The organism is Anabaena sp. 90 (genome assembly GCF_000312705.1).
Classification (GTDB): domain Bacteria; phylum Cyanobacteriota; class Cyanobacteriia; order Cyanobacteriales; family Nostocaceae; genus Dolichospermum; species Dolichospermum lemmermannii.
Genome location: NC_019427.1, coordinates 1 through 57,671 on the forward strand (window position 1 = coordinate 1; position 57,671 = coordinate 57,671).

52 protein-coding genes and 2 pseudogenes (1 of these 54 running past the window's edge) are annotated in these 57,671 nt (G+C 35.5%); 39 read left to right on the forward strand and 15 right to left on the reverse strand.

Annotated elements, in window-relative coordinates; all coding sequences use genetic code 11:
* Positions 1-138 precede the first annotated feature (138 nt).
* The 6 genes from dnaA (at position 139) to ANA_RS00030 (ending at position 3,830) form a co-directional block, all read left to right on the forward strand.
* On the forward strand, positions 139-1,515 hold the full coding sequence (gene dnaA, locus ANA_RS00005) for a chromosomal replication initiator protein DnaA (RefSeq protein ID WP_015077981.1): 1,377 nt from the start codon (positions 139-141) through the stop codon (positions 1,513-1,515).
* A gap of 285 nt (positions 1,516-1,800) precedes the next feature.
* Entirely contained in the window at positions 1,801-2,250 is a 450-nt protein-coding gene (locus ANA_RS00010; protein WP_015077982.1) for a nucleoside deaminase, read from the forward strand.
* Between the two features lie 67 nt (positions 2,251-2,317).
* Positions 2,318-2,635 carry a hypothetical protein gene (locus ANA_RS00015; RefSeq protein WP_015077983.1) on the forward strand — a complete coding sequence of 106 codons (318 nt, stop codon included), beginning with the start codon at positions 2,318-2,320 and terminating at the stop codon, positions 2,633-2,635.
* Positions 2,632-2,994: a hypothetical protein gene (locus ANA_RS00020; RefSeq protein WP_015077984.1), complete on the forward strand. Its 363-nt coding sequence runs from the start codon at positions 2,632-2,634 to the stop codon at positions 2,992-2,994. The genes ANA_RS00015 and ANA_RS00020 overlap by 4 nt, the downstream gene beginning before the upstream one ends.
* 93 nt (positions 2,995-3,087) lie before the next feature.
* Positions 3,088-3,402, forward strand: coding sequence for a hypothetical protein (locus ANA_RS00025; protein WP_015077985.1), 315 nt, complete (start codon positions 3,088-3,090; stop codon positions 3,400-3,402).
* Positions 3,403-3,407: 5 nt separating this feature from the next.
* Positions 3,408-3,830, forward strand: a complete 423-nt coding sequence (locus tag ANA_RS00030) for an HNH endonuclease (RefSeq protein ID WP_015077986.1) — start codon at positions 3,408-3,410, stop codon at positions 3,828-3,830.
* Between the two features lie 46 nt (positions 3,831-3,876).
* Here the strand turns inward: ANA_RS00030 and ANA_RS28420 are convergent, their stop codons facing one another.
* From ANA_RS28420 to ANA_RS00055, 5 genes are read right to left on the reverse strand one after another with little or no spacing between them, the layout of a single operon-like run.
* Positions 3,877-4,083 carry a XisI protein gene (locus ANA_RS28420; protein ID WP_371260416.1) on the reverse strand — a complete coding sequence of 69 codons (207 nt, stop codon included), beginning with the start codon at positions 4,081-4,083 and terminating at the stop codon, positions 3,877-3,879.
* A 3-nt stretch (positions 4,084-4,086) separates the two neighbouring features.
* Positions 4,087-4,380 carry a hypothetical protein gene (locus ANA_RS28425; protein WP_371260365.1) on the reverse strand — a complete coding sequence of 98 codons (294 nt, stop codon included), beginning with the start codon at positions 4,378-4,380 and terminating at the stop codon, positions 4,087-4,089.
* 32 nt (positions 4,381-4,412) lie between these two features.
* Positions 4,413-4,745, reverse strand: a complete 333-nt coding sequence (locus tag ANA_RS00045) for a XisI protein (protein WP_015077987.1) — start codon at positions 4,743-4,745, stop codon at positions 4,413-4,415.
* Positions 4,746-4,757: 12 nt separating this feature from the next.
* Complete coding sequence (locus ANA_RS00050; protein WP_015077988.1) at positions 4,758-4,979, reverse strand: type II toxin-antitoxin system HicB family antitoxin; 222 nt, start codon at positions 4,977-4,979, stop codon at positions 4,758-4,760.
* Entirely contained in the window at positions 4,979-5,233 is a 255-nt protein-coding gene (locus tag ANA_RS00055; RefSeq protein WP_015077989.1) for a type II toxin-antitoxin system HicA family toxin, read from the reverse strand. Before ANA_RS00055 ends, ANA_RS00050 begins: the two co-directional genes overlap by 1 nt.
* A gap of 331 nt (positions 5,234-5,564) precedes the next feature.
* On the opposite strand from ANA_RS00055, the gene ANA_RS00060 reads away from it, so the two are divergent.
* Together ANA_RS00060 and ANA_RS00065 are read left to right on the forward strand one after the other, a co-directional pair.
* Positions 5,565-7,067 (forward strand): DNA methyltransferase, encoded by a 1,503-nt coding sequence (locus tag ANA_RS00060; protein ID WP_015077990.1) that lies wholly within the window; start codon positions 5,565-5,567, stop codon positions 7,065-7,067.
* A 20-nt stretch (positions 7,068-7,087) separates the two neighbouring features.
* Positions 7,088-8,182, forward strand: a complete 1,095-nt coding sequence (locus ANA_RS00065) for a hypothetical protein (protein ID WP_015077991.1) — start codon at positions 7,088-7,090, stop codon at positions 8,180-8,182.
* A 67-nt stretch (positions 8,183-8,249) separates the two neighbouring features.
* Here the strand turns inward: ANA_RS00065 and ahcY are convergent, their stop codons facing one another.
* A complete protein-coding gene (gene ahcY / locus ANA_RS00070; RefSeq protein ID WP_015077992.1) occupies positions 8,250-9,527 on the reverse strand; it encodes an adenosylhomocysteinase in 1,278 nt (425 codons plus the stop codon).
* 442 nt (positions 9,528-9,969) lie between these two features.
* On the opposite strand from ahcY, the gene ANA_RS00075 reads away from it, so the two are divergent.
* The 3 genes from ANA_RS00075 (at position 9,970) to ANA_RS00085 (ending at position 12,467) form a co-directional block, all read left to right on the forward strand.
* Positions 9,970-11,565, forward strand: a complete 1,596-nt coding sequence (locus tag ANA_RS00075; RefSeq protein WP_041458156.1) for a mechanosensitive ion channel family protein — start codon at positions 9,970-9,972, stop codon at positions 11,563-11,565.
* A gap of 234 nt (positions 11,566-11,799) precedes the next feature.
* Positions 11,800-12,063: a hypothetical protein gene (locus ANA_RS00080; protein WP_041457470.1), complete on the forward strand. Its 264-nt coding sequence runs from the start codon at positions 11,800-11,802 to the stop codon at positions 12,061-12,063.
* 83 nt (positions 12,064-12,146) lie between these two features.
* A complete protein-coding gene (locus ANA_RS00085) occupies positions 12,147-12,467 on the forward strand; it encodes a hypothetical protein (protein WP_015077995.1) in 321 nt (106 codons plus the stop codon).
* An 88-nt stretch (positions 12,468-12,555) separates the two neighbouring features.
* Here the strand turns inward: ANA_RS00085 and ANA_RS00090 are convergent, their stop codons facing one another.
* Positions 12,556-16,323 carry a class I SAM-dependent DNA methyltransferase gene (locus ANA_RS00090; protein ID WP_041458157.1) on the reverse strand — a complete coding sequence of 1,256 codons (3,768 nt, stop codon included), beginning with the start codon at positions 16,321-16,323 and terminating at the stop codon, positions 12,556-12,558.
* Between the two features lie 658 nt (positions 16,324-16,981).
* Entirely contained in the window at positions 16,982-18,364 is a 1,383-nt protein-coding gene (locus ANA_RS00095) for a response regulator (protein ID WP_015077997.1), read from the reverse strand.
* 749 nt (positions 18,365-19,113) lie between these two features.
* On the opposite strand from ANA_RS00095, the gene ANA_RS00100 reads away from it, so the two are divergent.
* The 9 genes from ANA_RS00100 (at position 19,114) to ANA_RS00140 (ending at position 29,923) form a co-directional block, all read left to right on the forward strand.
* Positions 19,114-19,788, forward strand: coding sequence for a vWA domain-containing protein (locus tag ANA_RS00100; RefSeq protein ID WP_015077998.1), 675 nt, complete (start codon positions 19,114-19,116; stop codon positions 19,786-19,788).
* A 53-nt stretch (positions 19,789-19,841) separates the two neighbouring features.
* Positions 19,842-20,624 carry a PP2C family serine/threonine-protein phosphatase gene (locus ANA_RS00105; protein WP_015077999.1) on the forward strand — a complete coding sequence of 261 codons (783 nt, stop codon included), beginning with the start codon at positions 19,842-19,844 and terminating at the stop codon, positions 20,622-20,624.
* 129 nt (positions 20,625-20,753) lie between these two features.
* Positions 20,754-22,946, forward strand: coding sequence for a tetratricopeptide repeat protein (locus tag ANA_RS00110; protein ID WP_015078000.1), 2,193 nt, complete (start codon positions 20,754-20,756; stop codon positions 22,944-22,946).
* 650 nt (positions 22,947-23,596) lie between these two features.
* The gene (rfbF, locus tag ANA_RS00115; protein ID WP_015078001.1) at positions 23,597-24,373 is read left to right on the forward strand and encodes a glucose-1-phosphate cytidylyltransferase; all 777 of its coding nucleotides are present in this window, start codon (positions 23,597-23,599) and stop codon (positions 24,371-24,373) included.
* 27 nt (positions 24,374-24,400) lie between these two features.
* Positions 24,401-25,615, forward strand: a complete 1,215-nt coding sequence (gene lhgO / locus ANA_RS00120; protein ID WP_015078002.1) for an L-2-hydroxyglutarate oxidase — start codon at positions 24,401-24,403, stop codon at positions 25,613-25,615.
* Positions 25,616-25,749: 134 nt separating this feature from the next.
* Complete coding sequence (locus ANA_RS00125; RefSeq protein ID WP_015078003.1) at positions 25,750-26,787, forward strand: NAD-dependent epimerase/dehydratase family protein; 1,038 nt, start codon at positions 25,750-25,752, stop codon at positions 26,785-26,787.
* A 227-nt stretch (positions 26,788-27,014) separates the two neighbouring features.
* Positions 27,015-27,983 carry a glycosyltransferase family 2 protein gene (locus ANA_RS00130; RefSeq protein ID WP_015078004.1) on the forward strand — a complete coding sequence of 323 codons (969 nt, stop codon included), beginning with the start codon at positions 27,015-27,017 and terminating at the stop codon, positions 27,981-27,983.
* Positions 27,984-28,022: 39 nt separating this feature from the next.
* Positions 28,023-29,036, forward strand: a complete 1,014-nt coding sequence (locus tag ANA_RS00135; RefSeq protein ID WP_015078005.1) for a glycosyltransferase family 2 protein — start codon at positions 28,023-28,025, stop codon at positions 29,034-29,036.
* Between the two features lie 50 nt (positions 29,037-29,086).
* Positions 29,087-29,923, forward strand: a complete 837-nt coding sequence (locus ANA_RS00140) for a hypothetical protein (protein WP_015078006.1) — start codon at positions 29,087-29,089, stop codon at positions 29,921-29,923.
* On the opposite strand, the gene ANA_RS28030 is transcribed toward ANA_RS00140, so the two are convergent.
* On the reverse strand, positions 29,912-30,037 hold the full coding sequence (locus tag ANA_RS28030) for a hypothetical protein (RefSeq protein ID WP_256369501.1): 126 nt from the start codon (positions 30,035-30,037) through the stop codon (positions 29,912-29,914). The genes ANA_RS00140 and ANA_RS28030 overlap by 12 nt on opposite strands.
* 90 nt (positions 30,038-30,127) lie before the next feature.
* On the opposite strand from ANA_RS28030, the gene rfbC reads away from it, so the two are divergent.
* The 14 genes from rfbC (at position 30,128) to ANA_RS23370 (ending at position 47,426) form a co-directional block, all read left to right on the forward strand.
* Positions 30,128-30,673, forward strand: a complete 546-nt coding sequence (rfbC, locus tag ANA_RS00145; RefSeq protein WP_015078007.1) for a dTDP-4-dehydrorhamnose 3,5-epimerase — start codon at positions 30,128-30,130, stop codon at positions 30,671-30,673.
* Positions 30,674-30,675: 2 nt separating this feature from the next.
* Positions 30,676-31,989 carry an NAD(P)H-dependent oxidoreductase gene (locus ANA_RS00150; protein ID WP_015078008.1) on the forward strand — a complete coding sequence of 438 codons (1,314 nt, stop codon included), beginning with the start codon at positions 30,676-30,678 and terminating at the stop codon, positions 31,987-31,989.
* Positions 31,990-32,247: 258 nt separating this feature from the next.
* Positions 32,248-33,345, forward strand: coding sequence for a glycosyltransferase (locus ANA_RS00155; protein WP_015078009.1), 1,098 nt, complete (start codon positions 32,248-32,250; stop codon positions 33,343-33,345).
* A 268-nt stretch (positions 33,346-33,613) separates the two neighbouring features.
* Entirely contained in the window at positions 33,614-35,842 is a 2,229-nt protein-coding gene (locus tag ANA_RS00160; RefSeq protein ID WP_015078010.1) for a GumC family protein, read from the forward strand.
* Positions 35,843-36,409: 567 nt separating this feature from the next.
* Positions 36,410-37,162, forward strand: a complete 753-nt coding sequence (gene hepC, locus ANA_RS00165; protein WP_015078011.1) for a heterocyst development glycosyltransferase HepC — start codon at positions 36,410-36,412, stop codon at positions 37,160-37,162.
* A 112-nt stretch (positions 37,163-37,274) separates the two neighbouring features.
* A complete protein-coding gene (locus tag ANA_RS00170) occupies positions 37,275-38,219 on the forward strand; it encodes a hypothetical protein (RefSeq protein WP_015078012.1) in 945 nt (314 codons plus the stop codon).
* Between the two features lie 66 nt (positions 38,220-38,285).
* Positions 38,286-40,130 carry a heterocyst formation ABC transporter subunit HepA gene (gene hepA / locus ANA_RS00175; protein ID WP_015078013.1) on the forward strand — a complete coding sequence of 615 codons (1,845 nt, stop codon included), beginning with the start codon at positions 38,286-38,288 and terminating at the stop codon, positions 40,128-40,130.
* Positions 40,131-40,256: 126 nt separating this feature from the next.
* Complete coding sequence (locus ANA_RS00180) at positions 40,257-41,402, forward strand: hypothetical protein (protein WP_015078014.1); 1,146 nt, start codon at positions 40,257-40,259, stop codon at positions 41,400-41,402.
* A gap of 199 nt (positions 41,403-41,601) precedes the next feature.
* Complete coding sequence (locus ANA_RS00185; protein WP_015078015.1) at positions 41,602-42,588, forward strand: glycosyltransferase family 2 protein; 987 nt, start codon at positions 41,602-41,604, stop codon at positions 42,586-42,588.
* A 25-nt stretch (positions 42,589-42,613) separates the two neighbouring features.
* The gene (locus ANA_RS00190; protein WP_015078016.1) at positions 42,614-43,816 is read left to right on the forward strand and encodes a glycosyltransferase family 4 protein; all 1,203 of its coding nucleotides are present in this window, start codon (positions 42,614-42,616) and stop codon (positions 43,814-43,816) included.
* A complete protein-coding gene (locus ANA_RS00195; RefSeq protein ID WP_015078017.1) occupies positions 43,734-44,687 on the forward strand; it encodes a glycosyltransferase family 2 protein in 954 nt (317 codons plus the stop codon). The genes ANA_RS00190 and ANA_RS00195 overlap by 83 nt, the downstream gene beginning before the upstream one ends.
* 88 nt (positions 44,688-44,775) lie before the next feature.
* A complete protein-coding gene (locus tag ANA_RS00200; RefSeq protein ID WP_015078018.1) occupies positions 44,776-46,200 on the forward strand; it encodes an O-antigen ligase family protein in 1,425 nt (474 codons plus the stop codon).
* 183 nt (positions 46,201-46,383) lie between these two features.
* Positions 46,384-46,827, forward strand: coding sequence for a hypothetical protein (locus tag ANA_RS00205; RefSeq protein WP_015078019.1), 444 nt, complete (start codon positions 46,384-46,386; stop codon positions 46,825-46,827).
* Complete coding sequence (locus tag ANA_RS23370; RefSeq protein WP_015078020.1) at positions 46,824-47,426, forward strand: PIN domain-containing protein; 603 nt, start codon at positions 46,824-46,826, stop codon at positions 47,424-47,426. The genes ANA_RS00205 and ANA_RS23370 overlap by 4 nt, the downstream gene beginning before the upstream one ends.
* A 19-nt stretch (positions 47,427-47,445) precedes the next feature.
* Here the strand turns inward: ANA_RS23370 and ANA_RS00215 are convergent, their stop codons facing one another.
* A complete protein-coding gene (locus ANA_RS00215) occupies positions 47,446-47,667 on the reverse strand; it encodes a type II toxin-antitoxin system Phd/YefM family antitoxin (protein ID WP_015078021.1) in 222 nt (73 codons plus the stop codon).
* Positions 47,668-48,039: 372 nt separating this feature from the next.
* On the reverse strand, positions 48,040-48,498 hold the full coding sequence (locus ANA_RS00220) for a Mov34/MPN/PAD-1 family protein (protein WP_015078022.1): 459 nt from the start codon (positions 48,496-48,498) through the stop codon (positions 48,040-48,042).
* 222 nt (positions 48,499-48,720) lie between these two features.
* Between ANA_RS00220 and ANA_RS00225 the strand changes: the two genes are divergently transcribed.
* The gene (locus ANA_RS00225) at positions 48,721-50,088 is read left to right on the forward strand and encodes an NB-ARC domain-containing protein (RefSeq protein WP_015078023.1); all 1,368 of its coding nucleotides are present in this window, start codon (positions 48,721-48,723) and stop codon (positions 50,086-50,088) included.
* 133 nt (positions 50,089-50,221) lie between these two features.
* Positions 50,222-51,103 (forward strand): aspartoacylase, encoded by an 882-nt coding sequence (locus ANA_RS00230; protein WP_015078024.1) that lies wholly within the window; start codon positions 50,222-50,224, stop codon positions 51,101-51,103.
* Here the strand turns inward: ANA_RS00230 and ANA_RS00235 are convergent.
* From ANA_RS00235 to ANA_RS00250, 4 genes and pseudogenes are all read right to left on the reverse strand, one after another.
* Positions 51,086-51,823 (reverse strand): annotated as a pseudogene (locus ANA_RS00235) (glycosyltransferase family 4 protein); the annotation flags it as partial. The gene ANA_RS00230 and the pseudogene ANA_RS00235 overlap by 18 nt on opposite strands.
* Positions 51,824-52,099: 276 nt before the next feature.
* Positions 52,100-53,233, reverse strand: a complete 1,134-nt coding sequence (locus ANA_RS00240; protein WP_015078025.1) for an ISAs1-like element ISAsp2 family transposase — start codon at positions 53,231-53,233, stop codon at positions 52,100-52,102.
* A gap of 195 nt (positions 53,234-53,428) precedes the next feature.
* A pseudogene (locus ANA_RS00245) lies at positions 53,429-53,812 on the reverse strand (glycosyltransferase); the annotation flags it as partial.
* A 60-nt stretch (positions 53,813-53,872) separates the two neighbouring features.
* Positions 53,873-54,655 carry a PIG-L deacetylase family protein gene (locus tag ANA_RS00250; protein ID WP_015078026.1) on the reverse strand — a complete coding sequence of 261 codons (783 nt, stop codon included), beginning with the start codon at positions 54,653-54,655 and terminating at the stop codon, positions 53,873-53,875.
* A 237-nt stretch (positions 54,656-54,892) separates the two neighbouring features.
* Between ANA_RS00250 and ANA_RS28035 the strand changes: the two genes are divergently transcribed.
* The 3 genes from ANA_RS28035 to ANA_RS00260 all read left to right on the forward strand — a co-directional run.
* Positions 54,893-55,024: a hypothetical protein gene (locus tag ANA_RS28035; protein WP_256370329.1), complete on the forward strand. Its 132-nt coding sequence runs from the start codon at positions 54,893-54,895 to the stop codon at positions 55,022-55,024.
* 284 nt (positions 55,025-55,308) lie between these two features.
* A complete protein-coding gene (locus ANA_RS00255) occupies positions 55,309-57,102 on the forward strand; it encodes a WD40 repeat domain-containing protein (RefSeq protein ID WP_015078027.1) in 1,794 nt (597 codons plus the stop codon).
* 207 nt (positions 57,103-57,309) lie between these two features.
* Positions 57,310-57,671, forward strand: the 5' portion of a protein-coding gene (locus tag ANA_RS00260; protein ID WP_015078028.1) for a Uma2 family endonuclease. The gene runs 202 nt beyond the window's last position; 362 of the gene's 564 nt are visible here — the first part of the coding sequence; its start codon is at positions 57,310-57,312; its stop codon lies beyond the right edge, outside the window.

Genomic DNA, 57,671 nt, shown 5'->3' on the forward strand with positions numbered 1-57,671 from the left:
ATGTATCTTTAGAGTAGTTCAGATTCCCGACTTCTTTTTTGGCTTGTAAATAAATTATGAATTGAAATCAGAAGTTGGGGATCTTATTGTATGTGATTACAAATTAGGAATTAGGAATTACGGATAAAGGTGGCGTTAATGGAAATTCCCATAGATGGTTTGTGGAATCATGTATTAGAGCGTTTACAGTTAGAGTTAGCTCCTCCTACCTTTGAAACTTGGATTAAGACAGCTAAAGCACAGCAGCTAGAAAACAACTGTTTGGTAATATATGCTCCTAATCCTTTTGCTCGCAATTGGCTGCAAAAATATTACATTCATACTATTGCTAATGTAGTCCAAGATATTGTGGGTTATCCCATCGAAATTTATATTACTGTAGTTGAAGATGAGGAAGTTTCTCATTTGGGTAAACAGGAACTAGGGGGGAAATTACCAGCAATAAATCATATTTTGGCAAATGCTCCGATAAATACGCAAAAGACTTCAGATTTAAATTCTAAATATGTTTTTCCGCGGTTTGTGGTCGGCGCTAACAATCGCATGGCTCATGCTGCTTCTTTAGCTGTAGCCGAATATCCGGGGAGGGAATTTAATCCGTTATTTTTATGTGGTGGTGTGGGTTTGGGGAAAACTCACTTAATGCAAGCTATTGGTAATTATCGCTGGGAAATCTGTCCTAATTCTAAGATATTTTATGTGTCTACGGAGCAGTTTACAAATGATTTAATTACTGCTATTCGTCAAGATAGTATGCAAACTTTCCGCGAACATTATCGGGCTGCTGATATGTTGTTAGTTGATGATATTCAATTTTTGGAGGGGAAGGAATATACTCAAGAGGAATTTTTTCATACTTTTAATACTTTACATGAGGCAGGTAAGCAAGTTGTAATTGCTTCAGATCGTCCTCCTAATCAAATTCCCAGTTTACAAGAACGGTTGTGTTCCCGGTTTTCTATGGGGCTAATTGCGGATATTCAAACCCCTGATTTAGAAACCAGAATGGCGATTTTGCAGAAAAAAGCTGAATATGAAAATATTCGTTTACCACGGGAGGTAGTTGAATATATTGCTTCTAATTGTACTTCTAATATCCGTGAGTTGGAAGGGGCATTAATTCGGGCTTTGGCTTATATTTCTATTTGGGGTTTACCTATGACTGTGGAAAATCTTGCTCCCATTCTCGGAACTCCTAGCCAGAAAATAGCCACAACTCCAGAGATAATCTTAAATATAGTCGCTGATGCTTTAAATGTTTCTATTGAGGACTTAAAAAGTAATTCCCGTCGTCGGGAAATTAGTTGGGCTAGACAAATCGGAATGTATTTAATGCGACAACTTACAAATTTGAGTTTACCCAAAATAGGGGAGGAGTTTGGTGGTAAAGATCATACGACGGTGATGTATAGTTGTGAAAAGATTACCCAGTTACAAGAAAGTGATCAGAGTTTAGTTCAAACTTTACACCAATTGAGCGATCGCATTCAAATGGCGACTCGTTCCCTAAAATAGAATTAATTTTCTGGATGTTTTCCACAACCAAGAAACTAATTTATCAAATTCAAATCTCTCTTATTCAGTCCGAATTTTAAGAAAAATATAATAAATGATTAATTTTTATTTAAAATTGCGGTAAAAATCCAATTTTTTACCGAAAAGCTGTGGAAAACTTTAATTTATTATTTATGAGTTTCATGGAGGATCATTATTTTGTAAAAATTGAGGATGGGTTTTCCACAGTTTTTCCACAGGGAAGCATCAATAATACTTATCTTTTTAGATCAGGAGCATTGACAAATGGACGAATTTATGGATGCGGCAATTTTGGAAGCTCAACAAGGTAGACAAGAAGGGGGAATTCCCATTGGTTCTGTGCTGGTTAAGGATGGTAAAATTGTCGGCCGCGGACACAATAAGCGCGTGCAAGACGGTGATCCTGTGACTCATGCGGAAATTGATTGCCTCCGCAATGCAGGGAGAATTGGTAACTACAGAGGTACAATACTTTACTCTACATTAATGCCTTGTTATTTGTGTGCTGGTGCTGTGGTGCAATTTGGCATTAAAAAAGTTATTGCTGGAGAATCAAAGACTTTTTCGGGTGCGAAGGAGTTTATGGTATCTCATGGTGTGGAAGTAGTGGATTTAAATTTAGATGAATGTGAACAAATGATGAGTGATTTTATTACGACTAACCCGGAACTTTGGGATGAAGATATTGGTTGCGATTCGTTGTTGGTTGAATAACGGTAATCAGTCTGTACATACAAGCATAATTCAAGTTAAAATAATAAATAGAGTTCAAGTTAAAAATATGACTCACATCACATCAAAAAAAGTGGTAAGAAGAGGAAGAATTTTTCCGGAATTGATTATAGCACCAGAAGAATTAGCTAGACGAGAAGCGGAAGATGAAATATTTTATCAACGTTGTCGGGCAATTTTTGAGCGTGTCCGTTCTGAATATATCGAAAGTCACTATGGTTGGTATATTGCCATAGAACCAAATAGTGGAGAATACTTTCTTGATCAGGATAGAATGCAATCTCATAAAAGAATGTTGGAAAAATATCCTCAAGCTAGACACTTCGTTTTTTGTTTGAATGAAACGGGGACAACTGGCACAATATGATAGAGGGTTACTTTGGAGAAAATGGGCAATTATTTTTTGAGATTGAATTAGTTACTAATGATGGCTTGAATCTTGCTGTAGATGCCCTATTCGATAGTGGTTTTGCAGGTTTTATGGCTATTAATACACAAGATTTAGATGGTTTAGAATGGTTGTATAGTGGGGAGGAAATGTTACGGACTGCTAAAGGTGAATCAAAATTTCAGATTTATTTAGGTCAAGTGATATTAGATGGAAAGCAGTATCAAATTCCTGTGAATGTGGGCAAAGGCATTAATGAGATTTTATTGGGTTCTGAGTGGTTAAAGTTGTTGCGTTTGGTGGTGGATTTTCCAGAGAATATTTTAACTTTGGGTTGAATATTTTTATTTCGCGCAAAGTCGCAAAGGAGCAGAGACGCAAAGAAAGAGAAGTGTTATAAAATATATATAGGTCAAATACCAGGATAAATTATGCCTACTCAAATTAATGCTCCTCCTGCTATTGATTATGCACCTCTGGAATTACAAGGGGAATTAATTGCTATGCAAGAATTAACAATTGAGGAATTATTAACTATTGCTCAAAGTCAAATTCCAGAAAGTCAGCAAGAATTACATTTTCAACTGTTAGAAAAAAATCAAAATAATCAATTAAGTGAATCTGATAGGTTATTGTTGAAATCGTTGCGGGTGAGTGCTGATTATTTAATGTTAAAAAAAGCTTATGCCTATGCACTTTTAAAGTGGCAAGGGTTTTCTCTTCCAGATTTTGAGCAATTAGTATAATACCAGTGTCATCTATTTCTAAATCTCTTCGTCAACAAGTTATTAATGAGGCTGGTTATAGATGTGAATATTGTCGCACTTCTAGCCGGTTAACAGGTATGCCTTTAGTTATGGATCATATTTTGCCTAGTTCATTGGGGGGAAATGATGAGCGAGAAAATTTAGCTGCTTGTTGTTATCGTTGTAATGAGTTTAAAGGAGCGAAAATAACAGCTAATGATCCTGTAAAGAATGAATCTATATCTTTGTTTAATCCTCGTCTACAAAGATGGTTAGATCATTTTCAATGGGCAAATGGTGGTACTCATATTATTGGGATAACTGCTATTGGCAGAGCGACAGTTTTAGCTTTACGATTAAATAATGAAGATGTTGTCCAAGCTAGGGCTATTTGGATTAGTTTAAGTTGGCATCCTCCTAATGATTAATGATGGGGATTTTTGGGGTTTTTGTGTCATGCAAAGACGCAAAGTTTTAATCTTGTGCAAAATCAGTAAATTGTCTGATATGAGGCGCTCTAAAAGCTAAAACTATATCGCTTTTTGGTACTCCTAATTCTACCAATTCATTAGCTACCCCTTCCTCAGTTAAATCTCTCTGAATCCAGATTTTTCCATCTTTAATATCTACATGAATCATTGTACCATAGGTTCTATTTTCACCTTCCCAACCTATATGAATTACTCAATAGCGATTTCTTTGAATATCAAATATTAACTCGATTTCTGTTCCTTCAGAGCAATGACCGTCTGTATGTGTTGCTAACACTTGTTGTACTAATTCAGGGTAATCTAATTTTTCCATAATATTGGGAACTGGTTTAATTTCTGCGATCGCTTTACCTGCTTCAATGATAATAATGCTTTCTCCTGCTGCTACTTGGTGAAGATAGCTAGTGAAGTTTTTCTGGATTTCATCAATGGTTACGGTTAGCATGAGATGATGATTTAGGAATGCTTCTAGTATAGCAATGATCAAGATTTTTTATTTTATGTAAAGACGCAAAAAATCTAAACCGATGCAAAACCTGTAAACTGTCTGACATAAGGTGATCTAAAACCTAAAACAATATCTGTTTTCGGAACACCTAACTCTACTAATTGATGAGGAATTCCTTCTTCCGTAAAATCCCTTTCAATCCAGATTTTACCATTTTTAATACTAATATGAATGGGAAACCAATAAATTCTTTTTTCATCCTTCCATCCTGTAACCAATAATAAATAAACATCCCTTTCTGTATCAAAAACAATTTCGAGATTTTCTGAATCTTCTACACATTCTTCCTGTGCATATTTTTGGATGAAATTTTTAACTATTTCTCGATAATTTAATGTTTCCATAAGACTATAAAGTTATGAAGCTATTTGATAAATTACAGGTTTATATCTTGGTTCGGGAATGGGTTTACCTTCTATTTCCGCAGCTTCTAACCAAGCAGTTTTAGCTTTGAGAACTTCTTGTAGTGCTTCTTCTTCAGTTAAACCAAATCCTGAACAATATTTTAAATCAGGAATATCAGCAATATAACCTTCATCTTCTTGACTGTAGAAAATATTAATGTGATAGTGTTTCATTATTCATTCTCCATAGTTAAGGAATATTTTTCAATCAAAATCAAAAATTGCCGAATTTGATAAGGAATAGCTTTACCATTGCGATTTTGTAAGTTAATAAGTTCAGGGATAGTTGGATGAGTAAAAATGTGATGACTACCGTTGATACGTGATAAGGAAAAACCAAAGGCTTCAACTAATGTCACCAAATCATCGAATTGAAGATTTTTAGATCCTGAAAGAACTTTCTCCAGTAATTTACGTTTTTTCGACATTACTTTATTTTATCATTGTTTTATATTAACTTCTATCCTACTTTCATTATTCTTTACCCAGTAATAATTCGTAGGTTGGTTTAAGCAAAGCGCAACCAAACGCAATAATCTTATAAAGATGTTGGTTTTTGTCATGTCAACCTACATCTACTCTTTATCCACTTTTTTCGGATGCTATGTGTCTGTGTAGATGTGAATTATATTCGCCTAGTTATAAAGACTTTTTGTTAAATTTTATTAACAACCGATAATTTAAGGACTTATGTTATAATCTATTTTGTATAAAATCATCCGTGTCTTTCAATAAAACATAATCTTGATTACATAAATAATGAAATCTATTGTTAAACAATTAAGTCTATTTGAATTAGAATTGACAAAAACAAATCCTGAAACAATAGTATTACCAAAAGGCTATAAAGGATTAGCTGCTTTTCATAAATATTGGGGTAAAAAACCAATTGAATGTTTAGCATTTTTAATTGAAAACTTAACAGAAAAAGGTGATATTGTTTTAGATCCATTTTTAGGATCAGGTTTAGTTGCTCGTGAAGCAGTAATTAGGGAAAGACGATTCATAGGTATTGACATTAATCCTGTAGCTGTAGAATTATCGAATTTATTAGTAAATTTACCAAATCCAGATATTTTAAAAAAAGCCCTTGATGAATTAGAAATAAGTGTTAAATCAGAAATATATAAAACTTACTTACTAGAAGATGGAAAATTTGCAACTCACTATTTATGGCATGAAAATGAACTAAATTCAGTTTGGCATTTATCGCCAAGAAGAAATGAAAGTGATAAAAGGATACCAACTAATTATGACTATCAAGCATTTAAACAATTTGAGGGATACGAACCTAAAATACCTCGACCAATTAAGTTATTTCAAAATAGCCGTATAAATACAAATGATACTTTAACACTAAAAGATTTATTTACTGGTCGTGCATTACATAATATAGATTTGTTACTTAATGCAATTCACAAACAACCAGATTCTATCAAATCTGCATTATTGCTATCATTAACTGCTGCTTCTGGTCAAATGTCTAAGATGGTTTTTGCAATTACAGGAAGAGGTAAAACAAAATCTGAACCAACAAATAAAATAGAAGTTGGTAGTTGGGTGATAGGATATTGGCGACCAACACTACATTTTGAAATTAATGTGTGGAATTGTTTTATTAAACGTGCCAATAGTTTACTAAAATCTATTCAAGAAGATGAATTTAAAAAAGGTTATTGTGTATCTAAAAAATTAACAGATGTTATTAACAATAAAGCAGATGTAGCAATTTTTCAAGGTGATAATCGAAAAGTTCTTAATAATTGCCCTGATGAAACTATTTCTTTGATATTAACTGATCCGCCACATAGTGATAGGATTCCATACTTAGAATTGAGTGAAATGTGGAATTGTTTAATAGATAAAGAGCCGGATTTTTCTCAAGAAATTGTAGTTTCTAATGCTCGTAGTCGAGGGAAGAATAAAAACAATTATGTGAATGAAATGACGGAATTTATGCAAACTGCTACTCGTATCCTGAAACCTGGTGGAATATTAGCTCTATTTTTCAATGCGAGAGATGCTGATAGTTGGCAGTTTTTAAAAGAGGTAATACCATCTGATAATCAATTACAATTTCGTGGATTATTTCCTATGAATTATTCAGCTAATTCAGTAATTCAAGATAGCAGAAAGGGAGGTTTAAAAAATGATTTCGTTTTAATCTATCAAAAACCTGGAAATGAAGATAATATAAAATTGATGTTGTTAGAAAAATTACCTAACTGGTCTAAAGAAATACCTGATATTCACTCAAAATAATCTGAAATCTGAAAAAAAAAATGAGTTATACGTTTTCTCAACTTTCTCGGCTTTATGATGAAAATAAATTTTTTGAATTAACATCATCTCCTGAAGGATTATATTTTTTAAAATTACGTTCTTTGGCTCGAAAAGATTATTACTTGCATTTATTTCAAAAAGCACAAATATCTTCAGATAATTTAGGAGTAAAGCAGTACCTTGAAACACTTTTTAAGTCTAATATTTCTTTAGAAACTATTCATGATTCTATTAATCAAATATATGAAATACAAAGAGAAGAACGTCGCATACATGAGCAAGATTTACTAGCAGAATTATATAAACTAAGAGTTTTTGACTGGGGTGGTATCCATCAAAATGATATTAATAAGTATCTAGTTGATAACTACATAAAAAAGATTACTAATTATGATAATTTAATAGAAAAAGTAAAAAATGAAATTTTACATAGTTTAAAAGGTTTTGTTCTGTGTTCTTGGTATAATAATTGGACATCAATTATTATTGAGGATATTTTTAAAGACCATGAGCGTGTTTTACCAACTGTGGGGCTAATTAAACAAGTTGATTTTTTTATTGATGATATACCTTTTGATCTCAAGGTAACTTATTTTCCAAAAGGTTTTATGGAAAATGAGAGAAGGAACAGAAAACTAACAATTAAGGAATTATCAGAGTTAAAGAAGACAGCCAAAATATTTAATCTTCCTTTTGATCAAAATCGTCCTGATGATGAACTATTGATTGATTTGATTACAGCTTTTGCTGAAAGTTCCCAGCAGGATGTAAAAGATTTTTATGATAATTTTGTGAAAATTAGAAGAGATATTATCAATAACACATTAAAACAACCACGTGAACTTTTGCGCTGGTTGTATGAAAATCAAGGTTCTCAAAGATTTGATGCAAGTAATAGGTTATTTTTGGTTCTTGTGGATACTAATTCTTTAGAAGATAGTTGGAAGCTAAAAAGAGATTATACTTTGTTAAAAAATAAAATTGATGAATATCTAAATACACGCTCTTTTAATAAGGATAAACTGTTATTAAATTGGTCTTTCAATAACAATCAATACCAAAGCTATGCTGATGTTTTATTTGTACTAAAGTAACACCAATAAATTATAAAAAAAGGGATAAGCAAAACGCCTATCCCCAAAAAATCAACTAATTAATGACTTACGTTCCAGACTGCCAAGAATTGGTATAGTCAATTTGCTCGGCTGTCAAACTATCAATGAAAATGCCCATAGCTTGCAACTTCAAACGAGCAATTTCTTCATCCACATCTCTAGGAATAGAATGCAAACCAGCAGCTAAACTACCCTTATTCTTCACCAGGTATTCAACAGCCAAAGCTTGGTTAGCAAAACTCATATCCATAACTGCGCTGGGGTGTCCTTCAGCCGCAGCCAAATTAATCAAACGTCCTTGTCCGAGGACAACTACGGATTTACCATTTGTCAATTTATACTCTTCTGTGAAAGGACGGACATCCTTGATTTCCTTAGCATTAGCGGCTAAGTATTTCAAATCAAGTTCCAAATCAAAGTGACCAGAGTTACAAACGATCGCACCGTCTTTCATCACATCGAAGTGTTCACCGCGAACGACGTGCTTGTTACCAGTCACAGTAATGAAGATATCACCGTGAGGTGCTGCTTCCGCCATTGGTAGCACACGGAAACCGTCCATAACGGCTTCAATTGCCTTGATGTGGTCAATTTCGGTGACGATGACGTTTGCACCCATGCCACGGGCGCGGAGGGCTGTACCCTTACCACACCAGCCATAACCGACAACGACAACAGTTTTACCAGCTAACAAAATATTTGTAGCGCGGATAATCCCATCTAAGGTAGATTGACCAGTACCATAGCGGTTATCAAAGAAGTGCTTGGTGTCTGCGTCGTTGACGTTCATCGCAGGGAATGTAAGAACGCCTTCGTTAAACATGGCGCGTAACCGCACGATACCTGTAGTGGTTTCTTCGGTGCTACCAATTAAATCAGCGATTTGGTTTTGACGATGTTGAACCAATTCTGCTACCACGTCGCTACCGTCATCAACAATGATGTTGGGGCGGTGATCTAAAGCTATTTGGACGTGACGGCTATAGGTAGCGGCATCTTCGCCTTTTTGAGCAAATACGGAAATTTCATGATCAGCTACAAGACTTGCAGCTACGTCATCTTGAGTTGATAAGGGGTTACTCGCAATTAAAACTGCATCAGCACCACCGGCTTTAAGAGCGATCGCTAAATGTGCTGTTTCTGTGGTAACGTGGGCGCAAGCTGAAATACGCAATCCAGCAAAGGGCTTTTCTTTCTCGAAGCGATCGCGGATTTGCTTCAATACGGGCATTTCTCTGCCAGCCCATTCAATGCGTTGTCTTCCCAAGGGAGCTAGGCCGAGGTCTTTAACCTCGTGCTTTAATCTGGGAGTGGTTGCAATCATGAAAATTATCCTTTAAAAAAATGAAACAGGTTTATAAGCCTTTACGTACTTTAACAAGGTTTTCTCATTACTAGCCATATTTTCTGAGAATTAGTAATCAGCTATTCAAAAAGTCCTGTGAACTAGCTTCACCTCTGATATGAGCCGTGTTAACACTAGATCGGGCTTTTTCTTTTTTCATCATTCTCTGGTAAGAATATAGCAACGACTTAGGACATAGGCGACAGGATATTAATTATTCCCCTATTCCCATTGGTGTCAACTTCAGGTAAAACCGATAACCCAACTGGGAATTAATTCCCAGTCTGATAGCAAAAGTCATCTCAAGATGACTAAAGAAACCAAAAATTACTTAGTAAACTTTAGTTTACTTTAGCTATTAGCCCGGAACTTAAGTTCCGGACGGGTGTGGAAGCCTTCAATCACACAAGGAGGTGTTTTAGTGATACTTCGATTTTTAGCGGTAGCAGGGACAATGGTAATTACCATCGGTTCTGTCACCAAAGCCACAGCCCAGTTTTCTCCTTTACCTTTTCTGCCCACTCCCAGTAGTTCAAGCAATAAGGTAGATGATAAGATGGTATCTGGCTGGATTAATTTAGATGGTCGTCCTTTATTTAGCATCACTGCCTCAAAAACCAAATTTCCCGAACGTTTTCAAAACATTCAACAGAATTTACAGGATATCACCCATAATTATTTACAGGCATCTGCAACAGAAGTTAAAGTGCAGAATCGCACAGTTAAAGGATTACCGACGATTTTTGTTAATGACCAATACCTGATGACCATTACCTACGAAGATGTTGGACAGGCAAACCCGTTAACATTAGCAAATCAAATTAGTGATGACTTAAAACAACACCTGCAACAAGCCAAGCAAGAACGACAAACTCGGTTTTTAATTCAGCAAGGTGAAATTGCTGCTGTGGGGACACTGGCAATGATCATCATCAGTTGGGGTGTCAGGCGTTGGCAAAAGCGTTTAAGCAAGAATGCAGCCGATTCTATCCCGGCTATTTCCAAAGATACTGCACCAATTACCAAACTATTAAATCAACAACAACAGCAGCATCTTCAAGAAGTCAAAACTAGACTTTTTCAAATAGCACAAGCAGGGATTTGGGGCAGTGGTAGTTTAATTATTTTAGGACTATTTCCCTACACACGCGCCTTCCAAATTGGGATTCTCACCATTGCCCAAATTCCCATTAAATTAACTATTGTCGCGGTGGGAACTTATGTAGCTGTGCGGTTTACCTATGCCTTAATAGATCATTTTACCTCAACCATAGTGAGTGGTGGGGCTTTATTAACTCCAGAAACATCCGAACGTTTGCAGTTGAGAATATCCACATTTTCCGGCGTAACTAAAAGTATCACTACGATTATTTTTGTGGGTGCAGGTAGCTTACTAGCTTTGATATCTTTGGGGATAGATATCGTTCCGCTGTTAGCTGGTGCTGGTTTAGTCGGTGTGGCTATATCCCTCGCTTCCCAAAACTTAATCAAAGACGCAATTAACGGCTTTCTGATTATTTTTGAAGACCAATATGCCCTGGGTGATATGATTACTGTGGGTACTGTGGGCGGTTTGGTGGAAAAGTTGAATCTGCGAATGACTCAAGTTCGAGATTCGGAAGGACGCTTAATTACTATCCCCAATAGTGAGGTGAAGATTGTGGCTAATCTTTCTAGTCGTTGGTCACGGGCTGATTTAAGTATTCCGGTTTCTTATCAAGCGGATGTAGATGAGGCTTTGAAGTTAATTAAAGATGTGGGTTTGGAGATGAGTCAAGATCCCGCATGGAAACATCAAATTCTGGAAAAGCCAAATGTTTTGGGTGTTGAGCATTTTAGCGATCGCGGTGTGATGATTCGTGTCTGGATCAAAACCCAACCGCTTAAACAATGGAATGTAGCGCGAGAATATCGTCGTCGCCTAAAAATCACCTTAGACGCAGCCGGAATTTATATTCCCGTACCGCAACAAGCAAATTGGATTAATGAGGTGCAGTTATTGAGTTCTCAGGACTGAGTTTTCATTAAGTTCTTTTAGTCACATTACCTTCTTTCATCTCCATCAAGAAAATCGTAGAGGCGTTTTATGGAACGTCTTTGCGTTTTTGTATATTTCTATGTAAAGTAGCTTTTCTTATTAAAGGCAATTTTTGATGATTCTCTTGCCATATTAGTAAATTTGTACTATACTATGGAAATAGTCTTCAAACCTGGAAAGACTTATGGAATAAGGATTTTAAGGACTACACCTATGATGAAGCATTATATTCTCAATCTTAACCCAACTGCCAAACATGAATGGGATCGTTGTATTATCCGTGATCCTTTAACCGCAAAACGTCCAGATATAGCTAAAATAATTTCTGAAGCCGTAGGTGCAGATACAGGTAGTTATTTAGTCAGTGTAAATATTGAAGTCACGGTATTACAGGAAGCGCCAATACCATCACCAGAACAGCTTTCTCTACCGTTTCCAGAAGTGTCTGTACCCACCCCATTGAGAGAAGCAGCGTAGATATCTCCGACTTCTTCGAGAAGTCGGGGATCTGGAATTCAATCATAAGTTACAATAAAACTATCAAATTTGACTGTAAAGCCATGTCTGAATCAGTTCAATATATCACTAACGCACAGGGAGAAAAGGTTGGAGTGCTGTTAAATTTAGAAACCTATCAACAACTAACTAACTTATCTGTAGATTCTGAATTATTGATTGGTTTAAGTATAGATGAGTTACAAGCTTTAGCAGAAAGTTCTTTATTTCCTAAAACTCAGACGCAATTACAGGAGTTATTAATTAAAAATTCTCAAAATCAATTATCAAAGGTTGAAACTGAAACTTTAGATAAATTATTAGCACAAGTTGACCAATTAAATATTATTAAAACTAGAGCTAGATACACATTAAATATTTTATAAAATCAGCAGCAAGTAGCATGAGTGTTTATATTTCTGCTTTTAGATCCCCGACTTCTTAAAGAAGTCGGGGATCTGGGATTTGTGGTATTTACCCTTCTATAATTTTAATCTCTTCTGCTGTTAGTTCGTAAAGTTGATAAACTAGCTGATCTATTTCTGTTTCAATATTTTTAACATCTTTACCTTTAGCAGCAAGACATTTTTGTATAAGGTTTTCTATAGCTTTACGCTGTGATTCCGTAGCAGGGGGAATAGGGAAATCTTTCATGAATATCGAGCTTGGTTCATAGAAATCACCCTGTAATTTTGAGAGTAGATGATGAAATAAGAACGTCACTACACTAGAGTTAAGAATTGCTAGTAAAACTTTATCATTTGTAGGAATAATAAATGCTTTTTGATTGGCGTAATAGCCTGATTCATCCCATGCAAATTCATTACGCTTACAGATATTTGGATAAATAATCTTAGGTTGCTCAAATTCTTGCCAGTAAGCAATATTATCCTGGATTTCATACCATTTATAAGTACCTGCTTTTCTACCAGTACCAGGTGTAAGCTGTTTTTTGTATTGGCTTAAATAATTCTCAATTGCTGGATATTTTTGAATATCAATTCCTCTTCTGGTGAAAATTAGCCATAAATCTTGATACTCAACACACCATCTTTTAACATCACGGCCACGCAACAAAGGCTTGATAACTTCAGCAGAAGAAGGATGTTCAACAATTAGTCTATCTCGTGTTTCTCTATCTACAACGAAAGCCTCATTAAAACCTGTCAAAATACCACGATAAAATTTACCATTAACATACTCTCCTAATGCTGTCCCAGAATTTTGCAATTTCGTTAATAAGTTTAAGATTTGAGAAGATTCTAACCGCCAACCATCAGATTTTAAATTTCCCTGCAAAATTATCAAACTATCCTCTTTTAATACAGTCACAAATTCGGCAATATTTTGTTTTTTTATTGCATTCCATGACAAAGCCTGTATTTGGTTTACGTCTGATTTAACCTTGCTTAATATGATAATACTAGGATAAGCAATCGCTTCTTCAAAAACTGGGAAATCACCAAAATCAATTAGATTGTAAATGGTTGTTGAATTTGTTAAAAAGTGACGTAATTTTTCACCATAACCTGCTCGAAAATATTTATTAGAAGAGATATAAGTTAAATGACCTTTCGATTTTAATAACTTTAAACCTATTTCATAGAAATAAACAAATATATCAGCAGTTCCTGTATAGCATTGATAATTCTGCTGCAAAATTGGCTTCAATTCCTTAATTTCTTCTTGTCTGATATAAGGAGGATTACCAATTACGACATCAAAACCGACAAAAACACCCTCATTATTCAAAACTTCAGGAAACTCAAAACGCCATTCTAGAGCATTTTCATATATTTTACCACCTTCTATATCCTCAATCTCAACCCGTAACTTATCAATCTCATTATTTAACTTAGCGATTTTTTTCTCCCGCGTCTTTTTCTCAGCTTTCGTCTCCTCAAATAACAAAATTTGATTCTCTAAATTAAAAAGTTCACCCTCTAACTTTCTGAACTTAGTTTTATTTGGATCACTTGCTTGTAATGTTGTTTTAAAATTACCTTTAATATCATTAATCAATCTTTCCATTTCCCGCTTTTGCTCTTTATTTTCAGCATTGCGGTAAGTTTGAACAGCATTTCTATAAGTTTCCATACTGCATTTATTTCTATTTAAAGCAGTTCGCAAATCAGCATCTAAAGAAAACCGACTAATTAAAGAATTACCACATTTAATATTAATATCAATATTGGGTAAAGTCTCCAATTCTCCTATATTCCCCTCTCCTCCCAGGAGAGGGGTTAGGGGTGAGGTCTTATAATAAGCATTTTTTAAAAGTTCAATCCATAACCGCAACCGACATATTTTCACAGAGTTGGGATTTATATCCACACCAAATAAACAGTTTTCAATAATCGTTTGTTTTTCATGAAATAGAGTTTCTTGAACTCGTTGACTTTCCTTGCTTTTAGGATTGTAATCAAATAATAACTTTTCATCATCAATCACAATCAATTCATCATTGACAACTTCAATATCATACTCTTTTAATCTTTTACCTTCCCTATCAAGTAAAATCTTCAATTCGCTTTTAATCGCAATAATTTCATTCAAAGCCGAAACTAAAAAATGTCCTGAACCCACAGCAGGATCACATATTTTCAAACTATTGATAATTCTATTAGCTTCTTTTTTATCTTCTATCTTTTCATATAAATCATCAATATTTTCACAATTCCAACCTTTAACTTCATTAAACTTCTGTATAACTGCTTTTCTAATTGTTTCCCGACACATATACATAGTAATAAAACCGGGAGTAAAGAAAGAACCATCTTTATAACCGTTAATTTTCTCAAAAATCAAACCCAGTACAGACGCATTAATTAACCTTTTATTCTCTTCTTGAATTTCTTCCCCGCTTTCACTACTAAAATCATAAGCATTGAGAAATTCAAAGAGATATTCTAAAGCATTAATTTCACCAATGCGTTTTTTTCCGTTGTTGTCTTTTAAGACAGTCGCGGGAAAAATTTCTAGTTTCTCATTTCTAAGATTCTGAATAAAAATACTTGGACTTGATTGTTCAATATCTGTATGTTCAAATAAAGAACTATTTAAATAAGGAACATGAGAAAATATCTTTTTTACAGTTTCGTTTCTTTCGTTTTGTTTGCGAGCTAATACGCTGAAGAAAAGACTGTTAAGATCATGATAATTTTGGACTTTCTCTAAATTCAAGAATCCGAAAGACAGATCATTTTTATGATATTTGATTAATTGCGCTTCTAATAGTTTCAGAAACAGGATTCTATTTACCCAAGTAATTGCTAATGCTAAACCAACGTTGAAAAGTTGTTCTTGATAAGTTTCTCCAAATCGTTCTGGCTTTTCTATGCGAGAAATTTTATCTAAACTATCAAGTTGGACAATTGCATTTTCAATTAGTGAACCTGGATTTCTCTCATTTTCCTTTTTGCGTTGAATGAGTTTTTTACCACCTTCCTTAGTTTCAGTTAACCCGATAATATGTAATAATTCGCTGTAAAATCCTTTATCAAGAGTATTACTATCATTAGCAAAAGGTAATTTTAATAAATGTGATGGTGAAAACAACTTAAACAGTGGGATTAATTTATGATCATCGGGATTTTCACCAGGTTGTAAATATTCCTGACATTCTCGAATATCAAAATATGTAAAAGGAATTTGTTCTTGAATTTCTGCAATAGCAGGTTGAGCAATTTCCTTATAAAAGAAATCCGTTTTTTTACTTGTTAATCTTCCCTCTGCAAAATCTGTAAATTGCTTAACCAAGGTTTTATTTTCAATAAATGCTTTATCAAAACTATTTGCATCAAAAATAAACCATTCATAAATATTAGTAACTATTAAATATTTAACTTCTATATTTTTCTCTATCAGACGTTCCCGCAGAAAATATAAAACCAATTCTTGAAAAGCTTTAGTATTCAAATTATCAACTTTCAGCATTTCACCTTTATTGGTAGGTTTTTTAGCTTCCAGAATTACACCAACACTACTTTTAGCATCTTTACCATTATGAATAACAAAATCATTGCGTCCCTTAGTATTAATGAAATGATTTGTGCTATAATATGTGTTCTTTAAAAAATCACCAATCAGATTTTTATGAAACTCTTCAGATTCAACTTCATTAATTTCCTCAATGAGACTTTGCAGATTCTTTTTAAAATGCTCAATATCATTTCTATTGGGTTTAACCTTGAGAAAGGCTTTATTTAATGATTCTCTGGGTTGCATTTTATGTAAATTCATTTTTCTTAAATGTTTATATTGTAGGTTGGGTTGACGCAAGGAAACTGTCTGATAGCGAAGCGTGGCGCAAGCCATATCAGGATGTCCACCGATTAAAGGATGAGCAGGATAAAAATAGGAATTTTAAGTAATTATTTTTCAAACAACCTCTAATGTACCAATATTTCTTCTCTCCGTGTCCTCCGTGCCTCTGTGGTTCGTTTCAAAAAAGGTACTTGGCACTACTGTCTGGGCTGTAGACAAGATATCGAAATCTCTAAATGACTAAGAGAACTCCACATAATATTTGATAGTTTTGATCATGTTGGGTTGACGCAAGGATACCCAACCCCATACAGGCTTTTAGTTAAGCCCAAAAATTAAACATAGCATTAGCCGATTCTATCTATAATAGTAGCACAAAAAGTCAAGGGGTATTAATCAATCCTGTAAAAACCTATTTCCGTTAACTTATTGACAACATTCTCAATAATCTTGAGAATAGAGAGAGATATTCTCAATAAACATCAACTTTACCAATTTTCCAAAAATGTTCATTTAAAAAACTTATACTTCTCAAATAACGGTTGGTTGCTTTGGTTGAGACAAGGAAGCACAAAATTTAAATTCAAAATCAAGTCAGGGTAAAGCGCAATGCTAAACCCCTACTTTGCTATCATTATGCCAAGTGCATAAAAATCATTTTTAGCAATTCAGCGCGAGTAAAAGGTTTAGTTAAATATCCCGAAGCACCGACAAATCTCGCTTTTACCTTATCTATAATTCCCTTATTGCTAGTCACAAAAATAATGGGAATATTTTTAAACAGGGAATTATTGCGGATAATGCGACATAGTTCATAACCATCAATTCCTGCCATATTTAAATCCAGTAAAATCAGATCCGGCTTATGTCGAATAATTGACATAACTGCTTTTACTGGTTCATTAATAGTCACCAAAGTAAAATTCTCATCTTCTAAATAACGGCTAATTTCCTTGAGAATTGTGGGACTATCATCTACAGAGATAATTTTGTAAGTCTTTTGTGTAGTTCTCGGATTGACTTTTACTTTTTGGGAATCAGCATCTATGTTACTATCAACAGTTTCGGGTTGTAAATCATCTGGAGGTAAATCAGCAATGTCTGTTACTAGCTGTTCAACCGCAACATTATTTTCAGAAATAATTAAAGTTTCTGGAGGAGGATCTTTGCTTAGTGCTACATCGGAAATAAATAATTTTTCCTTCACCGATTCTGTGCTATCTTCAGAAAATGGTAATAGACTGCCATTTGTTTTTGGTAATTTATCAAATGGAGGATCTGGTTCATGTAATACTATCGAACCCTTGACAATATAGGGGTATAAACTTAAAGCTAGTTGCAATTCATCCTGATTCATGATAATCGCTAGATGACGTAAGCTAAAACCCTTCATCCAATTAGTGATATTCTCTTTTAGTGGTGGTAATCTTTTATCCTGAAATTTGCTACTAACTAACAAATATGGACGCTGATAGGGAGAAGAGATATATCTACCAAGATATCGCCAATTTTGTAACTGATTTTGACATTCTTCGATGATAGTATTGATATCTAACTGACAAATTTTTGTCAAATCATGGATTGGTTCTGCTAATTCATAAGTGCCTGTTTTAATGAGGATAAACCATTCAATTACCTCTTTGACTAATTCTTGAATAAGTAATGTTGCTTGAGTAGGCAGAAGATGTTGTTCAGTGACAAGCCAGTTAATCGCTTCGTATTCTGGAGGTTGGTTTGGGAAATGATCATGATCTTCAGCTTCAAACACCAAGCGCATTTGTACACGCACTTCATTATCTACGAGCGGGATTTGTTGATGGAGACGACGCATTTGTCGTTCTAATCTATCAAAAGGTTCTACGGAATGAGTCGCATAGATAATTTTTCCTTGTTCTATATATATCAACCAAGATACAGAGTTACTAAATGCTTGTAAACAGGTAGTTTCATAACAATTGCTTAATTGTCTTAATAAACCCGCGGGAGGTAGTTTGGTAAATGTGCCAGTATTTTTCATATTTTTACAATTTTTTGGGCGGATACATCAATATAGTATGGGAAAAGATTAAATATCAGGCTGTAATATGATATCACTGGAAAATATAGTCATGATCACAAGTTATTAAATTATGAATATCAACGAAAAACATTTTCTAAAAATTCTCCTACCTAGCGATCTTGAATGTAACAAGTTTTGTGGTTTTTTGTGCTAATTCTTGAGCATTTGCTTAGATATAAATCTCCTGCTTGTCAGATCTTTCAGCTATTTGATTTTGATAAATCACATAGTAATCCGAGGGAGAATGCTGAGATATTTCGGATAATTTAAATTCATCAACCGTCAGAATGATATTCGTCCTGTTTGGGGATTTAAAAATAATGAATTTATTTACCTGAAGACAGACGAAATCTCACATAGAATCTTTAAAAATTTATGGAGGTAAATGTATATGTTGATTATAGCACTCAGCTATCGGACAAGAGCAAGAATAGCAAAGAAGAGAAAGTATTCATTTCCTGGAAATTACACCCAGGAAATTAGTTGTAATTCCCTCTGAGTGAGGTTATTCATACTTGAATTATGCAACACCTAGTTATGAGGAGTTGGAGAGATATTTGGCAAATTTACCGCAAATCAATATCTTTACTGAAAAACTCAAGTATTTTCGACAAAATACCATAATTTTAGTCATGCTAGCGCTAGAAACTATATACTTTGAGTAAAAGGAAAATAAGACTTTGGATTATAACATAACACAAAAAGTTATGATTGATACGTTTAATCTTGACGAAGTTGTAGAATTTGCGGAAAATCCCGAACCCCGTTGCCCATGCGTGCTATTGCTAGATACCTCCGGCTCAATGCAGGGGGAACGAATCGAAGCTTTAAATCAAGGTTTGTTGAGTTTAAAGGATGAACTGGTAAAAAATTCTCTAGCATCCAGAAGAGTGGAAGTGGCAATTATCACCTTTGATAGTAGTGTAAATGTCGTGCAGGACTTTGTAACTGCTGATCAATTTAATCCGCCAATTCTCACAGCCCAGGGTTTAACCATCATGGGTTCAGCAATTCATAAAGCATTAGATATTATTCAAGAGCGTAAATCCCAATATCGAACTAATGGTATTGCTTACTACCGTCCCTGGGTGTTTATGATTACCGATGGTGAACCCCAAGGTGAACTAGATCATGTTGTCGAACAAGCATCCCAAAGACTGCAAGGAGATGAATCTAATAAGCGGGTGGCCTTCTTTACTGTGGGCGTAGACAATGCGAACATGAGCAGATTAAGTCAAATCGCTGTGCGGAGTCCACTCAAGCTGAAAGGATTAAATTTTATTGAGATGTTTGTATGGTTGTCCGCAAGTATGTCAGCGGTATCCCATTCTCAAGTAGATGAACAGGTAGCACTACCACCAATTGGGTGGGGATCTGTTTAGATGAAAATTACAGCTTGTTGTTTAAACTGAACTAGCTGTGGAAAACAAATTATATGAATACATCAAAACAGATTTCTCAATGGCGCATAGTAGCTGCATCTGTATGTGGAACTAGTCACTCAAAAAACCAGCAACTTTGTCAGGATGCTCACCATTGGCAACTATTAGCCAATAATGTGTTGGTAATAGCAGCAGCCGATGGTGCGGGTTCTGCTAAACTAGGAAAGGTGGGATCAATGATTGCTGTAGAAACGGCAATAGAGCATCTTTCTCGCCAAGAGATTACCAGTAATACCCTGGCTAATAATGATTTTTTGGGTTATTTGCTAACTGATGCTATGTTAGCAGCCCGCAAAGCCATAGAAATTGAGGCGGATATTTGTCACAATCAACCTCATGATTTAGCAACTACCTTAATTGTCATGATTGCTACACCAGAAATTGTGGCTGTGGGGCAGGTTGGTGATGGTTTAGCTGTAGCTAAAAATAGTATGGGTAATCTGATAGCCTTAACCATCCCCAGCAACGGTGAATATATCAATCAAACGACCTTTTTAACATCTCCCGATGCCTTAGAGACAGCACAACTGAAAATATGGCGGGAAGAGATAGTTAATGTTGGTGTGCTTACCGATGGGTTACAGATGTTAGCTTTAAATATGATTGTTGGTGAACCTCATAAACCTTTCTTTTTACCTTTATTCGAGTTTGTAGCTAACGCTGAAGATAGAATATTAGCAAAAGAACATTTAATGAGATTTTTAAGCTCTGATAAGATTACTCAGCGGACTGATGATGATTTGACTTTAGTTCTAGCTGCATTTATTAACTCATGAGTTATGGTAATCAGGAATTATTTGCAGGTTGGTGGATAACTCCTGCGTCCTCACACCAGCTAAAGCCATCCTCTTGAGTTGCTGAACTTTTGACTGATTCCAATTACTTCACATAACCTTAATTCTGCCATGCAGGTACTACGTCGTTTTCCCAACCCGGAAATTCTCAACCTCTCTGTCAGTGTGGGACATGGTGGTGAAGCTTGTATCTATGCAGTGCCATTGGATGACAATCTAGTGGCGAAAATCTATCACAAACCAACTATCTCCTATGCCCAAAAACTGCGGGCAATGCTGGCTAATCCTCCTGTTAATCCGACAGACAATTTAGGGCATATTGCCATTGCTTGGCCACAGGAGTTGTTGCAAGCAGCAGATAGTAGCGGTAAGATTGTGGGCTTTATTATGCCCCGGATTCGGGGAATGCGGCCAATTATGGATTTTTATAATCCGGGGATTCGCCGACAACATTGCCCATTGTTTAATTATCAGTATTTATTACGGACTGCCCGTAACCTAGCCTCGGCTTTTGCGGCTTTGCACGCCAGCGGATACTGTATTGGTGATGTGAATGAGTCAAATATTCTGGTTAGTGATACGGCATTGGTGACATTGGTAGATACAGATTCGTTCCAAGTGACCGAACCATTAGAAAATCTGGTCTATCGTTGTTCTGTGGGTAAGGCTGAGTATACTCCGCCAGAATTACAGAATAAAACTTTTGCTGATTATGACCGCGAAAATTATCATGATTTATTTGGGTTGGCTGTACTGATTTTTCAATTGTTAATGGAAGGAACTCACCCATTTTCTGGGATATTTCAAGGTGGGATAGAACCTCCAACCTACCAGGGGAGGATACTTTCTGGGCATTTTACCTATAGTCAAAAGAAACAAGTCCCCTATTTGCCCACTCCGATTTCCCCTGGTTGGGATCTGCTTCATCCCAGCTTACAGGATTTATTTGTGCGTTGTTTTGAAGATGGTCATGACAATCCCCGGTTACGTCCTAATGCTCAAACTTGGTTATTGGCATTAGCGGCAGTGGAGGAAAGTTTGCTGACTTGTGCGGCTAATCCTCAGCATCTTTATCATAATCATTTAGATAAATGTCCTTGGTGTGAGAGGACTAGACGATTAGGTGGAAGAGATCCGTTTCCGTCACTCGTAGCGATCGCTTCTAAACAACATCTGCAACCACGCCAAAAACCTCAGTCTAAACGTCGCTATGTTCCGACTCCACGGATTACTCAGCCATTAAAATCAAATTATCCGGTCTATCATTGGCAACCCATAAACCAGCAGTTTTATCATGTTCCGTCTCGGAAAAAGTTAAACCCCAAGATATACGGTTTCATTGTTGGGGTGATGGGATTGGGTCTTTTGGGTTATTTGGACGTAATGATTAAATTTACCCGTCCTTTTGTTTCCCAAAATCCTTATACTCAACAAAGTTTGATGTCTCGTGCTGCTAATCAAACTCCTGATTTAACAAAGCTTTCTTTTACGGATTATTATCAGCGTGGTCATACTGCTTATCAACGGCAAGACTATGAACAGGCAGTGGTCAACTTTACCCAAGCTATTGAAAAGAATCCCCAGTCTGCTAAAAGCTATATAGATTTGGCTAATTCCCAGTACAATTTAAATAATTATGAAGCTGCATTGGCTAATTATAACCAAGCTTTGAAGTTAGATCCTCAAGAAGTTAAAGCTTATGTAAATCGCGGTAATGCTTATTATATGCTTGCCAACTATAGTAGTGACCCTAACAGAGAATATAAACAAGCAATCGCGGATTTTAATGCTGCCATCAATATAAATAAAAATGATGCTGAGGCTTATATCAGAAGGGGTGTTGTGCGATTTGAAATCAATAAATACATTAATAATTCTTTTCAGGAATACGAAAAATCAATTGCCGATTTTACTGAAGCCATTAAACTCAATTCATCAAAAGTAGATGCTTACTTTCAACGGGGTTCGGTTCGCTATCAAATGGCTCAATATAGCACTGATTATGCAGCAGAATATAAACAAGCGATCGCCGATTTTACTGAAGCAATTAAACTCAATTCCCGGTTGGCTAAAATTTATCTAAAACGTGGTATGGCCTACTATGAACTAGCACAATATGGAGAAGGTATAGCTGATAAAAATCATGTTCAAGCAGTTGCGGATTTAGAAGCAGCCGCTAAAGTTTCTTTAGAAGAAAATGATATGGATAATTATCAACAGTCCCTCAGTAGCATTTGTATTGTTGTCGCTAATAAATGTGACGGTTTATTATCTAACTCAACCCTACTTGGACAAAGTAATTGATATAGAAGGAGTCAGGAGTCAGGAGTCAGGAGTCAGGAGTCAGGAGTCAGGAGAAGAAAAAATAAGAAGGAAGAATAAGGAAGAATAAGGAAGAATAAGGAAGAAGAAAAAATAAGAAGGAAGAATAAGGAAGAAATTAAAATCATCTAAAATGTCAATAATCGGTAAAAATAACAGTTAAAATGCTACCTCTGACTTCATCAAGAAATCGGGGGTTTTTGTTTTTGTGATTAAAATTACTATCGCAGTATGTGGATTGAATTAGGTACAAAATTTACGAAAAAAGACCACCACCAAAGGACTTTTATTTCTTCTTCTTCCTGCTTATTTTTTCTTCTTTCTTCTTCTTTCTTTCTTTCTTTCTTCTTCTTTCTTATTCTGACTCCTGACTCCTGACTCCTGACTCCTGAACTCCTGAACTCCTGAACTCCTGACTCCTGACTCGGTGACTCCTCCTACAAATATTTTACAGATAAAATATCTTAATTTACTTATTCTTTATAATTTTCTAGAAAATAATAGTTAAATTATGTTTATCTACCCAATAAAGAGAAAGAAAAAAGCATTCAAGTTCTCTGCCATCATTGTGCATTCTCTTCATTTCCATTAGTTGAAATTATCACCCACCTGCAAATTTTTGAGGTAACTACATGAAAGCAGTGATTTTAGCAGGAGGTCTGGGTACAAGGTTAAGTGAAGAAACCAGTATCAGACCCAAACCCATGGTTGAAGTTGGTGGTAAGCCAATTCTCTGGCACATAATGAAGACTTACTCAGCTCACGGTATTAATGATTTCATTATTTGTTGCGGTTACAAAGGGTACGTTATTAAAGAATACTTTGCTAACTATTTTTTACATATGTCAGATGTGACATTTGATATGCGATTTAATCAAATGAATGTCCATTCTGGATATGCTGAACCTTGGCGCGTCACCTTAGTAAATACAGGTGATAATACAATGACCGGTGGGCGGTTAAAGCAAGTTCGTGAACATATTGGGAATGAAACCTTTTGCTTTACCTATGGTGATGGTGTCAGTAATATCAATATTACAGAATTAATTAAATTCCATCAAGAACAAAAGACATTAGCAACACTCAGCGCAGTGCAACCAGCAGGAAGATTTGGCGCAATTTCTTTAGGACAAGAACAAACTAAAATTACCAGTTTTCAAGAAAAACCTGAAGGTGATGGTGCTTGGATTAATGGGGGCTATTTTGTTCTAGAACCACAAGTAATTGATTTTATTGCTGATACTTCAACTGTGTGGGAGAAAGAACCATTAGAAAAGTTAGCTAATTTAGAACAGTTAGCGGCTTACAAACATGATGGTTTTTGGCAACCCATGGACACATTAAGAGATAAAAACTATCTTGAAGACCTTTGGAAAAGTGGTAAAGCTCCTTGGCAAGTTTGGGAATAGAAATTTTGGATTTAGGAAAAATTACTAATGTATGATTTTGCGATTATTGGTGGGGGAATAGTTGGACTTTCCACAGCCATGGCCTTAGGAGAACGTTATGCAAATGCCAAAATACTAGTCTTAGAAAAAGAGAGTGAATGGGCATTTCATCAAACTGGTAATAATAGCGGTGTAATTCATTCGGGGATTTACTATAAACCAGGAAGTTTTAAGGCGAAATTCTCCCGTGATGGCAGCCGTTCCATGGTAGAATTTTGCCAAAAGTATGATATTGATCATGATGTTTGTGGCAAGGTAATTGTTGCCACTAATGAACAAGAATTACCCCGCTTAGAAAATCTCTACACCCGCGGTTTAGAAAACGGTATTCCTGTTAAAAGAATTAGTCCTCAAGAAGTCAAAGAAGTTGAACCTCATGTTAGTTGTGTAGGTGGAATTCGGGTATTTAATACAGGGATTGTTAATTACAAACAAGTTTGTTTAAAATACGCCGAATTAATTCGCAATCAAGGGGGAGATTTACGTCTCAATACCCAAGTTGTGAAAATTACCCGCAGTGGCAAAAATCAGGTATTAGAAACTAACAAGGGCAGTTTTGAAACTCGATTTGTGATCAATTGTGCCGGATTACATAGCGATCGCATTGCAAAATTAGGTAAGGCAAACCCCCAAGCCAAAATAGTTCCCTTTCGCGGTGAATATTACGAACTTACCCCCGCAAAACGCTATCTGGTCAAAACTCTCATTTATCCAGTTCCTAACCCAGATTTCCCCTTTCTCGGCGTGCATTTCACCCGGATGATTGATAACACAGTTCACGCAGGACCAAATGCAGTTCTCAGTCTCAAACGTGAAGGTTACAAAAAAACCGACTTTGATTTTAGAGATTTTGCCGAAGTTATCACTTATCCCGGCTTTTGGAAATTAGCAGCAAAACACGCTGACGAAGGGATTCAAGAAATCATTCGTTCCTTTAGTAAAGCAGCATTTGTCAAAAGTCTGCAAACACTAATTCCCGAAGTTCAAGCAGAAGATGTAATTCCTACTCATGCAGGAGTTCGCGCTCAAGCATTAATGAATAATGGTGCGCTTGTTGATGACTTTTTAATCATTGCAGGTGAGAACTCTATTCATGTTTGCAATGCACCTTCACCCGCTGCAACTTCTTCTTTGGAAATTGGTAAAGCTATAGTTAAGCAAATACCAGAACCTACTCATTTGCACAGTTTAGCATCTTTGTAGAATGAACTACATTTTTTTATCGGGCTTCGCTAACACGCAGAGGCGCAGAGGCACTCAAGAGGAAGACAAGAGAATTTTATTTGCGGACTTTTCAACAAACAACTTAATTTTACACATCAAAAGTTTTAACAATCATGAAGATTTTAGTAACTGGAACAGAAGGTTATCTTGGTTCTTTATTGCCTTCTTTATTAATGAAAAGAGGACATGAAGTTCTTGGTGTTGATACTGGATTTTATAAAGTTGGTTGGCTATATAACGGCACTCACTTAACAGCTAAAACTCTCAATAAAGATATTCGTGATATCAGTCCTGAAGATTTAGAAGGGGTGGAAGCTATTGTTCATATGGCGGAATTATCTAATGATCCGACTGGACAATTATCTCCTACTATTACTTATGATATTAATCATTTAGGTTCAGTTCGTCTTGCTAATTTGGCAAAAGCAGTAGGTGTCCGTCGCTTTGTTTATATGTCTTCTTGTAGTGTTTATGGTGTGGCTAGTGAAGGTGATATTACAGAATCATCACCAGTTAATCCCCAAACAGCTTACGCCGAATGTAAAACATTAGTAGAAAGAGATGTTCAACCATTAGCTGATGATGATTTCTCTCCTACTTTCATGCGGAATGCTACTGCTTTTGGTGCTTCTCCCAGAATGCGATTTGATATTGTTTTAAACAACTTGGCTGGCTTGGCTTGGACTACCAAAGAAATTAAAATGACCAGTGACGGTACACCGTGGCGGCCATTAGTTCACGCTTTAGATATTTGTAAAGCCATTGTTTGTGCTTTGGAAGCACCCAGAGATATTATTCACAATCAAATCTTTAACGTTGGTGATACAGCGAATAATTATCGAGTTAAAGAAATAGCAGAAATCGTTGCTGATGTCTTTCCCGGTTGTCAATTATCTTTTGGTACTAACGGTTCAGATAATCGCAGCTATCGAGTATCTTTTGAAAAGATTAACACTATTCTTCCCGGATTCAAGTGTGATTGGAATGCTCAACTTGGGGCTGGACAATTATTTAGTTTGTTCAAGCAAATTGATATGAATGAAGATACTTTCTTGTCTAGAGGTTTCACCCGCCTCAAACAATTAGAGTATCTAATTCGCACAGAACAAATTGACAAAGATTTCTTCTGGAATAAGCAAGAGAATTATTAATTTATTCCGAAAATATCGTAGGTTGGTTTGAGTGACAGCAAAACCCAACATGATTAATAATTTTGTTGGGTTTTGGGTAACATACGTCAACCCAACCTACATTTTCTTAACCGAACATTATTGCATCAAAGTGGATTAAATCGAATTTTCTCAATTTAAGATATTCGATTTAAACACTTCTCTTAGATTTATACCAAGTAATATCCTCATACCAGGATTACCAGATAATGCAAAAGTTACTAACTATTGCTATTCCTACATACAATCGTGCTGCATTGCTAGATAAACAACTGGCTTGGTTAGCAATAGCAATTAAAGGTTTTGAGTCGGAATGTGAAATTATTATTTCTGATAATTGCTCAACAGATAATACACCAGGCGTTGTCAAAAAATGGCAATCTGTTTTTAGTAATACTGTATTTATAGCGAATAGAAATCGGGAAAATATAGGGTTAATGCCTAATATTGCTTTTTGTCTTCAAGCTGCTGGTAGTAAATATGTTTGGACTGTGGGTGATGATGATCCAATTCAGGAAAGAACCCTAGCTCATGTCGTAACTACAATTAAAAGAAATCCCAGTTTATCACTGATGTTTCTTAACTGTTGTGGACGTGATCACAAAACAAATCAAGTTTTGGTAAAACACTGGTTTCCTAGTGATAGTGATGAAATAATTACTAATAGTAAACCTGTATTTGAACAGTATTTACAGAATAGTTTTGGTGGGGTACTGTTCATGACGGCTACCATTTATAAAACTGAACTAGTTCAGCAAGCTTTACAACAGTGGACTACTTCTTGTAAAAATTTGGCATCCCAAGCATATTGGACTGGATTTTGTGCGGCTCATGGAAATGTAATTGTCACTCAAGATAATTATTTGGAATGCACAATGCACGCTAGTTCCTTAGAAGAAAATCCTCGCTGGTCATTAATGATGCGATATGTCTACATCCCAGAAATTTATCTGAAATTATTAAGTTTAGGATATTCTGCTAAATTTTGTCAACGCATGATTCTAGAAAATATTTTCAAATTAAGTGATTGGAAAATATTATTTGGTGCTTTAAGAAGATGGCCAGTTCTAGCCACAAATATTATAATTACTTACTTGCAATTGGTAGGTAAATTTATATATCAATTGAATTTTAATCAGCAAAAATCATCAATCAATATTTCACATCTCAGTAATTAAATAGAAGATAAAATCCTTCTCTATTAACCATCAAAAACCATGAACAAACTCCTAACTATTGCTATTCCTACTTACAATCGAGCCGATTTACTAGATAAACAATTAACTTGGTTATCTCAGGCTATTAAAGGATTTGAAACAGAATGTGAAATTTTAGTTTCTGATAATTGTTCTACGGATCATACTCAATCTATTATTAGTAAATGGCAGAATATCCTCAAAAACATCACATTTAAATCAAATAGAAATCATGAAAACATAGGCGTAATGCGAAATATTTTTTATTGCCTAAGTGCTGCCACAACAAAATATGTGTGGACAATTGGTGATGATGATCCAATTCAGGAAAGAGCAGTTACTTATGTGATGGAGAAAATTAAAAATATTGATAATTTATCATTATTGTTTTTGAATTTTTCCGGTCGAAATCAAATCACTGGTGAAGCAGTACATCCACCAAAAATAGTTGGTAATCGCTGGTTTGATGCCGATACAGAAGATGGTAAAGGTGATGGCAAAGCAATATTTGAACATTGTTTTAGTAAAAGTGTAGGAGCAGTAATTTTTCTAACTGCTACAGTATATCGGGCTGATTTAATTAAACGCGCTCTAGAAATTTGGCCAACTGCTAGTAATAATTGGATATCTCTAGCATATTTAGCCGGTTATTGTGCTGCTAATGGCAAAGTCATTGTGACTAAAGATATCTATTTAGAATGTATTGTGGGTGTTAGTTATTGGCAAAAAGAACCAAAGTCTGCACTCTTAATGCAATACCAACATATACCTGAAGTTATTTTAAAACTTCAAGAAATTGGCTATTCTAAAGCATATTGTTGTCGGATGCTTTTACAAAACTACCATGAAGTAGATTTGAAAGTCTTTTTAGGAGCGATGAGAAGATGGCCTGTATCAGCTATTAAGACAGTAATTCCTTTTTTAGGTTTAGCTAGTGTGGCCGTATTGGAATTAATACCAATGAGAGAATTTAAAGTAGCGGAAGCCGAATTGGAGAGAACAAAGACTTTAGAGGTGAGAAACTATAAGGGATAAATCAGCAATTGTTTGGACAAAATAAGTTTTGATTGGGAGGTATTTGGATTGTGATTAATAAAGTTGCAGAAAAAATCTCAGTCTTAAAAGATGAGTTAGCTTATCGAGTATCACTTTGGCATCATGGTAAAAATTTACCTGCTATTAGTGCAAAAGATCAATTGATTGTTGATACCCTAAAAACATCAGGTGTTTATATCACATCTTTGGAAAATTTAGGTTTTTTATCTACAGCTACAATGTTAGCTACTGCTAATACTTGTGCAGATAGTATGGTAAATCCCAGAGATATCCATGCAGGATATAAGTTACCGCAAATTTATACGGTTACAGATTTACCAGAATTCTTTAATTGGGGAATTGAAACCCGATTACAAAACATCATTGAACATTATATAGGTTTACCTATCGCTTTTCATGGTGTTCATGTGCGGAAAGACTTTCCTAATAAAAAACAACTGGAAACTTTACTATGGCATAAAGATTCTGAAGATAGACGCATGATTAAAGTCATTATCTATCTAAATGATGTGACTGAAGAACATGGACCATTTGAATACATTCCCCTACCGACTAATGCTTTAGATCAGGTTAAAAATTATCAAGTTGATTATGAATTATGGCGTGTTAATTTTTTGGGAATTAACGATGATAAAATGATGAAAGTTATTCCTAAATCAGCTTGGAAATCATGTCCTGGTAAAGCTGGAACTGTGATTTTTGCAGATGTGAGAAATATTTTCCATCATGGGACTGTGAGAAACCAAGAGCGGTCAACACTATTTTTTACATACACAGCTAACTCTCCTAAACGACCTGAACTTTGTACACAATATCATGATGATACCTTTCCCAAAATAAATCCCCAATTAGGATTAAAGGTATAAACCTAAAATGCAAGAATTGAAATCTTGTAAGGGCGAAGCATTCGGGTGATAATCTATCGCCAAAACCATTAGTAAGGGCGAAGCATTCGGGTGATAATCTATCGCCAAAACCATTAATTTTATGTCCGAATGCTGATGCCTACGGCACGCTACGCGAACGCCCCTACGATTCTGTTATGCTCAATAAAACTTTCCTAAATAACCATGATTTTTACCTCTACTAAACTTGCTGGTGCTTTCATTATTGACTTAGAAGAAAAGCCTGATTCTCGTGGTTTTTTTGCTCGGACTTTTTGCGCTGATGAATTTATTGCTCATGGATTAAAACCAACAGTTGCCCAATGTAATCTTTCTTTTAATCATAAAAAAGGCACATTGCGAGGAATGCACTATCAAACTCTTCCCGCAGCGGAAACCAAATTAATTCGCTGCACTCAAGGAGCTATTTATGATGTGATTGTGGATATGCGTCCTGAATCTCCCACTTATCTAGCGCATATTGGTGTAGAACTGAGTGCAGAAAATCGTCGCGCTCTTTATGTTCCAGAAATGTTTGCTCATGGTTATCAAGCTTTAACCGATGGTGCAGAAGTTGTCTATCAAGTAGGTGAATTTTACACTCCTGGATATGAAAGAGGTTTACGTTATGACGATCCAATTTTAGAAATTTCTTGGCCATTGAGTGCTACAGAAATGTCTGATAAAGATCGCAATTGGCCTTTACTAGAATCTATTTTAATAGGAGTTTAATCATGATTATTGTTGATAAAGCTTTACAAGCCCGGGCTGCATTAGGTAAACCAGTCAAAGTGGCCATGATTGGCGCTGGTTTTATGGGTCGAGGCATTGCTAATCAAATTATCAATTCTGTGCCAGGAATGGAGTTGGTGGCTATTTCTAATCGGCATATTGATAACGCTAAACGAGCTTATTTAGAAGCAGGAATTGAGGATATCAAGATTGTTGCTAATTTAGCTGATTTAGAAGATGCCATAGCTCAAAATAAATATGCAATCACAGAAGATGCTATGCTCTTGTGTGAAGCAGATGGCATAGATGCAATCATTGAAGTGACGGGAACAATTGAATATGCGGCTCATTTGGTGATGTGTGCGATCGCTCATGGCAAGCATATCATCCTCATGAATGCCGAACTAGATGGCACAATTGGTCCCATTCTCAAGGTCCATGCAGACCGGGCTGGAGTCGTCCTGAGTGCCTGTGACGGCGACCAACCAGGGGTAGAAATGAACCTGTATCGCTTTGTCAAAAGCATCGGTTTAAAACCCCTCCTGTGCGGTAATATCAAAGGTTTACAAGACCCCTACCGCAACCCCACCACCCAAGCCGGTTTTGCCCAACGCTGGGGACAAAATCCCGCCATGGTAACAAGCTTTGCCGATGGTACAAAAATCTCCTTTGAGCAAGCCATAGTCGCCAACGGCACAGGCATGAAAGTAGCCAAGCGGGGGATGTTGGGATATGACTACACCGGTCATGTGGATGAAATGACCAAAATGTATGATATTGACCAACTGCAAGAATTAGGCGGTATCGTTGATTACGTAGTTGGCACTAAACCCGGTCCAGGAGTATTCGTATTTGCTACCCACGAAGACCCCAAACAACGCCATTACCTCAACCTTTATAAACTCGGTGAAGGCCCCCTCTACAGTTTCTACACCCCCTATCACCTATGCCATTTTGAAGTTCCCCTCTCTGTAGCTCGGGCTGTCCTCTTCCATGATGCTGTGCTTGCACCAATAGCGGGTCCCGTTGTTGATGTCGTCACCACTGCCAAAATTGATCTCACAGCCGGAGAAACCCTTGATGGTATTGGTTATTACATGACCTATGGACAATGTGAAAATTCCCCCATTGTGCAACAAGAAAACCTACTCCCCATGGGTCTAGCTGAAGGATGTCGCTTAAAGCGCGATATTCCTAAAGATCAAGTCCTCACTTATGATGACGTGGAACTACCTGAAGGCAGACTTTGCGATCAATTACGCGCTGAACAAACCGTTTACTTTGCTCCTGCGAAAACTTTAGCACTCACAAAATAATTTTCAAATCAGCAACAAGATAATTCAGAGGTTTCCTGATATTTTCATTTAACCTCTGAATTCACATATATACAATAGATAACAGAGATTATTTTCATAATCTTGTGAGGTTTTGCATGATTCAAGCTCATATTAAACTAGATAAATTAATTGATACAAAATAAGTGATAAAACCTAGTAATGCAACATGAAAAATTAAATTCCTAGAGAATAAATATTAAAACCAATTGTCAATTACCAAATCGTAGGGAATCCGGTATGAAAATAGCTCTCGTCCATGATTACTTAACTCAACGCGGTGGAGCAGAGCGCGTATTTGAATTACTGTGTAAACGCTATCCCGATGCTGACATTTTCACCTCATTATACGACCCGCAGAAAAGTATTGATTTAGGTGAACGAATTATTAATACCACATTTTTGCAAAAAATTCCTGGTGCAACCAAATATTTTCGGATGTTAGCTCCTTTGTATTTTCCTGCATTTCGTTCCTTGGATCTCCAAGATTATGACCTAATTATCAGCAGTAGCACCAGTTTTGCCAAAGCAGTACGGAAAAAACCTGAAGCTAGACATATTTGTTTTTGTCATAATGTTACCCGCTTTTTATGGGACACAGAAACATATTTACGGGAATACGGAGATTATAGATACTTTGCTCCTCTCATCGAAAGAGTTTTTCAAATGATGAGAAATGTAGACCTGAAATATGCTCAAGAACCCGATCTCTACATTGCTAACTCTAGCATTGTTGCCCAGCGAATTCAAAAGATTTATCACAAACAAGCCATTGCTATTAACTATCCAATTGATACTAGCAACTTTGTTTTTTCCGATACCAAAGAAGAATATTACTTGGCATCGGCGCGGATGATAAGTTATAAACGTCTTGATATAATAGTCGAAGCTTTTAATTGGTTAGGCTGGAACTTATTAATATCAGGTGATGGACCAGAACAAGAAAGATTAAAAGCCCACGCATTACCCAACATCCAATTTCTTGGTCATGTTAGTGATAGAGAACGTAAAGACTTATTTTCTAAAGCTACGTCAATTATTGTTGCAGCTTTAGAAGATTATGGATTAGTTCCAGTCGAGGCAAACGCTAGTGGTACACCAGTTATTGCCTATGGAGCAGGTGGAGTCTTAGATACTCAAATACCAGGAAAAACTGGGGTGTTTTTCAAAAGACAAACACCATGCTCTTTACAAGCAGCAATACTCGAAGCTGGAGGAATAGCTTGGGATTACGAAACTATCCGTAATCATGCTGTTAGCAATTTCTCAGAACAGTCATTCTTTAGTAAAGTTGAGCAAGTTATTGGTAAAACTAGTAGTTCGTCAAATTTATTTTGACGGGTAATGATCGGAAAAAACTCCTGTTTTTCCCTCCCCTACCTCCCCTACCCCCCCGCTCCCCCCGCTCCCCTTCACCCGTCATTTTTGGATTGACAGACTACTAGTGCAGCATGGCAAAAATAACTAATCATTAAAAATTCCTAGAAAGCTTATATAATTTGCTTTTTTAATTTTTAATTCTGCCCTGCGGTATTAGAGGTGTGCATCGCTAATTCATTTAATTTTTAGGTGTTTGCGTAGTGTATCGCAGATAAGGATAATAAAAGTGGTTCAAACTAGTCTAAATCCCAATATAAATCCAGCATCAGAAACAGAACCAGGTTATGGACAAATGTTTGCAGTAATTCTGCGAAGATTTCCCTGGTTATTATTAGTATTGCTGAGTTCTACTGCTATTGCTGGCATCATCACCTTGAAAACAGAACCCAGCTTCAAAAGCACCATGCAATTGTTAGTAGAACCTAACTATCAAGGCAAGAAAGAAACTGATAACACAGAAAGTCAATTCACTGATACTAATGTGGAGGTAGATACTGCTACTCAATTAAACTTGATGCAGAGTTCTGGACTGATTAAAAAAGCAGTTGATAAACTCAAAGCTGAATATCCAGACTTAACCGTAATGGATTTAAAAAAATCCTTAGTCTTAACTCAAATTAAGAGTCCAGAGGATAAGGTTGTCACTAAAATATTCCAAGTTGATTATACCAGTAACGATCCAGGAAAAACCCAAAAAGTCCTGCAAACAATACAGCAAGTTTATTTAGAATACAACAAACAACAGCAAAATTCGCGGTTACAAAAAGGTCTCCAAGTCATTAGAGAGCAATTAAGAAAAGCGACAGATGAAGTAACTGTTTCCGAAGCAAATCTACAAAGGTTTCGCAGAAATCAAAATCTAATTGATCCAGATGCTCAGGCTAAAACCGTAGAGACAACTTTAAATACTGTCCAACAGGAACGACAAGCAACTCGTTCTTTGTATGAAGAAGCTTTAGCAAAGCAAAAATCTTTGCAAGTACAACTGAATCGTTCTCCACAAAACGCCTTAGTTTCTTCTCGTTTGAGTCAGTCTACCCGCTACCAAGGCTTACTCAACGAAATCCAAAAAACCGAACTGGCTTTAGCACAAGAACGCTTACGTTTTACTGATGATACTCCCGGCGTTCAAAAATTGAACGAACAACTACAAAGTCAAAAACAACTTTTACAAAAAGAAGTCAGCAGAACTTTAGGAGAAAGCACTAATCCTGTCTTTAGTTCTGGAGATAATCTTTTAGCACAAGGACAACTTGGACAAATTGATCTGAATCTCACAGGTCAATTGGTAGAAACGCAAACTACTATAGTTGCATTAACCGCCCGCGATCAAACTTTAGCCGCAAAAGAGAAAGAATTACAAGCAGACCTCAAGCGTTTTCCCTCTCTATTAGCTTATTACAATCGCATCCTTCCCCAACTACAATTTAGCAGAGAAAGATTAGAACAATTATTAAGAGCCGAACAAAAATTACGCCAGGAACTTTCTAAGGGTGGATTCAATTGGGAAGTAGTAGAAGAACCACAAGAAGGTTCTCAAACTGGGCCTAACATGAGACAAAATCTCTTATTAGGGGGAGTCATTGGCTTAATGTTAGGAGGGGCTGCTGCCTTCATTCGTGAAGCCGCTGATGACGCTGTACATACTACTGCGGAATTAGAAAAACAGGCTGCTCTCCCCTTATTAGGAACAACTCCTAAATTGCCACCTGCCAGACCCAGAGAATCAATGATCAAATTGCCATTTGGCAAACCAGAAGTTCTGGCTCCTTGGACAATTCAAGTATTACAATCTTCTCCCCGCTGGGAATCACTTGATCTCATTTACAAAAATATCGAACTGCTGAATAAAGTCTCAGATTTAAGATCATTAATGGTAACATCAGCATTACCAGATGATGGTAAATCGGCTTTGGCATTAGGTCTAGCCATGAGTGCGGCTCGTCTACATAAAAAAGTCTTACTAATTGATGCTAATTTACGCGATCCTAATCTGCACAAACAATTAAATCTTCCTAATGAACAGGGACTTTCCAGTTTATTAGAAAGTGAAGTTAATCTGCCTAATCATATTAGTGTTCCTTACTCTGGATCATCTTACATTGATATTTTGACAGCCGGACCAATCCCGACAGATCCTGCCCATCTTTTGAGTTCTCCCCGCATGATCCAATTGATGGCTGCATTTGAAGAAAATTATGATTTGGTAATCATAGATGCCCCCTCAGTGCTTGGTTTAGTGGATGCTATGCTCACAGCATCCTCTTGTCGAAGTGTGGTAATGATGGCCAGCATTGGTAAAGTAACGCGTACCCAACTTAATCAAGCCACAAGGATGTTGAGTAAGTTAAATTTGATTGGTGTTGTGGCTAATGGTGCATCTCCATCTGATAGCACCTATGTACCTTATGTCAAGCCAAAACAATTGGTTTTACAACCGGCAATGGAAGAATAAACCAGAATATTTGCTCAATATTTAACCAGCTACGATAGATTTACCCCTGCACTTGACAGGGGTTTTTGCATTTGAACAACAAGATTAAAGATCCCCAGCTTCTTTAAGAAGTGGGGGATCTAAGTTGAGGAACTAATCCGCTCTAGAGTTATTTTTATTTACCTGATAAGCAAACTATAAGATGTTTTATAAACACAAAATGTTGGTTAATTTTATTTAGTTACCATTAATTCATTTTACCATATCTTAATATTGTGAAGAAAAAAGTAATATTTATTTAAAGAGTGAATAAAGAAGTTGTTTCTTGATGATTTATTTATCAAGAGTCTTATATTGTAGAGATTGAAACCCATCATCTAACTTTCAAAGACAAGAGCAAATAAATTCAGAAATCAAAGCGGATTCCTATATGTATTTTAATATAAACAAATTTTACAAGGAGGAACGCTGGTTAGTCATAAAAGTTAAATCTGCTTATCTTTAATGTATTTTTTACGATTGAGAAAATTTTAATTTCCTGATCGTACAGATCAAGTCAATCTTTTACTACTTTATCACTTTTAATCTATGCCAATTTCAGTCATTTCTAGTCTAAATAATAACTCTATTATACCTCAGTCATCTGAAAATTTTAACTTCCTATCATGTACCTTGCAATGGCGGAGAGGAAAGTTATTGGTGAAAGCTTCTGAAAAATTGCCACAGCCCCATTTAGCTGCACTAGAAAATGAAGCATCGTTAATAGAATGCTTAAAACATTCTCCAGTTAGTTTAGTGAGCATAGATCCAAAAATTGGTGATTCTTTATTAAAAGTTTGGGCAAATGCTTGTCAAAAAGCTAATAAGCCGATATTTATAAACATTTCTGTTTATCGAAAATCGTCAAAAAAAGGTAATCAAATTTTCAGGAATTTACGAATCATCATTGATTGGACTTGGGCTTTATTTCTGCTGCTGTTTATGAGTCCAGTCATACTAGGAGGATTGATAACTATTCAAATATATTCTCCCAAATTGTTGTTTGATTATGAGTGGTATGTGGGAGAAAATAAACAACTTTTTCGAGCTATTAAATTTAGCCCAACAGCTAAACATGAAATGACTAATTTAATTGTTGTATTAGGTACATTTTTTCTAAATAATTTATCTAATGGATTGAATCTATTTCAAGGAAAATTTTGCCTACTTAATAATCGTTGTTTGTCTTTAGAAGATGCGGTTAAATTAAGCTTAGAAGCCCAGAGCAAAAAGTTAAATCAAAAACATAACTTCAGCGGTGCATGGCAAATAGAGAATAAGGTTAATTTGCCTATAGTTTAGAATAAATATATTCACTCTGTGTTTTTAAGCGCTTTTATCTAATTGATGAATACTTCCTGTTCTCATATTGATAACTATGAATTATGTACCTAAGTAAAAAATAAAAACTACCATGCAAACAGCGATTTGTACCGTATTTGAAAAAGACTATCATTATGGTGTGGGGGCTTTAGTAAATTCCTTATATCACCACGGGTTTCGAGGCATAATTTGGGCTGGTTATCGGGGAAATGTGCCACCTTGGGCTAAGTCTTTGAAAACAGAAAATGGTTATCAAGAGTTTTCTTTAGGTGAAGGTTGTGCAATCCGATTTGTCAAGCTAACAACTCCAAAACATCTAGGTTTTTATAAACCTGATTTTATGTCCCAATTATGGGAAAATTACTGTCCAGATATTGATGCCTTATTTTACTTTGATCCTGATATTGTCAATAAATGTGAGTGGGATTTTTATGAAAATTGGGTAAGTCGGGGAATTGCTCTTTGTGGTGATTCTTGGTATTTTGTTCCGGCAAATCATCCTAAACGGTTAGCATGGAAAGAATTTGCTCAAAACAATGGTTTTACTTGTGACCGTGAGTTAGATTATCACTACAATAGTGGCTTCATTGGAGTTCATAAAAATTACAAATCTATCTTGAAACTTTGGCAGCAATTAGAAGAATTGGGTGAGATGGCAGGATATGCCAATTTAGACGATCTTTATAACGATAATACCTTTCATCATTACCCATATCTTTATGGAGACCAGACTTATTTAAACTTAGCATTGATGTTGACTAATTATCCTTTAAGTACAGTTGGACCAGACGGTATGGATTTTGTTCCTGGTGGTACTATCATGTCTCACGCCACAATTCCAAATATTAAACCTTGGCGGAAAAAACTGCTGCTTAGTGCTTTAGAAGGTAGCTCTCCCACCATAACTGATAAATTATATTGGCAACATAGTCAAACACCTATTCGACTTTATTCAATGGCAAAAATACTATGGCAGAAATTTGAAATTCTCTGTGGTTCTGCTCTTGGTCGTTTTATTCGTCGCGCTCCTATGTAAGCATATTTATTTTCTTGAGATTGATGCTTCTGTGCTTAATTATCAAAATTATTGGTCAAAATTTTTATGGATTCCAAATTTCTACCGTCAACAGTGAAAATCTTTCAAGCTACAAGTTTGTGGCAAAATAATCGGGTAATATTACGAGAATTTAAACACTTTCGAGTTGTGGCTATTTTAGCTATCGTATTTTCGGCTTTAGCTGCCAGTTTTGAAGGGTTTGGTTTAGGATTTTTGCTGGTGTTTCTGCAAAGCTTAACTACTCCTGGGGCTGAACCTGTGAAAACAGGAATAGGCTGGTTTGATATTTTGATTTTAGGAATTAATGCTTCCGCAACAGAGCGATTATATCGAATATCAGCTTTAATTGTTGTTACAACCTGTATGCGAGCATCCTTCAATTATATAGGACAGATTTGCATTCAGTTTAGTGAAATAAGTTTAGTAGATAATCTCCGTAAACGAATTTTTCAACAGTTAGAGGCTCAAACTCTTAATTATTTTAGTCATAAAAAATCTGGAGAATTAGTTAATACACTCACCAGTGAAATGGAGAGAATTAGGCAGATTTTTGGTGGACTAGCTTTTTTAATCACTAGAAGTTTTACACTGATTGTCTATTCTATTTCCTTGTTTATTCTTTCCTGGAAACTGACTATAGTTTCTATTTTGCTATTTAGTCTTTTAGCGGTGGCATTATCCACTCTAAATAAACAAATTAGAGAACGTAGTTTTACTATTACTACTGCTAATGATAACTTTACGGCTAGGGTGCTAGAGTTTATCGAAGGTATTCGCACAATTCATGCTTTTTCTACTCAAGAATTTGAGCGAAAACGGTATTATCAAGCCAGTGAAAAAATTGTTAATACGTGGAAAAGTGTTTATTGGATTTCTTTGATAGTTAAGCCTTTGGCTGAAAGTATATCTACGCTAATTCTAATTAGTATGATTATTGTGGCTTTAACCACAGGATTAATGAAAGTTTCAGCTTTGTTAACTTTCTTTTTTGTCCTGTTCCGCATTATCCCTATGACTCAAGATTTGAATGGAGTCGTGGCTTTTTTAAGTACCCAAGCGGGAGCAGTGGAAAATATCAAGGAGTTGTTAAAAACTGATGATAAAATCTACTTTCAAAATGGCGCACTCAGATTTCCTAGTTTTAAAAGATCAATTGATTTAGTATCGGTAGATTTTGATTATAGTCCTGATCAACGAGTTTTACATAATATAACTCTCTCCATTAAGCAAGGGGAAATGACGGCTTTAATTGGTTCATCTGGGGCTGGAAAAACCACACTTGCAGATTTAATTCCTCGTTTTCATGATGCGACTGATGGCTATATTTATATAGATGAAGTTGATATTCGCAAATTTGACATTAACTCTCTGCGTTCTCAGATAGCAGTTGTTAGTCAGAATACATTTATTTTCAATACTTCTGTTTGGAATAATATTGCTTATGGGACACCAACAGCTACAGCAACAGAGATTAAAGAAGCTGCACGATTGGCAAATGCTTTAGAATTTATTCTAGAAATGCCGGAAGGTTTCGATACGCAATTAGGAGATAGAGGTGTGCGGTTATCAGGTGGACAAAGACAAAGAATTGCGATCGCTCGCGCATTGCTGAAAAACCCCGAAATTCTGATTTTAGATGAAGCTACAAGTGCTTTAGACTCTGTGTCTGAGCGGTTAATTCAAGAATCTTTAGAAAAGCTATCTGTTGGCCGCACAGTAATTGCGATCGCCCACCGTCTTTCTACTATTGCTAAAGCGAATAAAGTTGTAGTTTTAGAACAGGGAAGAATTGTCGAACAAGGTAAATATCAAGAACTCCTAGAACTTCAAGGTAAACTTTGGGAATATCATCAAATGCAGTATGAAATGACTTCTAAACAGGATACTTAATATCAACTAATAAACTGCTTTGATATTTATATTCAGAGATTGGTAGACTTCAAAAATAACACCATCACTGATTTTAAATATCAAAAATAAAACCTTTAATATTTACTCAATCATCAGGCTAAATATATGACAAATAATCGTTCCCTCAAGTTTCCTCTTAAAATTTATTTTTATTGTGATCCTGTAGAAAATATTTCTATAGGAGAGAAATTTCAACATTTAATAATTTGTTTGGCTGAAGGTTTTCAAGAGTTGGGAATCCCATTTTTTTCTAATGTCAATTATTGGCAAAATTCCTTAGAAACATCAGAATATCTTTTTAAACATCATGCAGATGTGACACCTGATGATTGTTCTATAGTTATATTCACAACCAATTCATATCATATTCAAGAACCATTACCAAAGAACTTATTTCATCCTCAGCGTCAATATATTACTGTTTATTTGGATTGTGAGGATAATAATAAAACCTACAATAAAATACCAGAATTTAGACAATTTGATTTGATTTTAAGAACTCATTTTAATAGCAAACTAAACTATGGTAATAACTTTCAGCCTTGGGTTTTTGGACTGAGTAATCGCATTTTACAAGAACTGAATACCATACCAGATTTTACTGCTAGAAAAAAACAGATTCTTGTCAATTTTCGCCATTGGAAGTCTGGACATCCTGTCAGAAATATTAGCTGTAGTAAGCTAATTCCTCAAATTGAAAACATTCTCTCTATTAATAACTTTGTTGATGATCCAAATCATCATCCGCAAGCAGGATATCATTATCTACAATGGTTACAAACTGGTGGTAGACACTATCCCAATTATTATAAACGTCTGCAAGAATCTGTTGCTTGTACTTGCTTTGGTGGCTTCTTTGTACCTACTTGGCCTAATGATCCTAGTAGTTTAATTAATCGTGGAATTAAACAACTTTTAGCTAAGTTAAAATTACAGTCAAATACAATTCTACAATGGGATAGTTGGCGATTTTGGGAATCTTTAGCCGCAGGATGTGTGACATTTCATGTTGATTTTGAAAAATATGGGATTACTTTACCTGTAATGCCTGAAAATTGGCGACATTATATTGGTGTAGATTTAGATAATGTTCAAGCCACAATAGATAGAATTACAGAAAATCCCGAAATTCTGGAATATATTGCTCAAGAAGGAAGAAGTTGGGCAATTAAAAATTATAGTCCTGTCCCTACAGCTTTGCGTTTTTTAGAGATAGTTTCCCAAAAACAAACAACAACTAAAAGTAAGTAGGTTAGCATTGAAAATCGTCGTTATGGCACTAGGCTTGAGGCAATACTTCGACTTCGCTCAGTAACCAGAGGCAAGAGGCAAGAGTGAAGAGAGTTTCGGCGATTTTACTTTTGGTTACATATTACTCTTCGAGAAGCCGCTCCGCGTCTACGGTTTTTTTCCGTTCACCTACTTAGTTTATCTTCTCATCCTAAAATCAATGTTAAATATTAACTCCTCCGAACCTTTGGTAAGTGTCATTATTCCTACCTATAATCGTCCAGAATATCTAAAACAAGCAATTAATAGTGCCGTTCAACAAACTTATCAAAATCTAGAAATTATCGTTTCTGATAATTGCAGTTCTGAAAATCCCCAAGCACTAGTTGAATCATTTCCAGATTCACGAATTAAATTTTGGCGACATAAAGAAAATATTGGGATGTTAGCTAACCAGTTTTATGGTTTTAAAATTGCCACAGGTAAATATGTGGCTAGTCTCCATGATGATGATATGTGGAATGAGGATTTTTTATCCAAACTTGTTCCCAACTTAGAAGCAAATCCCAATTTAATTTTGGCATTTTGTGACCAATATATTATAGATGGTGATAGTAAAATTAATATTGCTGCCACTGAAAACAATACCCGCAGTTATAAACGTGACCAAATCACTCCTGGAGTTCATGAAAATTTTACTCAAATTGGCTTAATTGATAAAAGTATTCCCACTGCGGCTGCTTGTGTAATCAGAAATGGTGTGCTTAATTGGGATAATATTCCTTCAGAGGTTGACGGAATGTGGGATTTATATTTAACATATCTTTGCTGTATTTCTGGCTATGGAGTTTACTATGTTCCCGAAAAATTAACTAAATATCGAGAGCATGAACAAACTGATACTATGCTTAGTGGTAGTCGCAATGTTCAAGCAAAAATCCGTAAAGGTAAAAGTGAGCTATTCTGTTATCAAACCTTTATGAAAGATCAACAGTTACAAGAATTTAATTCCTACTTTAAAACCAAATGGTTAGAAGCTAATACAACTTTAGGAATTGGCTTATTACGAGATCAAAAAATTACAGATGCTCGCCGTTATTTTTGGCAAACTTTAAGTGAGCAAAAATTTAACTTACGCACTTTAGTCGCTTTAATTATTAGTTTTATTCCTACCAATTTAACGAATAAAATTTGGAAAGTTTCCTAACTTAGTCAATTACAAGAGGTTATGAGTGAAAATTTGTATTGTTACCCACAAAATCAGAAAAGGTGATGGTCAAGGTAGAGTTAATTATGAAGTCGCTCAAGAAGCCATTCGTCGTGGTCATGATCTGACATTATTAGCTAGTGAAATTGCCCCAGAGTTATCTGAAAATAATGCTGTTAATTGTATTTATATTCCAGTAGCAAGGTATCCTACGGAATTTATTCGCAATTTCATCTTTGCTAAAAAAAGTGCCGATTGGTTGCGTAAAAATCGAGCTAATTTGGATTTAATTAAAGTCAATGGCGCGATTACTATGGGGGCAACTGATGTGAATGCTGTACATTTTGTGCATGGTTCATGGTTAAAATCGCCTGTGCATATTTCCCATAACCGTAAAGATTTGTACGGGTTATATCAATGGTTATTTACTGCGGCTAATGCTTATTGGGAAAAACAAGCTTTTTGCCAATCTAAAATTATTATTGCTGTCTCAGAAAAAGTTGCCCAAGAATTAGTAAATATTGGTGTACCTCGTTTACAAATTCGGGTGGTTGCTAATGGTGTAGACTTACAAGAATTTGCTCCTGGTGTCAGTTCGCGGACGGCATTAGGATTACCTGAAAATGTCAATTTGGCATTATTTGCAGGTGATATTCGGATTTCCCGGAAGAACTTAGATACTGTACTTCATGCTTTGGTAAAAGTTCCTAAATTACATTTAGCAGTTGTCGGTGGTACTCAAGATAGCCCTTATCCGGCAATGGCAAAAGCATTAAATATTAGTGAACGAGTGCATTTTTTAGGTTATCGCCATGATATGCCCCAAATTCAACGGGCATCAGATTTATTTGTGTTTCCGTCCCGTTATGAACCCTTTGGACTTGTAGTGATTGAAGCGATGGCTTCAGGTTTGCCCGTGATTACCGCCACTACTACTGGTGCGGCTGATTTAGTTAATCCCGACTGTGGCATCGTTTTAGACGATTGTGATGATGCTAATGCTTTAGCAGAGGCGCTGGAGTTGTTAAATAGCGATCGCTCACTGCGTCAACAAATGGGTAAAATTGCCCGGACTATTGCCGAGCAACATAGCTGGTCAACAATGGCACAAACCTATCTAAATATATTTGAGGAGTTAATCACCCATGAGAAACACAGTTCTCATCCCCACCTATCGCCGTCCTCAAGACCTAGCCCGGTGTCTGAAAGCACTGCAACAGCAAACTAAATCAGTTGATCAGGCGATCGTTGTTGTCAGAGATACAGACACAGAAACCCAGCAATTCCTCCACCAATTTCCGCCCCACCTCCTCCCCTTACAGATTGTCACCGTCACCCAGCCGGGAGTCGTCGCCGCCCTCAACGCCGGACTAGCACAAGTACAGGGAGACATTCTTTCCATCACCGATGATGATGCCGCCCCCCACCCGGATTGGTTAGCCAAAATTAATACTCACTTCAGCGTTAATTATACCATTGGTGGCGTAGGTGGTCGTGATTGGGTGTATCAAGGAGACAAATTAGAAAATGGTTCCCGTCCCATAGTTGGTAAATTGCAATGGTGGGGGCGCGTCATTGGCAACCATCACTTAGGAGTAGGCGCACCCCGTGAAGTTGATGTTCTCAAAGGTGTGAATATGAGCTTTCGCACCCAGGCGATCGGCAAATTGCGATTTGATGACAGAATGCAAGGAACGGGCGCACAGGTACATTTTGAAATGTCCTTTGCCCTCACCCTCAAACGCGCTGGATGGAAAATGATTTATGATCCCAGCATTGCAGTAGATCACTATCCCGCCCAAAGATTTGATGAAGATCAACGCCACAATTTTAACGACACCGCATTAATTAACCTAGTCCACAACGAAACCTTAATTTTATTAGAACATCTTTCACCCCTGCGTCAAATTGTATTTTTATCCTGGTCAATTTTAGTTGGGACAAGAGAAAGTTTAGGAATATGTCAATGGTTAAGATTATTTCCCCAACAAAAAGAAATTGCCAGTAAAAAATTGCGAGCATCCTTACAAGGAAGATGGTTAGGATATCAAAAATATAGAAAGATAGGAAATCACCATCTTGTAGGAGTCAGGAGTTAAGAATCTTTATCCGCGTTCATCTGCGTTCATCTGCGTTCAATACCTCTTTAAATACTCCTTCCTAATACAAAATAGGCAAACATAGAGAATGATTTCCAAACCAATACTTTTCAATACAGTTTTAAAAGAACAATTTTCTCCCCAAGATCGATCTGCCCAAAGTTGGATGATCATTCTTGCTTTTATCCTCCTGATCACAGCTTGCTACTTTACCAGTACAGGTAGTTTACGCCTCGTTTTTCCCGCCACTGCTTTTCTAGTAGCGGCGTTTTTATACTTGCGGCATCCCATTCACTATATCGGCTTCACCTGGTGGATATGGTTTCTCACCCCCTTAATCACTCGTTTAGTTGACTATAAAATTGGCTGGGACCCCACCAGACAAATGTTAATTGCACCTTATTTAGTCGTATTCCTGACAATATTCACCTTTTTAAAACATCTACCTAGCAGTCTTCGTCAAGGGGGACTGCCATTTCTTTTAGCTGCTATAGGAGTTTCTTATGGATGTTTAATAGGTTTAATTTACAATCAACCACTCCCTGTAGTTCGGAGTTTTTTAGATTGGTTAAGTCCGATAATTTTTGCTTTTCACCTATTTTCTAATTGGCGAGATTATCCCAGTTATCGTCAACATCTGCAAAGAACATTTATTTGGTGTGTACTCATCCTGGGAGCTTACGGTGTCTATCAATTTGTTGTCGCTCCTGAATGGGACAGATATTGGCTAATCGAATCTAAAATGTTTACCAGTGCTGGACAACCAATTCCTTTTGGAATGCGCGTCTGGAGTACATTACACTCACCTGGACCATTTGGAACTGTTATGCAGACTGGATTACTATTATTATTTACCAGCACCGGTCCGTTAATTTTCCCCGCTTCTGCTGTAGGTTATTTATCATTTTTACTTTCCCAAGTGCGAACAAGTTGGGGCGGTTGGTTATTAGGAATTATTATGATTTTTGGTTCAGTAAAACCCCAGATTCAAATGCGATTAATTACTATAATTTTAGTGATGACAATCTGTGTTATTCCCTTGGTAACTATTGAACCGCTTTCTAAAGTCATTACCACTCGATTTGAAAGTTTTTCTAATCTGGAAGAAGATGGTAGTTTTAGAGATAGATCCGCAACTTATGACAGAAACCTGAATTTAGCTCTTTCTAATGTTGTCGGTAACGGCTTTGGAAATATCTGGAAAGTAAATGAAAAAACTGGACAAATAGAAGTGATTGTTATTGATAGCGGCATTTTAGATATGTTTTTTACCTTGGGTTGGATTGGTGCTATACCCTATATTAGTGGGTTAGTATTGCTGCTAGTTACGGTTAGTAATTATACAGAAGGTCGCTTTGATAGTTTTCTCAGTGCTGCCCGCGCTATTGGTATCAGTTCTTGCGCTCAGTTAATTATCTATAGCGGGATGCTGAGTATTGCGGGGATGATTATGTGGGGATTTTTGGCAATGGCTATGGCCGGACATAAATACTACAGCAGACCGCAGAGTTGAATTAAAACCCCTCCTGAAGGTGGGAAAATAAAAGAAATTAGCTTATTTGCTCCTTTGTGCGATGACACCACAGAGGAGTTATAATTATTATGATCACATTTTATTGATAACTTGTGATAGAATTTAGTATAAATATTTCCTGTATGAAAAGTAGTTAAACTATTAAACAAGAGGTTAAATACCATGTTAAAAATACAACCTCCAACTATAATTGATTTTCAACCAGCAATTGCTGCTAAAGATAAAGATGATAAATATATTTTGATCATAGATGTGAGATTTTCCGCTATGTATTCTTCCCCGGATCTTAATATCTTAAAAATGGAAGAATACCAGCATATTCCTTTTTTAATGTTTGTTAATTCTAATGTCATGAGAATCTTTAAGAGTCCGACTTTTACAGAAGTAGCAAGATTGGACACAAAAAATGTTTTAAAACATTATGATGTAGGCAGTATTGAAGGTATCATCTATCAATCTACTTTAATAACTTTAACTCAATCATGGTTAAGAGATTTAGCTTATCATTGGAAAAGTGAAACCCCTCCTTACATTGAGGAAATGAAGGAAATTGGCTTATTTACTCTTTTGTTTGATGGTACAACAGAGGAGTTAGACTTATTATGATTATTTATTTAGAAACTAATTCAATTATGGCAATTGCCAAAGGAAGAAACAAAGAATTAGAAGATTTTGTCTATCATTCTTCAGGAAACTTAAAATTTGTTATTCCTAGTATTTGTTTAATGGAAACCCTGGTAGCGATAGAAAGAGAAGAAAAACGTAGTCAATCTTTTTCTCAAACTATTCAAATAGAAATGAATGAAGGTAAGAGAAATAAAGGATTAACTAATTCTCAATCTTTTGCCAATTATTTAGAACTTTGTTTGATTGATTATGGAAAAGTATTACGAGATTTTAGAAAGCGTTTTTTGAATATTCTCGAATATTTAAAAAATCATTGTGAATTGATTGAACCAAGCATTAAAATGTTAGAAGCTACTTTAACTAATCCTTTGCTACCTGGGAAAAATCAAAAAAGAGATGATTTTATTTTACAGGTTATTTTAGCTCATGCTGAAAATAATTTATCAATTAACAAAGCTTTTTTTAGTGAGAATACTAAGGAATTTGGTAATACTAATATTCAACAGATATTAGCTAATTTGGGAATTAATTATTTTAGTAAGATACCTAATTTAGAAGGATGGTTAAATAAACAATAAAAAATGCTAACTTACATGATTAATCTGCAAATTCTTCTAATGGGGCATCAAAATTATCAGCAATAGAAATAATATCTTTATCTGTACCAAATAAAGGAGGACGTTGAGATTTAGATTTGAGTGCAGTTAGTTTTAACAATGGTTGGTGATTTTCGGTAATAATAATTTCTTCTCCGTTTAACGCTAGATGGAATAATTCTGATATTTGGTTAATTGCTTGTGTGACTTCTATAGAAGACATAGTGAGTGATTTTCATGCAATTTTGTAATTTTGAGATGATTATAGCATTTTTTATAAAAAAATAACGTAGGGGTTTAGCATTGCTCATTGGTGTCAACTTAGGCTAAAAATGCCTGATCTGTTGGCTTCCACACCCGCCCAGAAATGAATTTCCGGGCTAATAACCAAAGTCTACTAAAGTAGACTAAAGATTTTCAGGATATTCAGTCATCTTCAGATGACTTTTGCTATTAGACTGGGAATTCATTCCCAGGCGGGCTATGGATTTTACGTTAAGTTGACACCAATGAGCATTGCTGAACCCCTACCCATATATAAAAATTTGAAAACGAATTTATATCTAATCTGAATAATCCTAACATTTGAAATTAGTTATCCAAAAAAGCTATCATCACCGTTTATTGTATCTTGTCTTTCTCCTATATATTTACTTCCGACAATTTCCCTTTCTGAATGTAAATTAGCAATACATAGCAAAAACTTAGGAAAGTTGTATTGCCTTAAGGCGTTAAAAACAGTCTGTTCATCACCCCCACTAGGTCGTGCTAATCCCATCTGATGATGAGAGTGCCATTCTCCAATATGCTGAAGGCCATGTTTCTGTCTGAGAATTTCTCCTGCTTTAATTAAATGTTCTCTATCTTGATAAAAACTAGTTTGATTATGTCTGCTAGTTTTTCCAGGACCTAGAACAAACTGAACAACAGGAAAACCTGAATGAGTCCAAAAGCCAAATAAATCTCCACCTGTTTCTAAGTTGGGATATTCTTGAACCCATCCTGCAATGTGTTCTAACTCTTGTTCATAAATAAGGGTTTTAAACTGATTCACTTGTCCTCTTCTGGTAATTTCTATCAGTATATAAGTTTGGTAATTGTCACTTGCCTTGTCTTTGCATAATTATTGCACAAGCACAGTAAGCTTAATACTGCTAAAATACTTCATTTCCTACCCAATTTTGTAAAAAAATATTAATCCAAACCCTTGAAAACCCTTGATAATTCAACCCCAGACTAGGCTAAAATAGCTGTAATCCTAACTATACGGGCATTTATGACTGTTACAGAAGTGTTACAAATAGTTGATGAATTAGTCTTTAAACACACCGGAAACCACCTGAACGACTTACAACGAAGTGCTGTTCAAGGCATTTGGCACGGTAAAATCTATAGTGACATTGCCGATGAATTTGGCTATGAAAGCGAAAATCATATTGGAAATGTTAGTCGTGAGTTATATAAAATTCTGGGAAAAGAATTAGGTGAAGATGTTACTAAATCTAATTTTCGTTGGTCTATCGAAAGATTAGCAAATTCATTTAATCAGCAAATTCTTGGGATAGGAATCAAAAATCATGTGAATTGGTGTCCAAATAACCCAGATCATCAAAAACAAGCAATTAATTATGAAGATAAAATCAAACAAAAAACATCTTATATTAACCTCAAACAATCACTAAAAATAACCCATTTTCACGGACGAACCAATGAACTAACAACCCTATCTAAATGGGTAGAAAACTCCAATACTCGCTTAATCTCAATCTTGGGAATTTCCGGTATTGGTAAAAGCACATTAGTGAAACACTTTCTTGATACTCACATAATACCATTTGATGTAATTATCTGGAAAAATCTTAAATTATCTAATTCTTTAAATTCTATCCTTACAGAAATACTCACCGAATTAAATGTAAATAGCAAAGATATCAATACCAATAACTTCTTAAATCAATCCTTAGAATTATTTAATCAAAAACGCTGCTTAATTATTCTCGATAACCTAGAAGAAATATTTACCCCTCAACAATATTCAGGACAATATAAACCTGAATATCAAGATTACAAAACCTTTTTACAAATGATTACAGAAATTGAACATGAAAGTTGTTTAATTCTCATCAGTCAGGAAAAATGCCAACAAATGATTTCTTTAGATAGTGAACTTTATCCAATTCATTCCTTAGAATTATCAGGTTTAGATAGTGCAGCTACAGAGATATTAAAAAATCAAGGATTAAAAAATGAGGAAACTTGGTTAAACTTAATTAACTTATATGAAAGTCATCCTAAATATTTACAGTATATCAGTATTTTAATTAAAGATGTCTTTGAGGGTGAAGTTGCCGAATTTATCAAAGAAAATAGTTTAATTTTAACAGAAGATTTTAAAACTCTGTTTGATTTAATATGGATGAGATTATCTGAAGTTGAAAAAGAGATATTATTAAAAATCAGTCAAAATGATCAACCTATATCTAGAGATGAGATAAAACAACTTTTATCATTATCATCAATGGATATAATTAACGGGTTACAATCATTAACAAGAAGATTTTTAGTATCCAAATTAGAAAATGATCAAAAACTATATACTCTTTCCCCCATTTTTAAAGAATATCTCAGAATTTATCATCATTAATTATACTCCCTTCCTCTTGCTATTGGCATCTGGACTGTGAGAAAATTATTTATGCAGCATCTCAGCACAAAAGGCTATGGACTGATAGAATGTGTTCACTTTCATAGCTAAGTTGCTTATAAATGAGGTATTTATGAATCAAATTCATCGGGTGGCGATTGTTGGGGGAAATCACGGTAATGAGTTAACGGGAGTTTACTTGGTTAAAAAGTTTCAGCAATATCCCCATTTAATTCATCGAGGTAGTTTTGAAACTTTATCATTACTTGGTAATCCTAAAGCTATTGCTGCACGGACAAGATATATTGATACGGATCTGAATCGTTGCTTTAATCAAGATAAATTATCAAGTTCAAAAATCTCAAGTTACGAAGAATTAAGGGCGCGAGAAATTCAGCAAATATTACAACCAGAAAATCAAGAATCTGTAGATACAATTGTTGATGTACATACGACTACTGCCAATATGGGATTATGTATTATTCTGGGAAATTGGCACCCTTTCCTGCTCAAATTAGCTGCGGATTTGAGTGCAGTTAATCCTTTGGTGAAGGTTTATATTCATGAACAACCTCAAGGTAGTGGTTTTCTACGTTCTTTGTGTGATTTGGGTTTTGCAATTGAAGTTGGTGCTGTACCCCAGGGGATTTTAAATGCGGAATTATTTCAACAGACTGAACAACTTATTTATAGTGTTTTAGATTATTTTGAAGACTATAATCAAGGAAAAGATTTGCCAAAAAATAACACACTAACAGTCTATAAATCAATTGGTGTGATTGATTATCCGAGAAATGAAGTAGGGGAAATTCAGGCGATGATTCACCCCCAACTTCAATTTCAAGATTATGAACCTTTGCATCCTGGTGATCCTATTTTTCTGACTTTCACAGGAGAAGAAATTTTCTATCAAGGAAATTCTACTGTTTATCCAATCTTTATTAATGAAGCTGCCTATTATGAGAAAGGAATTGCGATGCACATTAGCGAAAAAGAATTAATTAAGATTGGCTAATTCTCTGGTTTCCATGACTCTGATGATATTGTCTTTTCTCATTAATTCACGATATATATTTAGTGTTTCTTCATTCACTCTTGCGGCACTAAATCTTTCTAAATTTTGTTGGGCGCGGAATTTCCACTGATCTAAAAGTTGGCGATCGCTCAATAATTGTGTCAAAGTATTAGCTAAGGCTGGAATATCCTTGGGTGGCACTAAAATCCCCGCTTGACTATAATCTAAAGTCTCAGGAATACCATCTACATCACTGGCTATAATCGCACAACCAGCTTCCCGCGCTTCCGTTAGCACTAAGCCAAAAGATTCGCAATGTGAAGCCAGAACAAAGATATCCGTTGCTAACATATAGCGTTGCGGTTCTGCCTGAAATCCTTCAAAATGAATGCGATTACTAACATCTGTATTCTGCACTATTGCCTCAAATATCGAACGATCTGGACCATCTCCTACTAAATATAAATGTGCTTGCGGAAAGTCTGAGGAAACTATTTTAAAGGCCTCAATTAACTCATAAATACCTTTGCGGGTATACATCCCAGCCACAGTAGTTATAGATGGATGTGGCATTTCTACTGGTTGATAATCTGCCAGTTTTTTATGTCGAGGACTTCCTAACGTCCCATTACTAACCACGCGCAACTTTCGAGGTGGAATACCCCGTTTAATCATTGAATTAGCTACTGCTTTACTAACTGTAATTACCTGATCAGCCAGGGGAAACGCATCTAAATTATCTTGACAAAATACTATATTAGTGCATCAATATGGGAAAATATCTAACTTCATTCAAAATCTGATAAATTCCTTTATTAAAATTATAAAAATTTCATAAATTTAGAGTAATTATTTATTTTTAATGATGGATTTATTTTGTTCAGTTCTATATATTAATATCTATATTTTTTGGCATCAAAAATATAGATTCTATTGTAGAATCAACAGAAAAATAAATTGGTTATATTTATATTTGTCTATATTTTCTGATTTTTATCAGATACATTCTAAAATCTTCTCTAAATATTCATCATCCCATCCTGCACAAAACTGCTTACTTTTAGTTCCTAGTTTTTGGCTTTTTTCTTTTCCTAAAAGATTAACTGCTATATGACGAATAACTGCAAAGTTTTGTGGTGCATTATCCTTTCTTATCCGACAATCATCTTCTCTAAAAGCTACATCTAAAACCCAGTGTAATGAATTCTCTATACCCCAATGAGTGCGGACTGATTCTCCTAGTAATTTCGCATTATTTGTCAAACTACTTATATAATAGCCTGTCTCAACCTTCGTTTTTCCATTAACTTTTCGTATATATTCTACCATTCCTACACTTTGAAGATTTACCCATTTCTTATCAGTATCTATTCTTTCTTCTATGTCTGATAACATGAGATAATGACGAATCTCTTCTCTTCCATGTTTGTCTTCTTTTGTATGAAATTCACTATATTTGAATCCCTCAAACCCTTTAGATATAGCTTCTTTGAAGATTTCTTCTACATTCTTATATAAATTACCTTGATTCTTTTTGAGTGCGATAATATATTCGCCTGATTTTTCTGCAATTGATTTTACTATCTCTTTTTGACACCCCATCGCATCAATCGTTACTAAACATCCGGCTATATCTAATACTTTAATTAATTCCGGTATGGCTGTTATTTCATTTGACTTTTCTTCTACTTTACATTGTCCTAATACTAATTTATTACTAGTTGCCCATGCACTTACCATCTGAATCGCACCTTTATCCTTTCCTTTATCATATGAATGCCTTAATGTTTTCCCATCTATTGCTATGACTTCTCCTTCTGTAATTTTATTGATAGATTTTATCCAACTCAAAAAACAATTCTGAAATTGTTGCGGATCTATTCTCGCAAATACTCTTGCGAATGTATCATGAGATGGAATCCCGTTTGGAAGTTCTAAAAATTGTTTTAGCCATTTTTCTTTCTTTTTTCCATAAGCCTCCATCAATACCCAACTATCTACTCCACAGATCACTGCACAAATCGCAATGGTTACTATATCTATTAATTTATGCCTTTTTGTTCTCTCAACTCTTTTATCTTCTAAATCTTTAAAGTGATCTACTATTGTGATTTTTGGTGGTAGCTTCATTTTGTGAATTTTGTCTCTTTAGTTTTATTGAGAATACCACTTCAACTCATTTTATTGATTCTTATAGAAACGAATTTACCATCAAATTTTCTTCATACTCATTTATTGGCTTGATATTAACATGGTAATACTGCCCTTTTTATCTATTCATAGAAGTTACATTTTGTCAAAAAAAATTAGATGCGTTTCCCCTGCCTGATCAGCTAACCCCATGAGGATAGCACTATGTTGAAATTCATTATGGACAGTAGAAACTAAATGATATTCTCGATTCTTGCGAAAAATACCGGCTAAAATTGCCCCTGTCATCATGTGTACATGAACAATATCCGGTTGAAACTCTTTAATGATTTGGCGATAATGCCAAGCAGCTTTAATGAGATTTAATGGTGTCCGACACTGATTGAGATGAAAATGTTCAACACCGTGATCTGCTAATAATTTTTCATATTCTCCACCAGCAGAAGCTACAGCAATATCCAGACCACTTTTTGCTTGTAAACAAGCTAAATCTACAGCAACATTAACAATTCCATTACCGATTTTTTGGACATGATTAGTAATATGTAGAATCCGCATTTAAATTTTCTCCACTGTAATTATTGATAGTAAATCTTCAGATGCTTACCACTCACAACTTCACTCGGATTTAAAAAATATTTCTTCCGAATATAAAAATCTGTTAATAAATCCCCGAGGTAACATCTCAAGCTGGGAAGGATAGGCAGCAATAGCTTTTTGTTTTTTCTCTTTTACTGATGTTACTGATAAGCGATAAGCCGCTGCAATATCTTGTAACTTCAACAGAATAAATAATGGCGATCGCCAAAATACCCAAATAGGATACTGAAGTATTTCTGTAGTGATTTTAGATTGAATAATTGCCTCTTTCACTAAATTATAGGTGGCTTCATGATCTTGATGACAATCTTTGCGGTGAGGTACATAAACCTCTCCAGGTTGATACAAATTTAGTAATTCTGAAATCTCAGTAATTATCTGTTGCCTTTTCTCTATATTCAAAGAAGCCAAACTGCCATCTTGATAATTTAAAAAATGAATCTCTGAAGTGTTCACACCCAAAATATCTAAAGCTATCAAAGATTCTTGTTGACGAATCTGGATAACTTGATTTTGCATAAGTGGATCTAAACCATGAGAACCTCTACCGTCAGTTAAAAAAGTTATCCCTACTTGTATTCCTTGTTCTCTTTTGCGGGCAATCATGCCTCCACAACCAAAGGTTTCATCATCTTGATGCGGAGAAAAAACCATTGCTGATTTTTCAGAAAAATTTAAAGGCTGACTTCCCCAATGCAAAATCCACCAGGAAACTAGACTACAATGAATATATTGTATCTGATTTAGCAATTTATTAGGAATTATTTTTTCTAATGAGGTGAGTGTTTTTTTAGGATTCATAATTTTAAAATTGATTCAAGACAAAATTAAAGTTTTCTAGATAACAAATATTGATGCTTACCATAAATTAGAACAACTATTTTTATGATAGTCTTGATTCCAGATAAACTTAAAGTTTTGTAGATGACACATATTGATGCTTCTCGTAAATCAAAACAACTATTTTTATGATAGTTAAGCCCTAGATCATATTATTTATTGTTTTAATAAAGTTATCCTGAAAATCTCAATAAGAGGATGTTTGAAAATCGGACAGGGTGTAAAAAATCTTTCAGTAGTATTCAGGAGTCAGCTAAAAGCAGGAATAGTCAAGAAGAGGAAGTTTTAATTACCCGTGTTTTACGCAAAGCTGTATTAGCTGACGACTGACGAGTGAATGCTTACTATTTTTCTACTCAGAAGTGTTTCTCTAGAAACAGTAAATTGTTAGTTAGGTTAGTTAGAATTTAGGGAAATCATCGAAATCTCTATAACCTACTATATAAAATTAAGCAGTGCTTAATCACCGTAGGGGTTGATGTTTACCATTAAATTCAGCTAGTTTTTGTATTCTATTAGACTGTGATGATTACTGAATTTTGGCTGAAGTTATAAATTGAGTAATTATTCCATTAGTATAAGTTATCTTGGGTATGCAATGGTGTGCCACTATCATGCAGATGAATTGGATTAGTTTACTAAAAGCGCAACAAACTGACTTCTTAAACCGGGTGAAAAAACCGAAAACGGCGGATCTTTCTCTTTTAGAAAGTCGAGTTAAAGGTTATCACAGTGAGGTAATGGCATTTGCGGGGGATTCATTCACAAAAATTCTCGAATGTTCCCGTCAGCAAGCTGAAATTCTCGCCAAAAATCCCCCACCGATACCACCAGAATATCCTGAATATCCTGATTGGATCATTCCCTTTCCTACTTATTTTCAACGTCAAGCAGAAGATTATCTTGTCCGTGAACAAATTGTTGATTGGATGATTACAGAACGCTTAGGAAAATTGGTGAGAAAAGTGCCACAAGACACTTTAGACAATATGGTTTTGGATGATGAGGGAAATTTACGTAGTGAAAGTAAGTTTACTTATTTGTTAGCTAATAACCCAAAAGTGAGTATTCAAATTCACGTAGCAGATGGAGAAAGTTTTAACGGTATTAAAAAAGATAAAATTCGTTGGTCTGTTAGTCAAGAAGATATCATTAACCACCAAGTATTAATTTTCTTGTGTTTGTTTTATCCTGGAAATAACAAATTAGGATACCACAAACAAACTGTAATTACTGGTTTTTTACCCACAAATCAACTAGATTTTTCCAACGCCAAAACTTATCTAACTCCCAGTAGTCTATTATATGCGGGAGGATTAAATTGGTATTTACAATCTCTGGGTGGTAAGCCAGATGATGTGCCAATAACTGATGAGAAAATGATGGTAGAAACCATTCAAACCTTACCATCAGATCATCCTAAAAAGAAGATTATTGGTGATTGGGAATGCTGGCAAACATTGATTGGACATACCAGAGGTATTAACTGTTTAGCCTATGCTATCAAAACCTTAGTAGTTGAAGATGCTGGATCTAAAAATGTGAAAACAATCCCGATGTTAGCTAGTGGTAGCAGGGGAGAAACAAAATTATGGGACTTAGCCAAAGGTGAATTAATCGAGACATTATCAGAATATCCTTGGGTGATTTCTGATCATGTTAATGAAGTTAATTCTCTGGCTTTTAGCACCGACGGACAAACATTAGTGAGTGTAGGTGCAGATTCCACCGTTAAAATTTGGCATACTGGGGCGTTGGATCTAATTGATATTCTCCATAAACATCATGGAGATGTCCGTTGTGTGGCGTTTACTCCTGATGGTAAGATGTTAGCGACTGGTGGCCATGATCGCCAGATTTTATTTTGGAATTTGCGCGATCGCCAAGTTGAAAATACTCTATCCTTAGATGATACCGCAGCCCATTCAATGGTATTAAGTCAAGATGGGAAAATTTTAATTACAGGTAGTTATCGCAAAATCAAAGTTTGGGAAACATCCTCAACACTCAATCAGAAAAAATTGCCAGATATACAACCAATATACACCCTGATGGGTCATTCTCATATTGTTAGTTCCCTAGCCATAAGTGCTGATGCTAAATTTTTAGTTAGTGGTAGTCAAGATCAAACTATTCGAGTTTGGAATTTAGCCACTGGGGAATTAGTTCACACTCTCAAAGGACATCGAGATAGTGTGAATACAGTTGCTTTAAGTCCTGACGAACAAATTATTGCCAGTGGTAGTGCTGATAAAACTATCAAATTGTGGCATTTACAATCTGGGGAATTATTAGGGACATTTACAGGTCATGCTAACACAGTTACAGCTTTATCATTTACTGCTTCTGGAGAAATGTTAGTTAGTGGAAGTTTGGATAAAACCATTAAAATTTGGCAGCGGAGTTAGATCAAAACTGCGATTGTCTCTACAAGTTAAAGTCCCCCAATCACCAACAAGATCCCCGACTTCTTTAAGAAGTCGGGGATCTGACTTTAGCAATGTATACCTACGGCACGCTACGCTATCACAAATCAAATAGGATTGCTATATTTCCCGAAAACTAATTTTCAACATTATCGTTGATAATATAATTATGCTTTCTAGTTACCAATTATGACTATAGCCACTGAACGCCAGATTACACTAGAAAATTTTCTCAAGTTACCAGAAACTAAACCAGCATCAGAATTTATTAACGGGGAAATCCTACAAAAACCTATGCCACAAGGTGAACACAGTCGTCTACAGATTAAATTTTGTACCAATATTAATCAAGTAGCGGAAACGCCAAAGATTGCTTATGCCTTCCCAGAACTACGTTGTACCTTTGGTGGTAGTACCATTGTGCCTGATATTGCGGTGTTCCGGTGGGAAAGAATCCCCAAAACTGAATCTGGGAGAATTGCTAATCGGTTTGAAATTCATCCTGATTGGGTAATAGAAATTCTTTCTCCTGAACAACCACAGAAAAAAGT

What these genes read in the sequence shown, in the direction of transcription:
- ANA_RS00255 (WP_015078027.1), top strand. Translation starts at nt 55,309, where the DNA reads ATGCAGATGAATTGGATTAGTTTACTAAAAGCGCAACAAACTGACTTC.
- ANA_RS00105 (WP_015077999.1), top strand. Translation starts at nt 19,842, where the DNA reads ATGAATACATCAAAACAGATTTCTCAATGGCGCATAGTAGCTGCATCT.
- ANA_RS00020 (WP_015077984.1), top strand. Translation starts at nt 2,632, where the DNA reads ATGATAGAGGGTTACTTTGGAGAAAATGGGCAATTATTTTTTGAGATT.
- hepC (WP_015078011.1), top strand. Translation starts at nt 36,410, where the DNA reads ATGCCAATTTCAGTCATTTCTAGTCTAAATAATAACTCTATTATACCT.
- ANA_RS00150 (WP_015078008.1), top strand. Translation starts at nt 30,676, where the DNA reads ATGATTATTGTTGATAAAGCTTTACAAGCCCGGGCTGCATTAGGTAAA.
- ANA_RS00230 (WP_015078024.1), top strand. Translation starts at nt 50,222, where the DNA reads ATGAATCAAATTCATCGGGTGGCGATTGTTGGGGGAAATCACGGTAAT.
- ANA_RS00215 (WP_015078021.1), bottom strand. Translation starts at nt 47,667, where the DNA reads ATGTCTTCTATAGAAGTCACACAAGCAATTAACCAAATATCAGAATTA.
- ANA_RS00010 (WP_015077982.1), top strand. Translation starts at nt 1,801, where the DNA reads ATGGACGAATTTATGGATGCGGCAATTTTGGAAGCTCAACAAGGTAGA.
- ANA_RS00155 (WP_015078009.1), top strand. Translation starts at nt 32,248, where the DNA reads ATGAAAATAGCTCTCGTCCATGATTACTTAACTCAACGCGGTGGAGCA.
- ANA_RS00090 (WP_041458157.1), bottom strand. Translation starts at nt 16,323, where the DNA reads ATGAATTTACATAAAATGCAACCCAGAGAATCATTAAATAAAGCCTTT.
- dnaA (WP_015077981.1), top strand. Translation starts at nt 139, where the DNA reads ATGGAAATTCCCATAGATGGTTTGTGGAATCATGTATTAGAGCGTTTA.
- ANA_RS00100 (WP_015077998.1), top strand. Translation starts at nt 19,114, where the DNA reads ATGATTGATACGTTTAATCTTGACGAAGTTGTAGAATTTGCGGAAAAT.
- ANA_RS00095 (WP_015077997.1), bottom strand. Translation starts at nt 18,364, where the DNA reads ATGAAAAATACTGGCACATTTACCAAACTACCTCCCGCGGGTTTATTA.
- ANA_RS00065 (WP_015077991.1), top strand. Translation starts at nt 7,088, where the DNA reads ATGAGTTATACGTTTTCTCAACTTTCTCGGCTTTATGATGAAAATAAA.
- ANA_RS00170 (WP_015078012.1), top strand. Translation starts at nt 37,275, where the DNA reads ATGCAAACAGCGATTTGTACCGTATTTGAAAAAGACTATCATTATGGT.
- ANA_RS00060 (WP_015077990.1), top strand. Translation starts at nt 5,565, where the DNA reads ATGAAATCTATTGTTAAACAATTAAGTCTATTTGAATTAGAATTGACA.
- ANA_RS00025 (WP_015077985.1), top strand. Translation starts at nt 3,088, where the DNA reads ATGCCTACTCAAATTAATGCTCCTCCTGCTATTGATTATGCACCTCTG.
- ANA_RS00240 (WP_015078025.1), bottom strand. Translation starts at nt 53,233, where the DNA reads ATGAAGCTACCACCAAAAATCACAATAGTAGATCACTTTAAAGATTTA.
- ANA_RS00085 (WP_015077995.1), top strand. Translation starts at nt 12,147, where the DNA reads ATGTCTGAATCAGTTCAATATATCACTAACGCACAGGGAGAAAAGGTT.
- ANA_RS00130 (WP_015078004.1), top strand. Translation starts at nt 27,015, where the DNA reads ATGCAAAAGTTACTAACTATTGCTATTCCTACATACAATCGTGCTGCA.
- ANA_RS28030 (WP_256369501.1), bottom strand. Translation starts at nt 30,037, where the DNA reads ATGGTTTTGGCGATAGATTATCACCCGAATGCTTCGCCCTTACTAATG.
- ANA_RS00135 (WP_015078005.1), top strand. Translation starts at nt 28,023, where the DNA reads ATGAACAAACTCCTAACTATTGCTATTCCTACTTACAATCGAGCCGAT.
- ANA_RS00200 (WP_015078018.1), top strand. Translation starts at nt 44,776, where the DNA reads ATGATTTCCAAACCAATACTTTTCAATACAGTTTTAAAAGAACAATTT.
- ANA_RS28035 (WP_256370329.1), top strand. Translation starts at nt 54,893, where the DNA reads ATGTTTGAAAATCGGACAGGGTGTAAAAAATCTTTCAGTAGTATTCAG.
- lhgO (WP_015078002.1), top strand. Translation starts at nt 24,401, where the DNA reads ATGTATGATTTTGCGATTATTGGTGGGGGAATAGTTGGACTTTCCACA.
- ANA_RS00180 (WP_015078014.1), top strand. Translation starts at nt 40,257, where the DNA reads ATGACAAATAATCGTTCCCTCAAGTTTCCTCTTAAAATTTATTTTTAT.
- ANA_RS00055 (WP_015077989.1), bottom strand. Translation starts at nt 5,233, where the DNA reads ATGTCGAAAAAACGTAAATTACTGGAGAAAGTTCTTTCAGGATCTAAA.
- ANA_RS00205 (WP_015078019.1), top strand. Translation starts at nt 46,384, where the DNA reads ATGTTAAAAATACAACCTCCAACTATAATTGATTTTCAACCAGCAATT.
- hepA (WP_015078013.1), top strand. Translation starts at nt 38,286, where the DNA reads ATGGATTCCAAATTTCTACCGTCAACAGTGAAAATCTTTCAAGCTACA.
- ANA_RS00045 (WP_015077987.1), bottom strand. Translation starts at nt 4,745, where the DNA reads ATGGAAACATTAAATTATCGAGAAATAGTTAAAAATTTCATCCAAAAA.
- ANA_RS00195 (WP_015078017.1), top strand. Translation starts at nt 43,734, where the DNA reads ATGAGAAACACAGTTCTCATCCCCACCTATCGCCGTCCTCAAGACCTA.
- ANA_RS00125 (WP_015078003.1), top strand. Translation starts at nt 25,750, where the DNA reads ATGAAGATTTTAGTAACTGGAACAGAAGGTTATCTTGGTTCTTTATTG.
- ANA_RS00080 (WP_041457470.1), top strand. Translation starts at nt 11,800, where the DNA reads ATGATGAAGCATTATATTCTCAATCTTAACCCAACTGCCAAACATGAA.
- ANA_RS00050 (WP_015077988.1), bottom strand. Translation starts at nt 4,979, where the DNA reads ATGAAACACTATCACATTAATATTTTCTACAGTCAAGAAGATGAAGGT.
- ANA_RS00225 (WP_015078023.1), top strand. Translation starts at nt 48,721, where the DNA reads ATGACTGTTACAGAAGTGTTACAAATAGTTGATGAATTAGTCTTTAAA.
- ANA_RS00185 (WP_015078015.1), top strand. Translation starts at nt 41,602, where the DNA reads ATGTTAAATATTAACTCCTCCGAACCTTTGGTAAGTGTCATTATTCCT.
- rfbC (WP_015078007.1), top strand. Translation starts at nt 30,128, where the DNA reads ATGATTTTTACCTCTACTAAACTTGCTGGTGCTTTCATTATTGACTTA.
- rfbF (WP_015078001.1), top strand. Translation starts at nt 23,597, where the DNA reads ATGAAAGCAGTGATTTTAGCAGGAGGTCTGGGTACAAGGTTAAGTGAA.
- ANA_RS00250 (WP_015078026.1), bottom strand. Translation starts at nt 54,655, where the DNA reads ATGAATCCTAAAAAAACACTCACCTCATTAGAAAAAATAATTCCTAAT.
- ANA_RS00110 (WP_015078000.1), top strand. Translation starts at nt 20,754, where the DNA reads ATGCAGGTACTACGTCGTTTTCCCAACCCGGAAATTCTCAACCTCTCT.
- ahcY (WP_015077992.1), bottom strand. Translation starts at nt 9,527, where the DNA reads ATGATTGCAACCACTCCCAGATTAAAGCACGAGGTTAAAGACCTCGGC.
- ANA_RS23370 (WP_015078020.1), top strand. Translation starts at nt 46,824, where the DNA reads ATGATTATTTATTTAGAAACTAATTCAATTATGGCAATTGCCAAAGGA.
- ANA_RS00015 (WP_015077983.1), top strand. Translation starts at nt 2,318, where the DNA reads ATGACTCACATCACATCAAAAAAAGTGGTAAGAAGAGGAAGAATTTTT.